The sequence below is a fragment of the Aquimarina sp. AU119 genome (genome assembly GCF_900312735.1).
Taxonomy (GTDB): domain Bacteria; phylum Bacteroidota; class Bacteroidia; order Flavobacteriales; family Flavobacteriaceae; genus Aquimarina; species Aquimarina algiphila.
Map to the genome: position 1 here is coordinate 1 of NZ_OMPF01000022.1, position 57,671 is coordinate 57,671.

The 57,671-nt window shown below is 32.3% G+C and carries 52 protein-coding genes (1 of these 52 running past the window's edge); 17 read left to right on the forward strand and 35 right to left on the reverse strand.

Annotated elements, in window-relative coordinates; genetic code table 11:
- The first annotated feature begins 283 nt into the window (after positions 1-283).
- The 7 genes from DK442_RS28870 (at position 284) to DK442_RS17860 (ending at position 6,487) form a co-directional block, all read left to right on the forward strand.
- Positions 284-601: a DUF6660 family protein gene (locus tag DK442_RS28870; RefSeq protein WP_370444665.1), complete on the forward strand. Its 318-nt coding sequence runs from the start codon at positions 284-286 to the stop codon at positions 599-601.
- A 48-nt stretch (positions 602-649) separates the two neighbouring features.
- A complete protein-coding gene (locus tag DK442_RS17835; RefSeq protein ID WP_109437263.1) occupies positions 650-2,836 on the forward strand; it encodes a TonB-dependent receptor in 2,187 nt (728 codons plus the stop codon).
- 2 nt (positions 2,837-2,838) lie between these two features.
- Positions 2,839-3,252, forward strand: coding sequence for a Fur family transcriptional regulator (locus DK442_RS17840; RefSeq protein ID WP_109437264.1), 414 nt, complete (start codon positions 2,839-2,841; stop codon positions 3,250-3,252).
- 55 nt (positions 3,253-3,307) lie between these two features.
- Positions 3,308-3,661, forward strand: a complete 354-nt coding sequence (locus DK442_RS17845) for a DUF3703 domain-containing protein (RefSeq protein WP_109437839.1) — start codon at positions 3,308-3,310, stop codon at positions 3,659-3,661.
- A gap of 61 nt (positions 3,662-3,722) precedes the next feature.
- Positions 3,723-4,310, forward strand: coding sequence for a mercuric transport protein MerTP (gene merTP / locus DK442_RS17850; protein WP_109437265.1), 588 nt, complete (start codon positions 3,723-3,725; stop codon positions 4,308-4,310).
- 5 nt (positions 4,311-4,315) lie between these two features.
- A complete protein-coding gene (locus DK442_RS17855) occupies positions 4,316-4,522 on the forward strand; it encodes a GDCCVxC domain-containing (seleno)protein (protein WP_109437266.1) in 207 nt (68 codons plus the stop codon).
- 12 nt (positions 4,523-4,534) lie between these two features.
- A complete protein-coding gene (locus DK442_RS17860) occupies positions 4,535-6,487 on the forward strand; it encodes a heavy metal translocating P-type ATPase (protein WP_109437267.1) in 1,953 nt (650 codons plus the stop codon).
- Positions 6,488-6,666: 179 nt separating this feature from the next.
- Here DK442_RS17860 and DK442_RS17865 read toward each other — a convergent pair whose 3' ends face one another.
- The gene (locus DK442_RS17865; protein ID WP_109437268.1) at positions 6,667-6,891 is read right to left on the reverse strand and encodes a helix-turn-helix domain-containing protein; all 225 of its coding nucleotides are present in this window, start codon (positions 6,889-6,891) and stop codon (positions 6,667-6,669) included.
- A gap of 83 nt (positions 6,892-6,974) precedes the next feature.
- Between DK442_RS17865 and DK442_RS17870 the strand changes: the two genes are divergently transcribed.
- Positions 6,975-7,565 (forward strand): hypothetical protein, encoded by a 591-nt coding sequence (locus tag DK442_RS17870; protein ID WP_109437269.1) that lies wholly within the window; start codon positions 6,975-6,977, stop codon positions 7,563-7,565.
- Between the two features lie 22 nt (positions 7,566-7,587).
- On the opposite strand, the gene DK442_RS17875 is transcribed toward DK442_RS17870, so the two are convergent.
- The 8 genes from DK442_RS17875 to DK442_RS17910 form a co-directional block, all read right to left on the reverse strand.
- The gene (locus DK442_RS17875) at positions 7,588-7,917 is read right to left on the reverse strand and encodes a hypothetical protein (protein ID WP_109437270.1); all 330 of its coding nucleotides are present in this window, start codon (positions 7,915-7,917) and stop codon (positions 7,588-7,590) included.
- 1,448 nt (positions 7,918-9,365) lie between these two features.
- The gene (locus DK442_RS17880; protein WP_109437271.1) at positions 9,366-11,036 is read right to left on the reverse strand and encodes a KGGVGR-motif variant AAA ATPase; all 1,671 of its coding nucleotides are present in this window, start codon (positions 11,034-11,036) and stop codon (positions 9,366-9,368) included.
- Between the two features lie 10 nt (positions 11,037-11,046).
- A complete protein-coding gene (locus DK442_RS17885; protein WP_109437272.1) occupies positions 11,047-11,568 on the reverse strand; it encodes a type II toxin-antitoxin system HigA family antitoxin in 522 nt (173 codons plus the stop codon).
- 10 nt (positions 11,569-11,578) lie between these two features.
- Positions 11,579-11,908, reverse strand: coding sequence for a type II toxin-antitoxin system HigB family toxin (locus tag DK442_RS17890; protein ID WP_160114248.1), 330 nt, complete (start codon positions 11,906-11,908; stop codon positions 11,579-11,581).
- A 997-nt stretch (positions 11,909-12,905) separates the two neighbouring features.
- The gene (locus tag DK442_RS17895) at positions 12,906-13,787 is read right to left on the reverse strand and encodes a DUF4435 domain-containing protein (protein ID WP_109437273.1); all 882 of its coding nucleotides are present in this window, start codon (positions 13,785-13,787) and stop codon (positions 12,906-12,908) included.
- A gap of 13 nt (positions 13,788-13,800) precedes the next feature.
- Positions 13,801-15,270 (reverse strand): AAA family ATPase, encoded by a 1,470-nt coding sequence (locus tag DK442_RS17900; RefSeq protein WP_109437274.1) that lies wholly within the window; start codon positions 15,268-15,270, stop codon positions 13,801-13,803.
- A gap of 1,156 nt (positions 15,271-16,426) precedes the next feature.
- Entirely contained in the window at positions 16,427-16,837 is a 411-nt protein-coding gene (locus DK442_RS17905; RefSeq protein ID WP_109437275.1) for a hypothetical protein, read from the reverse strand.
- On the reverse strand, positions 16,834-17,040 hold the full coding sequence (locus tag DK442_RS17910; RefSeq protein ID WP_109437276.1) for a helix-turn-helix transcriptional regulator: 207 nt from the start codon (positions 17,038-17,040) through the stop codon (positions 16,834-16,836). Before DK442_RS17910 ends, DK442_RS17905 begins: the two co-directional genes overlap by 4 nt.
- Positions 17,041-17,234: 194 nt before the next feature.
- On the opposite strand from DK442_RS17910, the gene DK442_RS28470 reads away from it, so the two are divergent.
- Entirely contained in the window at positions 17,235-17,390 is a 156-nt protein-coding gene (locus DK442_RS28470; RefSeq protein ID WP_200825130.1) for a hypothetical protein, read from the forward strand.
- Between the two features lie 113 nt (positions 17,391-17,503).
- On the opposite strand, the gene DK442_RS17915 is transcribed toward DK442_RS28470, so the two are convergent.
- From DK442_RS17915 to DK442_RS17970, 12 genes are all read right to left on the reverse strand, one after another.
- A complete protein-coding gene (locus DK442_RS17915) occupies positions 17,504-20,191 on the reverse strand; it encodes a TIR domain-containing protein (protein ID WP_109437277.1) in 2,688 nt (895 codons plus the stop codon).
- The gene (locus DK442_RS17920; RefSeq protein ID WP_109437278.1) at positions 20,178-21,416 is read right to left on the reverse strand and encodes a TRAFs-binding domain-containing protein; all 1,239 of its coding nucleotides are present in this window, start codon (positions 21,414-21,416) and stop codon (positions 20,178-20,180) included. Before DK442_RS17920 ends, DK442_RS17915 begins: the two co-directional genes overlap by 14 nt.
- Positions 21,417-21,420: 4 nt before the next feature.
- Positions 21,421-22,509 (reverse strand): patatin-like phospholipase family protein, encoded by a 1,089-nt coding sequence (locus DK442_RS17925; RefSeq protein ID WP_109437279.1) that lies wholly within the window; start codon positions 22,507-22,509, stop codon positions 21,421-21,423.
- 10 nt (positions 22,510-22,519) lie between these two features.
- The gene (locus tag DK442_RS17930) at positions 22,520-23,320 is read right to left on the reverse strand and encodes a TIR domain-containing protein (protein WP_235010985.1); all 801 of its coding nucleotides are present in this window, start codon (positions 23,318-23,320) and stop codon (positions 22,520-22,522) included.
- A complete protein-coding gene (locus DK442_RS17935; RefSeq protein ID WP_109437280.1) occupies positions 23,307-23,867 on the reverse strand; it encodes a toll/interleukin-1 receptor domain-containing protein in 561 nt (186 codons plus the stop codon). Before DK442_RS17935 ends, DK442_RS17930 begins: the two co-directional genes overlap by 14 nt.
- 3 nt (positions 23,868-23,870) lie before the next feature.
- On the reverse strand, positions 23,871-24,338 hold the full coding sequence (locus DK442_RS17940; RefSeq protein WP_109437281.1) for a TIR domain-containing protein: 468 nt from the start codon (positions 24,336-24,338) through the stop codon (positions 23,871-23,873).
- A gap of 6 nt (positions 24,339-24,344) precedes the next feature.
- Positions 24,345-24,941: a TIR domain-containing protein gene (locus DK442_RS17945; protein ID WP_109437282.1), complete on the reverse strand. Its 597-nt coding sequence runs from the start codon at positions 24,939-24,941 to the stop codon at positions 24,345-24,347.
- Positions 24,942-25,590: 649 nt separating this feature from the next.
- Positions 25,591-26,442 carry an alpha/beta fold hydrolase gene (locus DK442_RS17950; RefSeq protein WP_160114249.1) on the reverse strand — a complete coding sequence of 284 codons (852 nt, stop codon included), beginning with the start codon at positions 26,440-26,442 and terminating at the stop codon, positions 25,591-25,593.
- Positions 26,443-27,647: 1,205 nt separating this feature from the next.
- On the reverse strand, positions 27,648-28,349 hold the full coding sequence (locus DK442_RS17955) for a hypothetical protein (RefSeq protein WP_109437284.1): 702 nt from the start codon (positions 28,347-28,349) through the stop codon (positions 27,648-27,650).
- 174 nt (positions 28,350-28,523) lie between these two features.
- Positions 28,524-31,922 carry a leucine-rich repeat protein gene (locus DK442_RS17960; protein WP_109437285.1) on the reverse strand — a complete coding sequence of 1,133 codons (3,399 nt, stop codon included), beginning with the start codon at positions 31,920-31,922 and terminating at the stop codon, positions 28,524-28,526.
- 601 nt (positions 31,923-32,523) lie between these two features.
- On the reverse strand, positions 32,524-33,198 hold the full coding sequence (locus DK442_RS17965; RefSeq protein WP_109437286.1) for a LytTR family DNA-binding domain-containing protein: 675 nt from the start codon (positions 33,196-33,198) through the stop codon (positions 32,524-32,526).
- Positions 33,199-33,209: 11 nt separating this feature from the next.
- Positions 33,210-34,247, reverse strand: a complete 1,038-nt coding sequence (locus DK442_RS17970) for a sensor histidine kinase (protein ID WP_109437287.1) — start codon at positions 34,245-34,247, stop codon at positions 33,210-33,212.
- 140 nt (positions 34,248-34,387) lie between these two features.
- Here DK442_RS17970 and DK442_RS17975 point away from each other — a divergent pair, with 140 nt between their 5' ends.
- From DK442_RS17975 to DK442_RS17995, 5 genes are all read left to right on the forward strand, one after another.
- The gene (locus tag DK442_RS17975; RefSeq protein ID WP_109437288.1) at positions 34,388-35,293 is read left to right on the forward strand and encodes a hypothetical protein; all 906 of its coding nucleotides are present in this window, start codon (positions 34,388-34,390) and stop codon (positions 35,291-35,293) included.
- A 30-nt stretch (positions 35,294-35,323) separates the two neighbouring features.
- Positions 35,324-35,938, forward strand: a complete 615-nt coding sequence (locus DK442_RS17980; RefSeq protein ID WP_109437289.1) for a hypothetical protein — start codon at positions 35,324-35,326, stop codon at positions 35,936-35,938.
- Complete coding sequence (locus DK442_RS17985) at positions 35,935-36,987, forward strand: alpha/beta fold hydrolase (protein WP_109437290.1); 1,053 nt, start codon at positions 35,935-35,937, stop codon at positions 36,985-36,987. The genes DK442_RS17980 and DK442_RS17985 overlap by 4 nt, the downstream gene beginning before the upstream one ends.
- Positions 36,988-37,068: 81 nt before the next feature.
- Positions 37,069-37,542 (forward strand): hypothetical protein, encoded by a 474-nt coding sequence (locus DK442_RS17990; RefSeq protein ID WP_370444666.1) that lies wholly within the window; start codon positions 37,069-37,071, stop codon positions 37,540-37,542.
- A 115-nt stretch (positions 37,543-37,657) separates the two neighbouring features.
- Complete coding sequence (locus tag DK442_RS17995) at positions 37,658-38,218, forward strand: porin family protein (protein ID WP_109437291.1); 561 nt, start codon at positions 37,658-37,660, stop codon at positions 38,216-38,218.
- A gap of 214 nt (positions 38,219-38,432) precedes the next feature.
- Here the strand turns inward: DK442_RS17995 and DK442_RS18000 are convergent, their stop codons facing one another.
- The 7 genes from DK442_RS18000 to DK442_RS18030 all read right to left on the reverse strand — a co-directional run bounded on the left by DK442_RS18000 (position 38,433) and on the right by DK442_RS18030 (position 44,978).
- The gene (locus DK442_RS18000) at positions 38,433-39,239 is read right to left on the reverse strand and encodes a DNA alkylation repair protein (RefSeq protein ID WP_109437292.1); all 807 of its coding nucleotides are present in this window, start codon (positions 39,237-39,239) and stop codon (positions 38,433-38,435) included.
- Positions 39,240-39,535: 296 nt separating this feature from the next.
- Positions 39,536-40,321 carry a DUF6503 family protein gene (locus DK442_RS18005; protein ID WP_109437293.1) on the reverse strand — a complete coding sequence of 262 codons (786 nt, stop codon included), beginning with the start codon at positions 40,319-40,321 and terminating at the stop codon, positions 39,536-39,538.
- 45 nt (positions 40,322-40,366) lie between these two features.
- Positions 40,367-40,780 carry a nuclear transport factor 2 family protein gene (locus DK442_RS18010; protein WP_109437294.1) on the reverse strand — a complete coding sequence of 138 codons (414 nt, stop codon included), beginning with the start codon at positions 40,778-40,780 and terminating at the stop codon, positions 40,367-40,369.
- Between the two features lie 406 nt (positions 40,781-41,186).
- On the reverse strand, positions 41,187-41,738 hold the full coding sequence (locus DK442_RS18015) for a TetR/AcrR family transcriptional regulator (RefSeq protein ID WP_160114250.1): 552 nt from the start codon (positions 41,736-41,738) through the stop codon (positions 41,187-41,189).
- 315 nt (positions 41,739-42,053) lie between these two features.
- Positions 42,054-42,806 (reverse strand): LytTR family DNA-binding domain-containing protein, encoded by a 753-nt coding sequence (locus tag DK442_RS18020; RefSeq protein ID WP_109437296.1) that lies wholly within the window; start codon positions 42,804-42,806, stop codon positions 42,054-42,056.
- Positions 42,807-42,821: 15 nt separating this feature from the next.
- A complete protein-coding gene (locus DK442_RS18025) occupies positions 42,822-43,826 on the reverse strand; it encodes a sensor histidine kinase (protein ID WP_109437297.1) in 1,005 nt (334 codons plus the stop codon).
- A 54-nt stretch (positions 43,827-43,880) separates the two neighbouring features.
- On the reverse strand, positions 43,881-44,978 hold the full coding sequence (locus DK442_RS18030; protein ID WP_109437298.1) for a serine hydrolase: 1,098 nt from the start codon (positions 44,976-44,978) through the stop codon (positions 43,881-43,883).
- A gap of 341 nt (positions 44,979-45,319) precedes the next feature.
- On the opposite strand from DK442_RS18030, the gene DK442_RS18035 reads away from it, so the two are divergent.
- Positions 45,320-47,755: a TonB-dependent receptor domain-containing protein gene (locus DK442_RS18035; RefSeq protein WP_109437299.1), complete on the forward strand. Its 2,436-nt coding sequence runs from the start codon at positions 45,320-45,322 to the stop codon at positions 47,753-47,755.
- 85 nt (positions 47,756-47,840) lie between these two features.
- Here the strand turns inward: DK442_RS18035 and DK442_RS18040 are convergent, their stop codons facing one another.
- The 7 genes from DK442_RS18040 to DK442_RS18065 all read right to left on the reverse strand — a co-directional run bounded on the left by DK442_RS18040 (position 47,841) and on the right by DK442_RS18065 (position 56,274).
- A complete protein-coding gene (locus tag DK442_RS18040) occupies positions 47,841-48,674 on the reverse strand; it encodes a dienelactone hydrolase family protein (RefSeq protein WP_109437842.1) in 834 nt (277 codons plus the stop codon).
- A 178-nt stretch (positions 48,675-48,852) separates the two neighbouring features.
- Entirely contained in the window at positions 48,853-50,505 is a 1,653-nt protein-coding gene (locus DK442_RS18045; RefSeq protein ID WP_235010986.1) for a S41 family peptidase, read from the reverse strand.
- A gap of 284 nt (positions 50,506-50,789) precedes the next feature.
- Positions 50,790-51,884: a sensor histidine kinase gene (locus DK442_RS18050; RefSeq protein ID WP_109437300.1), complete on the reverse strand. Its 1,095-nt coding sequence runs from the start codon at positions 51,882-51,884 to the stop codon at positions 50,790-50,792.
- A 365-nt stretch (positions 51,885-52,249) separates the two neighbouring features.
- The gene (locus tag DK442_RS28475; protein WP_200825131.1) at positions 52,250-52,585 is read right to left on the reverse strand and encodes a PD40 domain-containing protein; all 336 of its coding nucleotides are present in this window, start codon (positions 52,583-52,585) and stop codon (positions 52,250-52,252) included.
- Entirely contained in the window at positions 52,569-52,895 is a 327-nt protein-coding gene (locus DK442_RS28480; RefSeq protein WP_200825132.1) for a hypothetical protein, read from the reverse strand. Before DK442_RS28480 ends, DK442_RS28475 begins: the two co-directional genes overlap by 17 nt.
- A gap of 123 nt (positions 52,896-53,018) precedes the next feature.
- Positions 53,019-54,998 carry a serine hydrolase gene (locus DK442_RS18060; RefSeq protein ID WP_109437301.1) on the reverse strand — a complete coding sequence of 660 codons (1,980 nt, stop codon included), beginning with the start codon at positions 54,996-54,998 and terminating at the stop codon, positions 53,019-53,021.
- Positions 54,999-55,104: 106 nt separating this feature from the next.
- The gene (locus DK442_RS18065) at positions 55,105-56,274 is read right to left on the reverse strand and encodes an alpha/beta hydrolase-fold protein (RefSeq protein WP_109437302.1); all 1,170 of its coding nucleotides are present in this window, start codon (positions 56,272-56,274) and stop codon (positions 55,105-55,107) included.
- Between the two features lie 181 nt (positions 56,275-56,455).
- Between DK442_RS18065 and DK442_RS18070 the strand changes: the two genes are divergently transcribed.
- Together DK442_RS18070 and DK442_RS18075 are read left to right on the forward strand one after the other, a co-directional pair.
- Positions 56,456-57,448: a sensor histidine kinase gene (locus DK442_RS18070; RefSeq protein ID WP_109437303.1), complete on the forward strand. Its 993-nt coding sequence runs from the start codon at positions 56,456-56,458 to the stop codon at positions 57,446-57,448.
- 1 nt (position 57,449) lies between these two features.
- On the forward strand, positions 57,450-57,671 hold the 5' end (the start) of the coding sequence (locus tag DK442_RS18075) for a LytTR family DNA-binding domain-containing protein (RefSeq protein WP_109437304.1). It continues 474 nt past the right edge of the window; only the first 222 of its 696 coding nucleotides appear in the window; it begins with the start codon at positions 57,450-57,452; the stop codon falls past the right edge of the window.

Below are 57,671 nucleotides of genomic sequence, written 5' to 3' on the forward strand. Positions count from 1 at the left end.
GCATAAGAAGATATTCAAATTCGAAAAATACATTATTGGCATATAGGAGATAAGTTTCATAAAAGGTTAATTTAGTAAACTAATAAAAAGAACCAAGAAAGGAGCTTACAGGACCACATATGAGAGGTGAATTATTTTCCCTAAAAGAAATACATTAAAAAGTACGTTTTATAGAACTACTGCAAAGGAGGCTAATTAGTATCAAAGACTATACTTTTTAATGGAAGTCATTTATCCGAACTTTGCACAGCCATTGCATCAAATAATTTTTAACTTTGCGATAATGAAATTTTTAACAGTCATATTATCATTAACGATACTGTTCTTATCAGCAAAGCCTTGTTCTGATGGTCAAAATAAAGAAGACCAGCAACACAAGGAAATAGATATTGAACATAATCATCAAGAAGATAGTGACGATTCTTGTCCTGTTACCTGTATCTGCAACTGTTGTGGTATATCGATTACCTATGAACCTTTGGTGACATTTGAGTTATTAAATTTTCACAAAATTTCTACTCAAGTAATATCTATTTATAAGTCGAATTATAGATTTAACTTTCATTCCAATATTTGGCAACCGCCACAAGTAATTAGCTAAAACAACACGATTTTAAATCAATTTTTTAGTTAATCACAATTATTTTCAATGAACAAATACATATTGAGCATTAAGCTCATTCTATTACTGTGCCTTTCGTTAAAGGCTCAAACATCAGACGTAAATATAAAAGTTATCACAGAAACGAAAAACGAGCCTTTGATGGGCGCCACAGTTTACTTTGAAGCTTTCGAAAAAGGAGTAGTAACCGACTTCGATGGGATTGCAAAGTTTACTGAAATACCTAATGGTCAGCATCAAATAATTATTTCCTTTTTAGGTTTTGAAACATTAGAAGTAGTAATTCAAGTTCCAAGCGACACAGATTTGATATTACAACTCAAAGAAGGTGGTAATGAATTAGATGCTATAGTATTGCAGTCTACGAGAAGCACTAGAACCGTTAAAAAAATACCAACACGAATTGAATTTATTGGCGCAGAGGAATTAGGAGAAAAAGCAATAATGAACCCTACTAATATTTCTATGGTACTTCGTGAAAGCACAGGAATACAAATGCAACAAACTTCTTTAAGTAGTGGTAGCACAAATATTCGAATTCAAGGATTAGATGGTAGATACACGCAACTATTAAGAGATGGGTTTCCTTTATACGGTGGTTTTTCAAGTGGTTTAAGTATTCTTCAAATACCGCCTTTAGACTTACAACAATTTGAGATTATCAAGGGAAGTTCCTCAACGCTTTATGGAGGTGGCGCAATAGCAGGATTAGTAAATATGGTATCTAAAACGCCAGATGAAGAACCTGCATTAGATATTATGCTTACCCAAACCCAGGCATTAGGAAGTACAGCCAATATATTTTACAGCAAACGAAACGAGAAGTTTGGTTTTTCTCTTTACGGATCAGGTCACTATCAAAAAGTATATGATCCCGAAGATGATGGCTTTAGCAATTTACCAAAAACTACATCAATTTCATTTAACCCTAAATTGTTTTATTATCCATCAGAGAAAACAACTCTTTGGTTTGGGTTAAACGGAACATATGACGATAGGATTGGTGGAGATATTACCAAAATTGAAAGTGGAGAAGATGGTATTCATCAATATACAGAAGAGAACAATTCAAAAAGATTAAGCAGTCAATTAGTATATCAAACGAAATTAGATTCTGTTAGTTCATTAGAGTTTAAAAATAGCGTCTCTTTTTTCGATAGAAATTTAACTGTTCCCGATTTTAACTTTGATGGTCAGCAGACTAATACTTTTACTGAAATTACGTACAACAAAGCATCAGAAAAAACGGATTGGATAATTGGAGCCAATCTATATACCTCAGACTTTGATGAAGATGATGATGCACCACTACAACGAGACCAAAAAGATCTGACCTTTGGAGCATTTGCAAATAATATCTATGACATTTCCGATAATTGGATATTGGAAACGGGATTAAGAGCAGATTACAATAATGATTTTGGTTTCTTTCCGCTACCAAGAATTTCATTACTCTATAAAAACAATAGTGGATTTTCAAGTAGAATTGGTGGAGGTTTAGGGTATAAGATTCCAGATATTTTTACAGAAGAAGCAGAGTATATTAACTTTGAAAATGTTCTCGCAATAGATAAATCAACGGTAGATGCAGAACGTTCTTATGGTGTTAATTTCGATTTGAACTATCAAACTCGTTTTTCCGATGAGATTGGTTTTTCTGTAAATCAATTATTCTACGTTACTGCTATAAATGATGGACTACTTTTAAATTCAACAAATAACGGATTATTTCAATTTGAAAATGCACCAGATGAAATCTTTAGTAAAGGAGCAGAAACAAATATTAAATTTACTTACAAAGACTTTAGATGGTTTTTAAACTATGCCTTTATTGATACCAAGCTAAATTACTTACCTGATAATCCTCAAAAACCATTAACAGCAAAACACAATGCCGGTAGTGTGCTAATGTACGAATCTGAAAAGTGGAGAATTGGCTATGAAACCTACTATACAGGAAAGCAATTTTTGTCAAACGGAGCGGAAACTACAGATTTTATAACAATGGGATTACTACTAATGCGTAATTTTAAATTTGGAAGTGTATTTGTAAACTTTGAAAACTTTACGGATAGAAGACAAAGCAGGTTTTCACCTTTGGTTTTACCACCACACGAAAATCCTGTTTTTCCAGAGATTTATGCACCTACGGATGGTTTCATTTTTAGTGTAGGACTTTTAATTAAACCATTCGGAAACAAAGATGACGATTAATTATGCAAACAATAGAACAACTATTAGAGTCAAAAAACATACGTGTTACAGCAATGCGCTTGTTAATTTATAAGTTTCTTGCGGAGAAACAAGTTGCGGTTACGTTAAGTGATATAGAAAATGCATTTGAAAAAGCTGACAGAACAACGCTTTACAGAACAATAAAAACATTTGAGGACAAAGTGATCGTTCATCAAATAGATGATGGTACAGGGATAACCAAATATGCATTATGCGAACAAGGATGTAATTGCGACATAAAAACTGATTTACATTTACATTTCCATTGTAATAATTGTAATGAAACCATTTGCTTAACAGATCATAAAATTCCACAAATTAAAGTCCCTGATGGTTTTATTTCGGAAAATGTAAACTTGGTGGTCAAAGGTATTTGTGATAAATGTAGTGGGTAAAAATGCACTTCCATTGCACTAACTATTAAACTACTTTTATCTAAAATTAATGGATATGAAGTTTAATATTAAAATACCTAAAAATCTTAAACAAGCCTATAAAAACGAATTAGAACAATACAGTTACTATTTAGTAAATAAGCAATTTAGTAATGCTTGGTATCATTTAGAGCGTAGCCATATAATAGGTCAGTCTTACCCAATAGAACATACCTACTCCCATTGGTTAATGTTAAAGTTTGGTTTAATGCAAAAGAATACCAAAGAAGTACTAGGGCAGTTATTACGGTTAGCTGTTGGTGGTTGGAAGTCGTTTATAAATCACGTTCCTCTTGGCAATACGGGAGGTGCAAATGTACCTCCTTTAAAGCGTATGCCTATTCCTGATGACATCAAATCATTATTTTAATACCAAGTAAGGCAATATATAGCCTTATCAATTGAACTTATAATTTCTAAAGTAACTTAAAATGAAAAATAAATTAGTAATCACAAGTTTGCTAACTGCGCTTACTGCTTCAATTTGTTGTATTACACCTGTATTGGCTTTAATTGCGGGAACAAGTGGCATGGCATCAACATTTTCTTGGGTAGAGCCATTTCGACCTTACTTAATCGGAATTACAATTTCAGTTCTAGTCTTGGCTTGGTATCAAAAACTAAAATCCAAGAAAGAGATAGACTGTGAATGTGATACAGACGAAAAACCAAAGTTTATACAATCAAAAACGTTTTTAGGAATTGTAACAGTATTATCGATTATTATGTTGGCTTTTCCATACTATTCAAGTGTTTTTTATTCAAAAACGGAAAAACAAGTTATTGTTGTTGATAAATCGAACATCAAAACAACTGAATTTAAAATAAGTGGAATGACCTGTTCAAGTTGTGAAGCACACGTAAACCAAGAAGTAAATAAACTAAACGGAATTGTCAACTCAAAAACTTCATACGAAAATGGTAACGCTATTATTGAATTTGATAAAACCAAAACCAATGAATCGGAAATTGAGAAAGCAATTAACTCAACAGGTTATAAAGTAACTGACAAAAAATAAAACTAATGCGTACTATAATAAATTCTGAAATCACTTGTCCCAATTGTGGTCATAAAAAGGTGGAAGAAATGCCAACGAACGCTTGTGAATTCTTTTATGAATGTGAACAATGTAGGACTATTCTAAAACCAAATGAAGGCGACTGCTGTGTATATTGTTCTTACGGTACAGTTCCTTGTCCACCAATTCAACAAAACAAAAGTTGTTGTTAATCGAAATAACAAATGAAAAAAAAGAAAGTTAATTTAAGAGATATAAAACCAAATTCTGAAGAACAACATAGTCTAGATGATGGTCACAATCACGACCACGGAAATACTAGTGCATTAAAAGTCTATATCCCTGCAATCACAAGTTTTACAATGCTTATTATTGGGATAATGCTAGACTATTTTGTTAGTACCCTTTTTAAAGATTGGTTACGAATTGTTTGGTATGGCATCGCCTATTTACCTGTTGGATTTCCGGTAGTAAAAGAAGGTTATAAAAGCATTAAAAGAGGTGATGTATTTACCGAGTTCTTTTTAATGTCTATTGCTACAATTGGTGCATTTATAATTGGTGAATACCCTGAAGGTGTTGCAGTAATGCTATTCTATGCGGTAGGTGAATTGTTTCAAGGAGCGGCAGTTAAAAAAGCCAAAGGAAATATCAAAGCTTTGTTAGATGTTAGACCAAAGGAAGCTATTGTTTCGCGCAATGGTGACTATAAAAGTGTTCCACCTGAAGATGTTAACATTGGTGAAAAAATTCAAATTCGAGTAGGTGAAAAAATTCCTTTAGATGGGGTGTTATTATCTAAAAAAGCTTCATTGAATACAGCAGCTTTAACAGGTGAAAGTAAACCTGATTCTATTTTAAAAGAGGCCAAAGTATATGCAGGTAGTATCAATTTAGAAAGTGTTATTGAAGTTGAAGTTACTAGTAAATTTGAAGATAGTTCTATAGCTAGAATATTAGATTTAGTTCAAAACGCTACTGCACGTAAATCTAAAACAGAACTGTTTATCAGGCAGTTCGCTCGTATATATACGCCAATAGTGGTCTTCTTAGCTATTGGTGTTACTTTTCTGCCTTATTTTTTCATTGATGATTATGTCTTTAGAGATTGGCTATACAGAGCATTAATTTTCTTGGTTATTTCTTGTCCTTGTGCATTGGTGATTTCTATCCCTTTAGGTTATTTTGGTGGATTGGGTGCTGCATCAAAGAATGGTATCTTATTTAAAGGTGCTTCATTTTTAGATGCAATGACCAAAATTAATACATTGGTAATGGATAAAACAGGAACCGTTACCAGAGGTGTTTTCAAAATCAAGGAAATTAAAGCTATCGGTTGGGATGAATCCGAATTTATGAAATACTTAATGGCTATGGAAGAGCAGTCTACACATCCTATTGCAAAAGCCATTATGAAATATAAAGAAAATGGAGATAATTTTGAAGCGAAGGAAGTTTCTGAAATTGCTGGTAAAGGCTTAAAAGGAACTATAAACGGTAAAACTGTTTTAGTAGGAAATAAAGCCTTAATGATGGCTAATGCTATTGAAGTTCCTAAAGAAACCGAATCTATTGTAGAATCTATAGTATTAGTAGCAATCGATAATCTCTTTGCAGGTTATGTGGTGATTGCGGATGAACTAAAGGAGGATGCCAAAGAAACGATAACAGAATTGCAAAAAGCAGGTGTTAAGCACATAATTATGCTTTCCGGTGATAAAGATTCCATTACGCAACAAGTAGCTAAAGAATTGAATATTGAAAATGCTAAAGGTGGATTGTTACCTGAAGGCAAATTGAATGAAGTAGAAATGCTAAAACAAAACCCAGAAAACAAAGTAGCATTTATCGGAGACGGTATTAATGACGCACCTGTTTTGGCAGCAAGTAATGTAGGTATTGCAATGGGTGGTTTAGGAAGTGATGTGGCTATTGAAACAGCAGACGTCATCATTCAAACCGACCAACCTTCAAAAGTGGTTAGAGCAATTAAAATAAGTCGTTCTACCCGTAAAATTGTTTGGCAGAATATCATATTAGCATTTGGAGTTAAAGTTATTGTCTTGATTTTAGGTGCTGGAGGTTTAGCTACAATGTGGGAAGCAGTATTTGCAGATGTGGGAGTAGCATTATTAGCAATTTTGAACGCGGTTAGATTACAAAGGCTACAATGGTAAATATTTGGTTAGGAGGTTTTATAAAACTTTATAATCAAAAAAATATAAAGACTTAATATTTATCAAATTTACGTGTTGTTTAAACCAACTTCTTTGAATTCAAACCTACCCGAAAAATCATTATTTAAATAATTTTTAAATTAACTGAGTTAAATTCCATATTTGAAACTTCATCGTATCTAGGTTATTTCTTTAAAGAAATCTGAAAGTTTTATTTCAAAGTAATCACATAAAGATGAAAGCGTGCTTACCGTAATATTACCTCTACTAGTTTCAATTCTAGATATATGTATACCAGTGTCATTATATACATCTTCTTGTGTGAGTCCATTTTTTTCTCTTAAAGCTTTTAATTTTGTAGCTATTTGTTGAAGTAGTTTAGTGTTTTTAAGATGACCTCCCATAATAATGGAAAATTCTTAAGATTCAGTCACTTTTGTAATGACATAAATGTCATTATATTTACATGTAGTTAGCTAAGTTTACAATGGAATACGAAATTCTAATATCTAGTCAAACCCCTGAGAATTTCTTCACGTTGATATCAAAATATTGGTCTCGTGATGAAAATGAAAGATTCAAATATGAACTTCAAAACCTAAAAAATGAATATGGAATTAGCTTAGACGAATTAAATTTAATAGTCGAAAAATACTCAAGCTTGATAATTAAACAAGAAAATTGTTCTCTTTGCCATTCTAATTATAATGTAAATATCAATAATAGAAATCATTTTAAAAATATTTCAAATCAGGCTAGAAAGATATGTGATTCATGTAAAACTTATTCTCCAAATTATATTGGTTACTCTCAAATCGACGAAACAGACCTTGAATTTCAATATGCTGAAATCTCAGAAATGGAAAGGTTTATCTTAAAGGGAATGATAAATTTAAAATCAAAAATGTTAATTTACAAACACATCTTCAACAATGATTTGGAAGATAGAGAATTATGGAAAATCATAAATAATCTGGAGAAAAAAGGGTTGATCTATATCGAAAGAACAAGTGATTGTAAAATTAAAGGTTTTAAATTTCCTTTTGAAGTTGTACAATTAGTAAATAAACAAGTTTAAGTTTTTTTTAAATAATTGTTTATCAGATACTTATGTATTTTAACGTACATTTTACAAATTTTTGGGAACTAGCCAGTTTAACACCATGACTATAAGTGTCTGATACATATATATAATAGGAAATTCCAGCATATAACAATAATGTCAAAATTGTAGATACAATATAAGGAATAGCATTAGGTAGTAATTCTAATACCAAGTCTGAAATTGAAAAAATAAGATACCCCAGTAAACCAATACTAATGAATAATGGAAGTGTCATTGTCGTTTTCCATCGAAATGTAATAGGTGCACAATACTTTTTTAATGCTAAAGAAGAAAATAAGGCATAAATAATGATACAAATGCACATATATGAAAAGTAATCTGTAAAACTTACATATATTAAGTGGTCTGATATCATTAAAGACATAACACTAATGATAAAAAAGAAATTTATTTTTAGATGTTTTCTTTTAAAAACTTGGTATAAATAGGTAAGCAATAGAAATAGTAACGTGATAGGAAGCAAAATGCTCAAATAATGTTTGTCAAAAAAAAGTGACGTTATAATAACTGTGAGACAACTGAGATATAAAAAATACTGTAGGGGGTTAAATTCTTTCAATATAAAAGTATGTTAGAAACTTAATTGAATATAGCAAAATAAAATGAATCCTTATAAAAGTGTGTGATTGTAAGCAGAATTTATGGAATTAAAAGAGTATAACAAATTTAACCGGTAGGGAGCTTCTTAAATATTCTATTTTACATAATATAAATTATAGTACAAATGTATTTATTGAAGCAAATTGGCGGATGCTTGCATTTTACATAATTGCAGATATCATAACACCGTCAGGTGTTTTATATCGTCAGCAATTATGTAAAAGCCAATTTGCGGATCTCTAGTTCTATAGTTCTATTGTAACTATAATGTAGTATTATGTAAAATATCCCACAGTAATTCTCTTTCATAGTCATATTAGCTACTGGGGTCATTAGAATTATTTTGTGGCGTTTAAAATTAAACCTCACGTTTGACATTTGTAGCTATAATTTGCCGTTATGTAAAATTGCCGCGCCCAACCGCTTTATTGTTTTGTAAATAAAAATGCTTAATGCATTTTTCTCTACACACAATTTGCCAACGCTTGGCCACACCAAAAAAAGCAAACACTTTTAAGTACACTATAAATCGCGTATTTGATTAAACATACGTGAAAAAAGTTTTTACGCCGTTCTCGTGACATTGCCGCATAAGCATTTTTAGCGTTTATGATTCGTATCTCTGTAAACATTATCCAGCCGCATCATCTCGCAGCTTTACAAAATTGATTCACAGGATCAATTTCGTAAACTCGTCTATGCACATGCTAACTGTAGAACTCTAATTAAACTTTTCTAAGAGTTTGCATTATCTTTTTCCTTTATGCACATGCTATAATTCTGTTAAGATTCAACATTTATGCACATGCTATAATTCTGTTAAGATTCAACATTCTAAGGGTTTGCATTATCTTTTTCCTTGATAAAACAGGAGATTCACGAACTCCTCTAAAAAAATATTAACCTTGTGAGCTAAACAAAAAAATCAAGGCTGCATAAAACTTTGGAAACAATCACGGCGCAGTCGCTATATTTTAGAAAACATTCTAACTCATAAGATCGCTAATAACTAGAATGAATATGTATGACTCTGAATAAACCTTAGTACTAAACCTCTAAAATATGGACGCTCCTTTGCCTATTGTTTTAACCAAAGTTTTCTGAGGCCGTTTTTAAAACATTTAGATTCTATTTTACATAATATTTAGACAATTAGACAAATAGTGAAAAATCTATGGTAATATTATATTTATCTAACAGGTCTAAAAACTTCTTATCTTGTAAATATGGCTTATAAATGGACTCTTTAATAATAATTTCTTGAAAAAGATCATTATCTAATCCAAACGTAAATGCCAATTCTAAATTTTTATAAAACTCTCTATTATTATTCAAATGAGCATGAACTTCAGCCAATGTTACTGTAAGATAAATATTATGAGGATTAATTGCTAAACCTTGGTAGATATAATCTAGAGCTTTTTCGTAATTTCCTATATTTCTCAAAGCATTCGCAACTGAATTATATCCATATTCAAAATCTGGTCTAATTTCAACTGCTCTCATATGATATTCTAAAGCCTTTTCATTTTCTCCTTTGTCATTATATATGTGCCCCAATCCAATCATAGCACCCAAGAATCTATCATTCTTTTTGAGAATGTCAAGATATATTTTTTCCGCTTCAATTTTTTTATTTAATTTACTAAGAGTCAACCCTTTAATGTATAATGACTTGATTGAATTTGAGTTAATACTTAAAGCTAATTCAATAAATTTTTTAGCATTTTTGTAATCTCCAATTTCATAACTTAATACAGCTAAATCATGATATATCTCATTTGATTCTGGGTTTAAATTCAATGCAGACTCTAATAGCTTAATTTTATTTGACTTATCATTAGATTTTTTTGCTTGTTCAATAAGTAATTTCGCTCTTCTTAGTGCATTAAATCTTTCTCTTTCATTTTTAGTAAGTTCATTTTTAGTAAGTTCTTGAAACAATTCCAAATAATCAATTGATGTTGGAGGTTTTTGATCATCCAAATTATTCCTGTCATATTCATATCCAATTTTGAATTTTTCTTCCAATTCTAATTCTGGATCCGAATGTATTAAAAATATTTTCTCAAGTTGATAATCGTTATCATTATTATTATCTAAGTATTTATTAATTGTTTCAAAGATTGAACTTTTTGCATACTGCACCTTATATTTTTCTTTTGGATCAGAAAAGAATGGTATTCTAGACAGAACAAAATTAATTTTAGGTATACCTTCTTTAAAAGAGTTTTCTGGAATGGTCAATGTATTTATAACCTGTTTAATACCCTCTATATTTTCCCAGTTTCTTGCAGCCATTAAGACTATTTCATCTGCCAATATTGACATTGTGATACCTGATACATCAGTAATCCCTGTTCGAGAATCAACAATTAAAAAGTCTGGATTTAATTCTTTTTTTAATTTCTCTTTTAAATCAACAAATAAGGCTATTCCTTGGCTATTCTCTTGATAGAATAATTCATTCCAATTAATCATTGATAGCTTTCTCCAATATTCTTTTGAATTAGTATCCCCCGCAGCAATTAAATCTATATCTTCTAGATATTTACTTTGAAAACTTACTTTTGTTACATAATCAGATATATTAGATGGAAGAGTTTTATTTTGTGAAAACTCATAAATATAATCAACAATTCCATTATTTATTTTTTCTTGAGCAATATTTTTCCTGAACTTATGATGTAGTCCTGGAGCCTCTAAATCAAAATCTAGTAGACAAACTTTTTTACCAAATTCTGATAATCTTTTGGCAATGTTTGACAAAGCAAGTGTTCTACCTACTCCACCTTTGTAAGAATAAAAAGTTATGGTTTTCATTTTAACTTAATTATACATTTAATAACATACCATTCTTGCGTACTCGATTTGAGTATGAATTAATACATTTTGAAACTTGTTTATCAAAATTAAAAGGATTAAAAACTGAAGTGTCTTCTATGGCTGTAGCTATAGTTTTTGTTTTTTTATCTTTTATCAAATCATATGGTGTATTAAGGATTTCTTGATTTAATCCTAGGTGCTTTGATAAATTTCTTATCATTGCTTTAGATAGTCCTCTTTTTTTATTCATTACCTCAGAAACTATCCCTTTACTTCCATTCCCTATAATTGGTATTAAATCTTTTTGTTTCCAATTCATATAATTCATCTTTAATTTGATGATTTCAATCGGATCACCTTTTTCAATTGGAAATTTTTCATTCTCATAATCGGTCACCAGCTTTTCTAATAATTCAAATTCATCAATTAACTTTGGATTATTCTCAAAGTTAGGGTCATCGCCGATCTCTTCTAACAATGTGATAGCTTCTTGGTAGTCTTGTTCAGTTTTTAATACTTTAATTTTCATTTAGGTAGATTTAGTTGAACATGTCAATGTCGTATTGAGATTTTGTTTTTTTTAGTTTATCGTACTCTGCGTGAGTACCAATCCACTTTAAATATAATTTTGATTTCTTAATTGTTGGATGAAATTGATACTTTGCAATAACTCTGATATGATTCCCTTTTATATCAATTACTACTCTTTCACTAGATTTGGTTGAAGGTTTTGTATCTTTTTTTCCTAATAGATCTACAGCTTTGAATCCAAAAGTATTAACGATATCTTGGGGCTTTTTCCACGTGCTGGATTCAACAATAGACAACCAAGCTTTTAATCCTTCACGATAATTTGAATGATTATTCATGAAATTAATAATATGCTTTCTTGCAACTACACGGGCCATTATTTATGATACGTTTAAAACAAATATACAAAAAGTTCGCAAAAAGAGAACTTTTTATAAATAATTAACATTTAAGAACCATTCCCATTCCACACACATTCCCCTACTCTCCTACTGTCGTTTCGGGCAATAAGTGTTTCATTACTTTTTTTAAAGGAACTTTTCGTTAGAAAACTTTTAAAATAAACTGTAAAACAATGAAACTTTGCTTTTACCAAAGCAAAGTGACATAACGCAAGTACATTATAGTACAAATATCTCATTTTAGTATTATATGGGGTTTTCGCTATTTGATAGCTATAATGTAATATTATGTAAAATATCCCACAGTGATTCAATTTCATAGTAATGTGTATTACTGGGGTCATTAATAATTCCAAAAAACTATTGCTGAAACATCCTGCTCATATTTGTAGCTATAATTTGCCGTTATGTAAAATTGCCGCTGCCTATGCGCTCGATTGCTTTTTATAAATTAAACGCTTATGGCGTTTATTTCTAAACACAATTTCCAACCGCATAGCCAACGCCATAAAAAGCAAAACTTTTAGGTGTATTATAAATCACGTATTCGATAAAATATACGTAAAAAAAGTTTTTACGCGATTCTCGTGAAGTTGCCGCATAAGCATAAAATTACTCTACGAGATAATTTCTATGCACATGCTATATGCAGAACTCCGATTGAACATTTTGAGGGTTTGCATATCTTTTTGTCTTGATACAAAAAGAAACAAAAAAATCAAGGCTGCACAAAACTTTGGAAACAATTACGGCGCAGTCGTTATATTTTAGAAAGCATTCTAACTTATAAGATTGCTTTGTGATAGAATGATTATGATTAGCTTTAATTAAACCTTAGTACTAAGTCTCTAAAATATTGACGTTTCTTTGCCTATTGTTTGTTCCAAAATTTTCTGAGGCCGTTTTAAACTTTTAGGTTCTATTTTACATAATATTAAATAAACAGTTGAGTGTTCTCAACTTCCCAAGCTTTTAATTCTGTATGTAAATTCGACTCCTTAAATGCGATTGAGTCATAGGCGAAAATTAAATTCTCTTCAATTGTATCAACTGAAACATTGTTAGACCCTATAACTTTTTTCAAACTTAATGAAATTATCTGGCACATATCATGACCATTACATAGCTGTTTTTGATCTACATCTTCTACATTTTTCCTTGTCTCATAGCTATTAATAATTTCATCTCTAGTACTAACATTTGTATCTCGATTATTTGAATACTGGATCATATAGTTAATTAAAGCTTCATCAGATATATATTCTAAAGTCCTTTCATCAATAAATTTGTTGAATTTTAGTCTTTTGCCCTCAGGTCTTTCAGGTTTAAAAACTAAGCCCAAATTATCTATTTTATTTGCCCATTTCAAATATCCCAAATGAGAAGATAATTCGTATACTCTTTTTAGGAAACTTTGATTAATACTAGTTTCATATGCAGAAAAACGATCCTCATTAATATATTTATTTAGAACATCTTGTAATGCTCTCGATTCGAGAATAGAAATTTCAATATCGTGATAATCGGTATGAAAAATCTTCGGATCGTTTATTTCTTCATTATCAAGTCTTCTGAAGTCTGAATCTAAGATTCCAATAAAATTTTCTATTTTTCTTTCCTCTAAAACTTCTGCAATTTCTAATAAATTTTTACAACCATCACAGGAACTAACTTGGACTTTTTCTTGTAATACAAATTTGCCATAAAAAATTCTATCACTCTTCCCCTCAACCAAAATAATCCATTTCTTTTTATCTGGTTTTAACTTTTGAAGGATTGCATTAGCCTTTCGGTGTTTTGTTAGTTGATCTCTCATTTATTGCATCAACTTAGTCCTCATTCAACTCTACAGTTAAATCCCAATTATCATTTATTATATCAGGAGAATGCGTAGCAATTATAGCTTCAAATGGATTGATTTTTTTTATTCTATTTAGGTCTTCAATAAATTTATTCTGCCACCCAATATGCAACGAAATCTCTGGTTCATCAATAAGAATAAGAGAATTTTCTTCACATTTAAAAAGTAAATTATAAAATAAAATAATCATATGTTGTTCCCCAGAAGATAAACCCGTAAGGGGTATTTGTTTTCTTTTCTTTTTTGAATTATTTGGATTTAATTTTGAAGGTTTTTCATCTACTTTGGTTGATTTTATATCGAGACCTTTTTCTTTATCAATTTGAATCCTTTTAACATTTAACCTTTCGTTTAATATATTAATAAATACTTCAAGTTTATCCGCTATTTTTTCATATATGTTTAACTTCTCATTACTATCTTGTATATATACCAAAAGAACGTTATTAATTAAATCTATTCTATCAGGTTCATTATCTCCCCTATGTGGAAAAAATAAATTATTTCTTTGAATATCATCTTCAAATGGTTCTACTAATCCAACTTCTTTCAACCTTTTTCTTCTATTATCTAGCTCTGCCAACTTTTGGGATAAATCGGTTTCCGTTATAGTTTCGGGGTCATTAATTTTGGTTAACAACCTCGTAGGATAAGTTCTGTCTAATTGCGTAGCAAATTCATTCGCTTGTGCTAGTAAACCTTTTATTGTTTGTGCTAATTCTTGTGATATATCAGTTATTGATTCAATATAGTTTTCACTGCCTTTTCTTGTCCGAAGCCTCTGAGTTTCTATAATATAAACATTAATTCTATCTGATAATTCTTTTAACCACTCAGGTGCTATATTCAATTTATCAAACCTTTTAGGCAGTCGATTTCTGTATTTTTTTATTATTGAATTGGTATGGAGGATTTCTCCAGTTTCCAAATCTCTCCACTCATTTTTTCTGATTCTTTTTACAAACCTCCCTATATACTTTCGTAATAAATAATCTATTTCATCTGGATCTATATAGGAAGATCTAATGAAATCATTTTCAAACTTATTACCTTTTATAGTAGTTTCTAAAAATAGTGATCCCTGAGCAAAATTGCTTGAATAATTAATATTAAGAAAATCAAACTCTTCTACGACAGTTTTTCCTTTATATTTTTTTGCTATCAGTCTTAGGTTTTCATCATCTACAGTCCCAAAAAAACTATATTTAAAATCTTCAAAAAACAAATCAAGCCTTTCAAATTCATAATTTTTTAGGTTTATAAAGTTTCCTTCAAAAACTTGTTTTAGTAATTTTAAAATAACCGTTTTCCCTAATCCATTTTCACCTAAAACAAGAGTAATTCCTTTATTTTTATTTATCTCAATTGTATGATTAAAAGCATTAAAAAGTTTAGTGAGTTTTATCTTTTTAAATTTGTATTTATTGCTGTCTTCCATTAGGATTAAAGTAAATTTTGTTAAATATAATTAAATAAAAAGGAATGTATAATCATAATTATATTAGATATTAAAATACATTATTTTAATCCATTCCACACACATTCCCCTACTCTCCTACTGTCGTTTCGGGCAATAAGTGTTCCATTACCTTTTTTTAAAGGAACATTTCGTTAGAAAACTTTTAAAGAAAATGTAGAGTAAGAAACTTTGCTTTTTCCAAAGCAAAGTGACATAACGCAAGTACATTATAGTACAAATGTATATTGTAGCAAATTGGCGCATACGTAGTATTTTACATAATTGCAGATATAACGACACCGTCAGGTGTTTTATATCGTCAGCAATTATGTAAAAGCCAATTTGTGAAACGTTAAGCTCATTCGTAGCTATAATTTAGTATTATGTAAAATATCCCAGAAAGTCTTGAACACACAATAAACTGTAGTACTGGGGTCATTAAATATTTGGCTATTGGATATATTGCTAAATAAGAAACATCCTGCTATTTGTACTATAATTAGACGCTATGTAAAATTGCCGCGCCCAACCGCTTTATTGTTTTTAAAAAATTAAATGCTTTATGGCATTTATTTTTAAACTCAATTTGCCACCGCTTGGCCACACCAAAAAAAGCTAAACCTTTTCCTTTGTATTATAATTCTTGTATTCGAGGAAAATCCTGCAAGATTTTTTTCTAAGACATTCTCGTAAGCTTGTCACAAGAGTATAAAATTTTCCCTGGCTCAAATCCACACTCTAAAATTTCTATACACTTGTTCTATGCAGAACTTCTATTGAAGTTTTAATGTTTTGTACTTCAAATATTATGTAAAATAAAAATTCTACTTTTTAAATCCTTTAATGTTTTTATTATATCTTTTGTCTTGAAACAAAAGAAACAAAAATTCAAGGCTGCATATAATTTTGGAAACAATTAACGGTTCGTTACACTATATTTTAGGAAACATTGTAACTAATCAAGACTACTTAGAAATATCTTTAAAATGTAGAAAATCTTAGAATAATGAGAACTAAACCCTTAAAATATGGTCGTTCCACTCTCCTATTGTTTTAGCCAAAATTTTATGAGGCCGTTTTGCCAACGCTACATCTGGGTAAAAACGTACACTCTATTTTACATAATATTCTTAAACTAAGCTTTTAGTTTGTTAATCATATGCTTTAAAGCGTACTTTTCAAACTCTTCAATGAATTTGCTTGATATTTTGATTTCCCAATTAGATAAACTGGGCATGAAACTTACTTCGTTATTTACAAAGAAATTATTATTGGAATCTTGTAACTGCTTGGATGGAATTATATAAATAACTCTAGGTTGTTTTTCTATGATTAGAACTAAAGCGATAAATAAGTTATCGTTTAATTCTCCTAAACCTTGTTTTGAAATTTTAATACTTTGTTTAACAGTATCTAAATCTAGTGTTTGTAAGTATATGCAATGGTTCCCTATTAAAAAATCAACTCCTTCCCTCCCATCAAGTTTTACAGTTAATTCTAGGTCAGAACTTGCTAATTCGGTTTTTAGGAACTCTAAGGCAATCATTTTGTAGATACTAATAACTCTCTGATATCCACATCAAGGATTTCTGCTATTCTTTTTAAATCCTTTAGATGTGGTTGGGATTTATTATTGCAAAAAGCTGTTACAGAAGTCGTACTTTTCCCCAATTCTTCCGCAAGCCACACTTGCGATTTTCCTAGAATTACTAGCACTTCTTTTATTCTATTTATTCTTTCTACTGCCATATTTATTTGATGTATTCTACCTTAAATATATAATACATACTTAATAAAACATAAGTTTAGGTTAACTTTTAGTAATCTAAACTTGTGTTTCTAAAATTTAATTTATAAGTTTGAATTAACTTTATATAAGTTAAAATTATATAAATGTAATTATTAGTTAAATTTTTATTGTTAATAACTTTATTTCAAATTTTATGCCATATCCAAAATATACTAAAGCCGACCTTGAGAAAATCGTATATACGCAACTAGATAATTTAAATGCAATTCACGACCTTTTGCGCATTATGAAACTACAAAATGAACTTATTGAAAATGCTAATAAAAAATTAAAGGATGAAGGTAATTGATTTTAAGAAACGGGTTAATTATGGGACAGTTAAGAAATAGCCCTTGGCTTCTAAATTAGTTTCAATTGATTGAGAAAATATTTGTGATATTTAAATCAAAGTTAAAAATTATATTAATTATTTAATATATTGAGTACTTTATCATTAAGTTCTTTGAACCTCATATTCATTTTATAAATATCTATTATATGTTGACCTTGTTCAAAGGGGAAATGATCCATTTTGACAGTTTCGTATCTTGAATCAATAAAAACTAGATTAGAATCGTTTTTATAAAATGTTATGAACTGAGGATTGGAAATAAAACCTTGTATTGCTGAGCCTATTTGCTTGAAACTAATTAAATCCCAAATAGTTATTTGTTTATTGTTGTCAGAGGCGATTATATAATTAAAGTCTTCATTTATAGTAAAATTATTTATAGGTAGTTCGTTAGTCGTTAAGCTTTTAATTTTATACTTATTTTCAGAGATCGACCATACCTTAATCAGGTTCCAATCCACAATAAAGAGTCTATTACCATCTTTAGAAAATAAAAGATGTCTTATTTCCGTATCAAATTCTAATGTTTTTATGGTTTCAGCCTTGTCTGCATCATAAAGGATAACTTTAAAATTGCTAAGTGCAATTGCATATATATTACCATTCGATTGTCTCTGAAATGCTACGACCCGATCTTTTATTGTATCTGTAGGCATTGATAACCTTTTCAAAGAATTGTTTAAAAAATCATATTCTTGGAATTTTCCATTCTTATTACGCAATATAAATTTATTATTTGCGTAATTCTTAGAATCTATAATTGGAGTATCTAATTCAACACTATCTCTTCTCGAAATTTTCTTATCATTAATATTCCATGAGATTATTTTACCATTAGCATGAGATGTTATAAATCCAATGCCGCTTTTATGTAATTCGATACTTTCTATTTTATTTTGAAATGTCATTAAAGATTGAATTATTTTTTTTTTGACATCGTAAAGAAAGAGTTCTTTTTGTGCCGCCAAAAGAATCGATTTTGTATTTAGATTTGCCGCTATTTTGGGAAAATCGTACACTTCAATTGAAGATTTGTTTTCTATTAAATGACTCTGTTTATTTAAATTATAAATCGCAATTTTACCCTCACGACTCAAAGAAACCATCGTCTCACTATCTTCGTCCAAAATTATTTTATCAACGGGACCATTATTACCTCTAAATATTTTTTTTTCATTTGGGTTTTGTAAATCTCGAAGTATAATTTGGCCTTCATCACTTGAAGTAAGTAATTTGTATCTTCCTATAAACTTTATGGCTAGAACCCGACCATTTGTTGGAAAGGTTCCAATAGAAGTTTTTTTATTTAAATCCCAAATTGAAACGGTACCATCGTGATAACCAATGGCTGCCAAAGTCTCATCCTCGTTAATTGAAATTGAATAAGGAATATCAGCTCGCGCATTTAATTGGACTTTTTTGACTTTGTCCCTATTTGAAAGATCCCAAAACGAAATGAGCTCATAGGCTCCTTTTGCAATAAGTATTGAATCTTTCGATCGATAAATCAAAACACTTGATCTATCTTCTTTGTCTTGAGATAAAATGGTCTCTTTTTTACTTGAAAGGTTATAAAGAGAAACACCATTACTAGAAGAAAAGGCAAATAAGTCGTTTGCTACAAACACTATGCTATTTATTTTAGAAGGACCAATTTCGGGAAGTACCAGACGATTCTTTAAGTTAGGATATTTTGGAAAAACAGTTATATTGCCATTTAAATGCCCAATAACTAAAACTTTTCCATTTTCACTTAAACTTATCGTTGATATATTCTGTCCAAATTCTAGAGTCTCAATCATTTTTCGTTTTGGTAAATTCCAAATTCGTAATTGATTGTGAAAGCCATGAGTAATTAGAATAGAATCATTTAATCGATCAAAGAGACCATTTTTTTGAAACACATCTTTTGAATACATGTAGAAATCTAAAGATGGATTATAATTGAGAACATCTAACAAAGCACCTTTTGATTCTACTGTTTTTTCAGTAGAGTATGATTGTGATGCTAATAATAGAGCTTCATCGAAACTTTTATCTATAATTGCATTTGATTGTAATGCCAAACTTCTAGATTCAGCAATTTTGGCTCTTTTTATTGCTGTTTTTCTTTGAATATTTGAGTAAATTCCCAAAAATACTGAAACTATTAAAAGACATGAAATGGAAAAAAGGGCATAGTTTTTTAGGCGTATATTTTTTTTTGTAGCTTTTATTTCAACACCATTCATTTCATAAGGTGTTTTATGATGTAACCTAGCACTTATGGCGTTAATGCATTCTCGATATCTAACATTCGTAAGACTAAGTTCATCTTTGTTTTCTACCCACCTTAAGTCGATGTACAAGGGAATAGAAGTTATATATGTTTTCAATGAAAAAGGAATGGCATTAGTATTTTCCCAATCGATTGTTCTATTAAGAGAATCATATTCAATATTACCACCTATACATACTATAATTAAATTGTCAACATCTTCATTAGAATTAAACCAGTTGGTTAATTCTTCTTTGATCCATTGGGATTGTGCAGATTCGACACTAGCAATAAAAATTAAAAACTCTGAGGCGTTTAAGGCTTCTTGAATCGAATCTTTTAGACCCTTACCAGGAATCAATTCGGATTCATCACGAAAAACGCGTATAGGAAGCTTAAATAAAGGCTTCGCATATTTCTTTAGTGAAGATTCTAGAGCCTTTGCATAGGAGCCATCCTTTTTCGCATGTTTGTATGATATAAATGCTTTATAATTGGTCATTTAACAATAATAATAGGCTCTTTAATTTCTCTTTTTGTTCCAAATATGAATTTAATGCAAAATCTCCTTCCATATAGAGTTTACCCATTTCACAATATTTATCTTCCTCTTTAGAGTTGTTAATTCCAAAATGTGCTTCTGCCAACGTAAAACAAACCCATTCTTTATCACCTCGATCTTCAAAAATATCTGATTCAACTACTTGACTCCACTTTATTATAATTTCATTCCATATTTTAATAGTTTGACCATAGTTAGCATAAATATCAAATTTAGTTTTGCTTAAACTTGCTTTTAATAAATACAAAAAAGCTACATTAATCCCATTATAATAATCCTGCTTAACATAGTACCCTCTTTCATAGTAGTGACGTGATTTATCTATATGGTTTTCAAAATTAGTTTGCTCAAATAATCGTTTATTAATTGCACCTAATAAACCTAAGGTTTCAGGATCAGTCGTTTCTTTTGGATTTAATTTATCTAAATATTCTAACGCTTCATTTAAAGCATCTAATTCTGACGGTTCTTTAGATTTATATGTTATTAATGCTAGACGTTGTATTATGAAACTATCATTGGGCTTATTAATTAGTGCGTCTTTTAATAAATCTTTCGCAACTTCATATTTTTTTTCATTTTTCTTCTTTTCAGCGAGTTCAACCAAATCTGATGTAGAATGTGATTTATCAATACTTTCTTTAATATCTTCAATTTCGTCTTCAGTAAAACTCGGTGGAATCAAGTTTGGCATGAATGTATAAATAGGGCTATCAATTTCTGGCGCTTTTATAAATTTTTCAACTTGCTTCTTTAAATGAGCCTTAAATCTTTCAGCTTCTGTAACACCTATATCCTCTTCTAAATGCTTGTATGAATGAATAAAAACGTGATTTATATCAAATGGAATTTTCAATTTATCTTCAGCTATTACAATCGTTGTATTAGGTTTTAATGCATGTCTAACACCTAATTCATAAATAGCATTTGGATTTAAAGTTGAAATATCAGCAACAACGAAGTCTGCTTTTAATATATTCTCATACATTTTTTTATCAATAACGCCAGATTGTTCTAAATCACTAGCCCGATAACACAAAATATCTAAATCATCAAAGACAGGTTTAATTATGTTTTCAAACGTCCTATCCAGATTTAAACGCCTTCCTGTTTCGAAATCTGTCTTAATTCCAAAGCCGATAATTACAAAGCATGTCTTTTTCATAATTTTATTTAATATGTTCTGATTTAATATCTCTAATAGCAGCTTTTGAGCCTATTTTGTATAGAATTTCTTTGTTTTTAGATTCTGACATCTCATGCAATGATTCAAGTTCTTTTTCGTTTAATTTAAACCCTAAATCATTGAGTTCAAGATTATCTAACATTACATTATACCTAACATAGTGCAATGCAGGTTTTTCAGTTACTAAATCATTTTTTAAATCTAAAATTTCAGAATCAATTACTCTGGGTGTAGGAGAATTTGATAAATATTGTAACATTGTTTGATTTAAGTAATTAGCATCTTCCATAAATAATTCAGGAATCATTTTTGCCCAACCTAAAAGGCCTTTTTTGGCAACTTTATCAGCATCATATTTTTTAGTATAAGTTCCTGTTCCAATAGATAAAAGAGATATGTTATCCTCTCCAGTTTTCCATTGATATGGAAATTCACTCAAAGTTCCAACCAAAAACAATTGTAATGCTGGATTATTAGCCAAACTAACACCTCCATCTATAAAAGCACCTATTTCACCAAAACCAACATCAATTTTTTGAGGAATAAAATAGCTAGGAGCAGCAGCACTTGCACGAACCACTTGCCTTAATAACATTTCTTTATTATGGTTAAAGTACTTACCATTGGGATGATTGATAATTGGCCATGTACTTAATGTATCTGCTCTTTTAGTAACAATACATAAACCTGTTTTAATTTCATTGCTTCCTATAGTGATTTCTCCAAACACTTTTTTTAACTCTTCTTCTAAAGGTTTAAAGTCAAACTCTGCTTTATACCTCTTGAATGGGTTTAATAACCAACTTCGCTTTTTTCCAAAGATTTTATCACCTATATTTAGATAAAGATCTTTTATTTCTGTTGCTGTCATACCAATAGAAAGGCCTGCCGCAATAATTGCTCCTGTACTGGTTCCTCCAATTAAATCAAAATAGTCACATAGCTTTAAATTTGCATTATTTTCTCTTTTCCTTACTATCTCTTCAACTTTTTCTAGGAATCCTAATGTTAGTGCTCCTCTAATTCCTCCTCCATCTAGTGATAAAATTCTTTTTGGTTTTGTATTACTCATTTTATGAAATTTAATTGCAAGTGTTTATTTTCATCTGAACTCTTGAGTTTATTCTCTTGTTAGATTTCGAAGTTCTATTTCCGAAAGCTAATTCAATATATTCTTGAATTTTTTTTCTATCAGTTGTAAAATGCCTAATAATGGCATAGTGTGTTTTAAGATTATCCGTTAATCTTTGAGGTTGTAATGTATGAGAGTATTTACCAGTCCCATAATCTGGATGAGAAGGTAATTTTAAACCTAGTAAACCTGAATAATTATCTCCAACTTTATAATTTAAAGCTCCGCTAATTTCCCAATCAACGTGCTTTCTACATTTTGTCTTAGGGCCTAATAAAACAATTAGAACTGTAGTATCACTTAAGTAACCTTTATTTATAAGTTGCTTTACATATTCTGGTCCATTATCAGATTTTATATCACCATCTTCTACTGATTTGTTAATTATCAAATCAGATGTTAAATTATAGAATTTCTCTTTGTAACCTTTATCATCTTTATGATAATAGCTAATAATTCTTCTTGGTAAAATTAAGGGAAGTTTATGAACCCCTTTTAACCCTCCAGTTTCATTAAGTAATAAAGGACATACTTTATTCCATAATCCATTTTCGTTTAGTTTAATACAATAAAAAGTTTTTCCATTATTTAATTTTTGTATAACCCAACTTCTTTTCCTTTCGTAACTAGCACCTATTTTATCACCATCATCTGTATGAACAATAAAACTATCTATTGTATTAGTATTTGGAATCCATTTTTCTTTAGATACGAGATAATCAGCCCACTTATCCATATTAATATATATCATTTATTAGGTTGTCCATAATACCTCTTAATGGATTCAAATTTGTCTCGTAGTTAGATAATTTTGTCTCTAGTAATGGAGTATTATTTGAATCAATCATGTTTCTAAGTTTTAATTTTAAATCCCATAAGTCCCGAATAATTTTTGCTGTTCTAATATATTCTGGTAATCCTCCTTTTGGTATACCTTTTAAGCATAAAACTGATAAATCTGTTTTGTCGTAACCATAACCAATTTCAAAAGGAACCCATTTAGATATTATTGTACTAGGCGAAACCACTACCAACATATGTGAACTGTTATTTATTCCTTTACATAAAGATTCAGTTACATTATTTGGGTTACTACTTTGGTTTGAACTTTTTAAATCACCATCATACTCATCAAAATATACATTAATTCCGGCAGAGATTAGATAATCCGCGATCTTCTTCGCTTCAGTCTTATCTTTATTTTGATATGAAATAAAAACACATTTTACATTTTGATTTATAAATGTTTTTCTTGATTCATATTTTGTTGGCCAATAATATCTATTTAATGCAGTCATATTTTATTTTAAAGCCTTTTTAATAGAGTTTATATTATTACTAATAATCATATTAGAGTTCTTCCTTATAAAATCAGGAATACCTTTTTGTCCATGTGGCTTAACAGCAATAATTTCTTTTTTTAAAGATTTAGCAATTTTAATTTCCATCATAACAAACGTATTTTTCTTAACTCCCCTAGTTGCTAAAACAAAAACTTTGCTGCAATAGACCATTTGTCTACGAAATATCTTTTCTAATTCCTTCTTCTTATTTTCATCAAATGCTCTATCTATAGGAATTGAATGATTATAGAATGGAATATCAGCGTTATTTAATTTATTAATTAATGAGATATAATCATCACTTCCTTTTTTCCATGAATGACTTATAAAAATTCTTCTTTGAGGAGTCTTATTCTGTTTTCTATAACGATCTACAACTAGTTTGGTTGTAATTCCTCCAATAATCAATTTTAGTAATGTATTCATATAAAATTATTGAGGTCTAACTTTAGTTTTATTGGCTATTGACTGACTTCTTTTTTGAAAAGCCATTTCAATGTATTCTTCTGGATTAATTTTAAAATCATCCCATCTAACTAAAACGCAATATCTTTCGTCTTCATTCCAAGAACATTTATTATTTGTAGCATTTTGGATGTAATGATTAGCACTAAACTCTTTAATAGTTGTTAAATCATTAATTCCAACATAATTATGAGAACCACCGCAAATGTTACAATTATAAGAACCACCATATATTTTATCATACATTTGAGGTAGTACTACTCCAAGAATACCATTCTTTGTATTTCCTTGCCCATTGTAAAGTGATGCTTGCAACTCACGTTTTATATATCTTTGCTCCTGATATCCTCTATTTTCGGAACTATATGAACCAATAAGATGGATTGTAACAGTTGTGTCTGCTAAATATTCTGTTCGGATTTTATTTAAAATATAGTCTTCATCATTTGATAAAATAGGCTCATTAAGAGACTTATCAATCATATCTATATACATACTATTTTGTATATAGTTTTTATAAGCAATATCTTCTGTCTTGAAAGAAATAAAACATTTTCTAGCCATGTGAATTATTTTTGAATCTATTTCTGTTCGTCAATTTACACAAACAAATTGCCATCTTGATATTAATCAAAATGCTAATTGAACTGTGAAAACTAATTAGTAGGGAGAGTTTAAATATAGTAAATTTTGCATAAATTTATTTGAGGTAAAACCTTAAATATAAAAAACTTATAATATTTATATCCATTTCATACACATTACCACTTCGCTCCTACCGTCGCTTCGGGCAAAGCGTATTCCATTACATTTTTAAAGAAACATTTTGAGAAGAAAAAAATCAAAAAAAGATATTGCTTGTAAAAGCTTTTTACCAAAGCAAAGTTACATAACGCAGAACATTATAGTACAAATGTATTTATTGAAGCAAATTGGCGGATGCTTGCATTTTACATAATTGCAGATATAACAACACGTCAGTGTTTTATATCGATAGTAATTATGTAAAAGTCAATTTGCGGCATTTATAGTTCTATTGTAACTATAATGTTCACATCCACATCAACCCGCAGATTTTAAGAATTGATTTTATGATCAATTCTTAAAACTCGTGTAAAATATCCCAGGATAATTCTATTTCATAGTGATCGTAGCTACTGGGGTCATCATAATTCTAGAAAAACTATAGCTGAAACATACTGCTAAGTATATTTTATTCCATTTCAAGTAGCAAATCACTCCACAATGTTTTTTCAAATTTTCGAGAGAAAAAACCAACATGTCCAATTTTAGCGACCTCTAACTGTTTAGGCGTAATCTCACAAATTTTAATTTGAGCATTCTCATAATATTTAAGCAATTTATTAGATGTTATTTTATTGGCTATTGGGTCATCAGAAATTTGAATTGATGTTAATGGAATTTTAATTTGATCATAACGGTGTAGTTTTTTAGATTTTTTTAAATCATCTTGAAAATAATTTTTATTCTTACTCCATTTCCACCATCTCAAAGCAACTCCCTTAGGAACATCTTCCCCTAATTTGAACTTTTTCATTTTAACATATCCAAAAATAAAAGAGTGTATTAGTATAAAAAAACTCCAAACAGGAGGCATAACCCACCTATAAGGCTTACTCATATCTTTCCAATATGCCGTTGAGGAAGCAATTAAAAATAATTGGTCGATTCTAACATTATTTTCCATCAAGCCTACTAAAGCCCCACCAATACTGTGTGCAATCATAATTTTTTTATCGCTAGGATACTTTTTCACGACCCAATCAAAAACACCTGCCATATCTAATTCGCCCCAATCAATAATATCAGCTTTAAACCCTTTTAGGTTAGCAGGTTTTGATTTCCCTATCCCTCTATAGTCAAATGTAACTGTTGTATATCCGTTTTGGGTAACATAAGTTGCAAAATTTGAATACAATTCTTGTGATAATCCAATTCCGCCTTGAATCTGCACAACCCCTTTCCGTTTATTGTTTGGTTCGCGTACTATAATAGATATTTTGTACCCGTCTTTTGTTGAAATTTTTAATTCTTGAATGCTCACTGTATATGGGGTATAGATTTGTACTATTTATTTATAAAAGTACTTATTTTATAGCAATTATTACACTGTTAGGTCCAGTCAAAGGCATCAAGTTTTTAATTACTGAATTACTCATAGGAAGTGTTCCTGAACATATTGAAAAGACAAAACAGAAATTGAATATTTAGGTAAGTTCGCCATTCCACACACACATTATACTCCCCTCCTGCTACTTCGACTACGCTCAGCACAGGCTGGCTCGTATAGTAAGTGTTGCATTACCTTTTTTTTAAGGAACATTTAGCTCACAAGGTTTCTATTGTTTTAGAGGAGTTCGTGAATCTTTTATGATATTTGGCTACCGCCCAATCTTATTTTTCGATTTCGTTAGAAAACTTTCAAAATAAACTGTAGAGATAATAAACGCCAACGCACCTCCTTGCCCACAATTTCAAAGATTCTCAATCTTCAAAATTATGTCGTCCCAAAGCAAAGTGACCCTTCGGCAACACTTCGACAGGCTCAGTGTGACAGCTCAGGGTAATACATAACGCAAGTACATTATAGTACAAATGTATATTGTAGCAAATTAGCGCATACGAAGTATTTTATATAATTGTAGATATAACAACACGCCAGTGTTTTATATCGATAGTAATTATGTAAAAGTCAATTTGCGACACGCCTGCCACATTAGTAGCTATAATGTTCACATCCACATCAACCCGCAGATTTTAAGAATTGATTTTATGATCAATTCTTAAAACTCGTGTAAAATATCCCAAGATATAAATTCAATATTCGATACTCTTTAGATGAGCTCAAGATTGCTATCGCAGATCTCATGACGTTACCAAACCTGTACTGAGCTGTCACACTGAGCCTGTCGAAGTGTTGTCGAAGTATCAAGGTTGCATACGGGCGAACGTTAAGAAAATATACCCAAAGTGTATTTTTAGTGAAGCAGCGAGCTGGCGGTTTGGTGAAACAATCACGGCGCAGTCACTCTCTCTGTCCTACTGCACAACGTTGCATCGACCAATGGCACTCGGTAGCTGCTCCGCACAGGTGGGTAACCCTCCCGCGCACTGGTTTTATCGATCAGCGGCATTGGGTAACCTGTCCACGCAGGGAAAAAAGAAACTCGAGCTCCAAGGTGAGGCGTCCGCATGGCGTGGAAACCCCAACCCAGTGCGCGGGCCAGTAATAATGTGAGTTGTTTGTATTTACCTACGTCGGTACCTGCTTATATAGCCTTTGTAACGTTCTGGATTTTTTCTAAAAACATATTTACCCGTATTTCTAATCTCATCCATCGCTTCTTTAAGGTGGGTAAACGCACGATCACGAATGTCCTTAGCTTTTGAATTGTCCCAAGTAGTACCGTTGGCTTTGGCTAAAAGTTCGGCCAGGCAGTCTGACTTTTCCTCAGCAAGATCAAATCGCGATAGGTCATACTTAATTGCTTCAAACTCGGCAAGATTTCCTTTTCCTAGTACACTAATATCCATAAGATCCTGGATCATATCGGCATTGCCATCGCCTCCTGCAATTGTGCGTACCCGGGCTAATAGATCGGGGCGTTTTCTAAACGCAAAGCGCATATCTGCCAACAGATCGTTTCTAAATTCATAGGCTTTGGGCGATTCTTCTTTCCAAGCCTTGGCAGCTTCTTCCTGGCTATAGCGCTCTTTGTTCCAAATGGCTTGCGCATATCTGCACGCTCCGGTACGTATCGGTAGATCCAATACATATTTGTCCCAATCTAATCCTATACTAATCAGTACTTTTTTGTCCTCTTGCATCCAAATAAATAGGTTTTCGGCTTCTTGTGTAGTAACATCTACCGGTTGCGCTGGTGCTTTAACCAAGTCTTGTGGTATGGTTTCTAATTCAGCCAATTTCGTTTGAAAATTTTGTTTGGACATACGTATTATTTATTTTATGGTTTATAATGATGAAAGTTGTGAGTTTAATTTTTTTGAAAATTGGTACTGCTACGAGCTCACCCTTCGACCCTTCGAGGACCTCAGGGTCCCTTAGGGTTCGATACTACTGAGGGCTGAGGCTCTCGAAGTCCGACCATTACAGAAACAAAAAAATCAATAATTGACATAGATCATTTTTGCTTCGTAGTTCAGCCCCGGTTCATTGTAGTCGATCACACATACATAGGAGCCCACGGGTACCATGCTGCCTTTATGGGTGCCGTCCCAACCATCATTGGGCCCTCTGTAATGTGCGCTGTACAGCAAACGTTGGCTTAAATCATATATTTTAAGCATATTATTCTTATAGTCTTCAAGGCCTTCGATCACCAAAGTATCGGCAATGCCATCACTGTTGGGAGAAAACCCTCTATTGAAATCCGTAAGGAGCGAGCTGGCAAGGTGTGGTTCGATATCTTCCTTTTCGATATCTTCCTTAATAGACCTGAATCCTGTCCACCCAGCATCTTCATAGTTGGCCCTAATTTTTCCGGCAGGGGTGATCGAGGGAACGGTCAAATCTATTTGAGCACGGTTCGCATTTGTAAAGGTATTTATTTCGATAGATGGGGGCGAGAATGCCATTGACACCACTGTAGCAAGGTTTGGATTGTCGGCAAAAGCACTAGCACCGATACTGGTAAGGTTTTCGGGAATAGTCACACGAGTCAAATCGTTGTTTTGAAAAGTATTGTTCCCAATACTGGTGACTCCATCAGGTATGGTCACACGGGTTAAATTGTTGTTTTGAAAAGTATTGTTCCCAATACTGGTGACTCCATCAGGTATGGTCCCACGGGTTAAATTGTTGTTTTGAAAAGCATTATCCCCAATATTGGTCACACCATCAGGAATGGTCACACGAGTCAATTGGTTGTTTTGAAAAGCATTATCCCCAATATTGGTCACACCATCGGGAATGGTCACACGAGTCAATTGGTTGTTTTGAAAAGCATTATCCCTAATACTGGTCACACCATCGGGTATGGTAATCCGGGGCAAATCGTTTGTTGCAAAAGCACCAACCCCAATACTGGTTACACTGTTGGGTATCTCAATGCTGATCAAGCCGTTATCTTGAAAAGCATTGTCCCCAATACTGGTCACACCATCGGGTATGGTAACCCGGGGCAAATCGTTGGTTGCAAAAGCACCAGCCCCAATACTGGTTACACTGTTGGGTATCTCAATGCTGGTCAAGTCGTTATCTTGAAAAGCATTGTCCCCAATACTGGTCACACTATCCGGTATGGTCACTTCGGTCAAATTGTTGGTTGCAAAAGCTCTGGTCCCGATAGCTGTCACATTGCTTGGACTGTCGAAGGTCACCTCGGTCAATACTTTTTCTCTAAAAGCATTTTCTCCAATAGAGTTCACCTTATAGGTAGTGCTACCTCGGTTAATCGTTTTGGGGATGGTTATGGTACCTCCAGTAACGCTATAGTCTGTTGCCATCACCTCCTCATTACCTGGGGTTATAGAAGTAACTCGGTATGTTATATTATGAACATTGAGCATGCTCCCGATGTCATGTTCAGTAATGGATTTGAAGCCCGTCCAGCCATTGGCAGGGTCTTTGTAAGCATCAAGGGTGCCCTTGGGTACTACCAAGTCTATGTTTTCTCGGTTTTTACCTCGATTCGCAAAGGCAGTTGAATCGAGCGACGGTGGATCATTGGCCTCCACCGTCACCAAATTGATTGGGTTGTTGCTTGACACTCCAAGAAAGGCCTGGTACCCTATACTTTCTACACTGGTTGGTATGACTACCTCGGTCAATTGGTTTTGAGCAAAGGTCCATTGGCTAATTATGGTAACACCTTCCGGTATAGTCACCTCGGTCAATTTGTTAGTTCCAAAAGCTCGTTGCCCGAGACTGGTCAAATTTTCTGGAAGAACAACATTGATCAATTCGTTTTCCCAAAAAGCATCTTCCTCGATACGGGTTACCGTGTTCGGGATGGAGACACTGGTCAACCCCTTTTTCTGAAAAGCCTTATCACCAATGGCGGTCACCGTGTAAGTAGTGTTCGAGCTATTGTCTATTACTACGGGAGAGATGGTAACCTCTGTTTCCGAACCGGTATAGCTCATAGCTTTTACTTTGTTGGGTGTGGAAGAGATAATTCCGTATTTGATGTCATCGTCAGTAAAAACACCATTAGTGATAGATCTGAAGCCCGTCCAGCCATTGGCGGGCTCTTCATAAGCACCTATGGCGCCTTTGGGTACCACCAAAATTATTTGGCCACGAACATCGCTTATCCCAAAGCTTGTAAAGGCTTTTTCATGAAGCGTTGGTGGATCACTAGCCTCGAGCGTCACCAGGTCAAGGTCCACATTTCCATGAAAGGCTTGATCCCCTATATTTTCTACACTGGCCGGTATGGTCACCTCCGTTAACTGGTTGGAAGCAAAGGCCCACTTCGAGATATTGGTGATACTATTTGGTATATTCACTTCGGTTAATTGGTTAGTTCCGAAAGCTCGTTGCCCGAGGCTGGTCACACTTTCGGGAATGACAATACTGGTCAATTGGTTATTGTAAAATGCATCTTCCCCAATGCTGGTGACGTTGCTTGGCAGGTCGAAAGTAACCTTGGTCACTGGCCCTTTTGTCTGTGTATTTATGTAGTAAATAAAGAAAGCTTCATCACCAATAGCGGTTACCTTATAGTCAGTACCATGGTGATTGATCGTTTTGGGGATGGTAATCTCCATCTCTGGTGCAGTATCCATAAAGTCTACAACCGTTACCTCTTTATTAAGGTCTAAAGAAGTCACCTCGTATGTGATATCATCGGCAGAGAAGGTGTCCCCGACCACCTCTACAATTTCATTGATGGATCTGAAGCCCGTCCAGCCATTGGCAGGGTCTTTGTAAGCATCAAGGGTGCCCTTGGGTACTACCAAGTCTATGTTTTCTCGGTTTTTACCTCGATTCGCAAAGGCAGTTGCATCGAGCGACGGTGGATCATTGGCCTCCACCGTCACCAAATTGATTGGGTTGGTTCTTGCAATTCCAACAAAGGCCTGGTACCCTATGCTTACCACACTGGCCGGTATGGTTACCTCGGTCAATCGGTTTCCGCCAAAGCTCCATCTCCTGATATGGGTGACATTTTCGGGTATGATAACCTCTTCCAATTGGTTGTTGTTAAAGGCCCCCAGTCCGATAATGGTCACTGTGTTGGGTATTTTGACACGGGTCAGTCCCTTTTCGAAAAAAGGTCGAATAGGAATACCACTGTCAATAGCATCGGTATTCTCACCAATAGCGGTCACCGTGTAAGTGTTCGTGCCATGGTCCACAGTTTCGGGGATGTCCACCTCAGTGGCCGTACCTTCATAGACCACGATCATTACTTCAAGTTCAAGAGGAGCGATAGCGGTAATTTTGTATCTGATGTAATCAACGGTAAATTGGTCTCCTACATTTTGTTGGCCGTAAGTGGTATGACCAAACCATATCATAAAGATGATATATGTTATTAATTGTGATTGTTTTTTCATGTTGGAAGTTTTTTATTATGAACTTTTAAATATTAATTAATAGCAAAAAAGACCTACACAAAGAAAATATCCAACAATTAGTGCCCAACCTCTTTAAAAACGGGATGTTATACGATGTTTTGGGGATAATAGAAATAGAGCAATTACATCCCAATTTGATAGTTTGTTTATTTTGATGTTGAAGTTGGTGCGATGTGAAGTGTGAGTTTCATTTTTTTGGAAATTGGTACTGCTACGAGCTCAGGAAACACGTCGTAGTGTAAAAAGTGTTTCATTAACTTTAGTAGAAGAAATATTTAGCTCACAAGGTTTCTATTGTTTTAGAGGAGTTCGTGAATCTTTTATGATATTTGGCTACCGCCCAATCTCATTCTTCGATTTCGTTAGAAAACTTTTAAAATAAACAGTAGAAGTAATAAACTTTGATTTGAAAAAAGCAAAGCGACCCTTCAGCAACACTTCGACAGGCTCAGTGTGACAGCTCGGGGTAATACATAACGCAAGTACATTATAGTACAAATGTATATTATAGCAAATTGACGGATGCTTGCATTTTACATAATTGCAGATATAATATGTTTAAGAACATTTTGAATTGAATCTAAAAATGACTTAAAACCATTTTCCTTAAACGTACACTTATAGGAATTTCATAATCACCAATAATGATTTGATTTTCTACGATTTTATCTACTTTATATTTTGATACTATATATGATTTGTGGGTTTGAATAAAATTATCTTCGGGTAATTGATCCTTAAAACTCTTTAAAGATATATGTGTAATTATAGTCTCTTTTGGTGTTACGACTTTGATATAATTTTGCATTGCTTCTGCAAACAGAATATCCTTTATATTTATCTTTTTAAGCTGTCTTTCACTTTTTAAAAAAAATATGTTTTTTTCATCAGAACTACCATAATAACTATTGACTTTATTAACTGCTTGTAAAAACCGTTTAAAAGAAATGGGCTTTACTAAATAATCTAAAACATTATACGTAAAGCTTTGCAAAGCATATTCTTTATATGCAGTGGTCATAATAATTGAAGGAGATTTTTTTAAGCCTTTTAACCAATCAATACCTGATAATATTGGCATATTGATATCTAAAAAGATGATATCAATTTCATTGCTTTCAAGATAATGATTTGCTTGCAATACATTTTTACATAGCGCAACAACATTTAAAAATGAAATCTCATTACAATACTCTTTAATGCCTTCTCTTGCGATAGGTTCATCATCGATGATTAAACAATTTAGCTGTTTCATTCTCTTATGTTCTATAAATCTATGATCAAGTCAGCCATAAACCTTGAGTTTTTCTTGCTTATGGTTAATTCATGCTTATCTGGATAAACTAACGATAAGCGTCTTTTTACATTTATTAAACCGATGCCCCCAACATCATATTTACCAGTTACGTTATCAAAAGTATTTGTACAATGTAGCGAGAGCTTACCTCCTACTTCTTTAATCTTTATATCAATTCTATTATCATTATTATTGGTGTGATTACTACAATGCTTAAACGCATTTTCTATAATCGGAATTAATAATAATGGCACTATTTTTTTTGTAGCATTCTCAAATTCTATATTGTAGCTTAGTTGAATATCAGAACCCTTACGGGTTTTTTCCATCTTAATATACTGTAATACAAAGTCTAATTCCTTTTCTAATATAATTTGAGTACCACTTTCATACAATTGATAGCGTAGTAATTCTGAAAACTGAAGCAATGTATCTTTAGCCAAGGCATCGTTTTTACCTATTAAGTGGTAAACATTATTAATTCCATTAAACAAAAAGTGAGGATTTAACTGTGCTTTTAGATATTTTAATTCTGCCTTAAATGATTCTTGTATTAGTAGTTGTTTTTCTTTTTCAGATGTTTTGTGCGCTTGTCTAAAGATATAATAAAAACCAGCAACACTATAGAATAGGTTAACAAAAACAGTAAGGCTAAAGTTATCCATAAACTCATCTGTATCATAGATTTCAAATATATCATACAGCATATAATCAAAATGGGTTTCAATTAGAGAAACTACCAGGCATATAGAAAAAGAAAGTACATAGTATGTTGCTTTTCTTTTAAGCATATACATTTTTGGCACCAACCAAAACACTTGTATATAAAACAAAAAGAAATTGGTAAAAATCCCATAGGTATAGGCATAGGCTAAACTATTATGAGCCTCAGAAACATTATTAAACCCATTCCAATCTGAATGCACAACAAAAGCAAACAACAAATAATTTAATATCCAGAACAGCAGATGTAGTGCTATTTTCTTTATTGATTTGATGTTGCTCATTGGTATATTTTGTGCAAAGAAACATATTATTTATTTGTAATACAGCAATTATTACGTTCGTCAATAATTATTCAACGGTCATCAAATTACTAATATTTTAAAGCGTTTTTACCCATTTCTTTGCTCAAAAACTATAAATAATGAAAAAAACGCCCTTAAAAATGACAAAATTCAATCGCTTACATTCTATAACTACTACAGTTCTAATTGTAATATTCTCAATCGTTATATGCTCATGCTCTAATGATGATGATGGAACACCTCCTAAAGTTATTACCGAACTATCGGAAGACATTAAAGATTTAATTTATTTCCAAGGAGACGAAAAAGCCCCTACGGTGCTGATAACTATCCCTGGTGGCCCTAGTACAGAATTTGCTACAGATGTAGTAGACCAGTTTTCTGGATTTCTTAATCCAAAGGATATTTTAACTGTAACTGTACATCAAGCACAAACATTAAATCCTGATATAGTAGCGGGAAATGATATCACATTAACCCAAGCTAGTTCTTTTAATACAGAAAGTATAGAAATGCTTTCTAAAGTGACTACCTATTTTAAAGACCAAGGTAGAACAGTGTATGTTTTAGGATTATCATTTGGTTCGTTTGTAACACAAGACCTCATTGCAAAGAAAGGAATAGATAGCGCTGATAAGTATCTTATTGTTACAGGTAGATTAGATATGAACGATGTTATTTGGCAAGGGGCTGCCGAAGGAAGAAATGGATTTTTTGAAAACGGTGTTACTCCCATAGTAGAAACAGACCCAGCTCTGGACATAAAAGATAGAAATCTTAATAGAATAAGTGCCGGATTCTCAATGAACAGGTATACACAACTTTTTAATACCATTTCGGACTTGTCGAACGTAACCTACATTTATGGGGAAATAGATCAAGCTGTCGGCAGTCTTACGCCTAGTGAGTTACAGTTTTTAGAGTCAAAAAACACCAACGTAATCGTTGGTCCTGGAGATCATAATACCACTCTTGAAAATTTCATAGTGCAAGGTTTTAAAGAAGCCTTCGGAATTGAATTATAACAGTAAATAGTAACACGATAATTCAAAAACATGAAAAAATATAGTATTGCTTTGCTATTGTTGTATACCATAAATTTTCAAGCTCAAAGTGAGATTAGCAGTTCTTCTTTTTTAAATAGAACCGAATTTAAAGTAGGATATTATGGTAATTTACTTTGGGATAACGGTATTAATTTGGGTGCTGAATATCTCTGGAAAGAAAGGAAAAACAGTAAAGAAAAAAAGAAAGGTCAAAAAATAATTACCCATCAATTTTTGTTTAACGGAAGCATAGGGTATTCGACCAACTTCGCTAATAAAACAGATAATGGTTTACATACCTATTATGGACTTATATGGCGAAGAACAAGTCCAAAAAGATGGCAGCTACACGTAGCGTTAAACCCATTGGGGTATTATCGCTCATTCTTACCAGAGACCTATGAAGTTAAAGGAGATAATGTAGAGAAAGTGTTTCTGCCTGGACGTGGTTATTATAATCCTACCCTTTCTGTTGGAATAGGCAGACAGCGCAAAGGGAAAATACGTTCTGCCAGTTATTTTAATCTCACCTTTAGTCCACGCTTTAACTACAATGCTGGTACGTTCCCTACGCTTTTCTTACAATATGGTTTTCGGTTTAATTTTAAAAACAAAAAACAATGAGACAATTAAATACATCATTCTTAAAAATAGTATTCACAGTAATTACAATATGTTTAGTAACTGCCTGCTCTAAAGATGATAATCTTAATAATTTGAATGAAACCATCTTTGTTCGTCATAAAAATGCAGATATGCCTGCATACATAAAAGGAAATGCCAGTGAAAAGGTTTTCTTAATCACATTACACGGTGGTCCAGGTGATATAGGGTTAAGTTTTTCTGGGGAGGCATTTAACAAAATAGAAAATCAGTATGGCGTTGTATATTTTGATCAACGAGGATCGGGTAATTCACAAGGGCATTACTCTGAAAATGATGTAAGCATAGATCTTATGGCAGAAGACGTATTAGCACTGATAAAAGTGATGAAACGTAAATTTGGTAGTGATTCACGTTTCTTTTTAATAGGACACAGCTGGGGTGGAACACTAGGAACAGCTACCCTACTAAAAGATCAAAGTGACTTTAAAGGCTGGATAGGTTTAGATGGAGCATATAGTCCAGCTAGATTATATGATCAATATATAGAAACATTTACGACTACCGCAAACACCCAAATAGCATTAGGTAATAGTGTTGATTTCTGGAAGTCTGTTTTAGAACTTGTCTCTCAAGTAGATCCGGTAATTAATTTCGATGATAATCAAAAACTTAATATGAAGGCTTTCAAAGCGGAGAAAGCGTTACATGAAGATGGTTTTATAGATTTTGATGATAACGGATCAGAAGGTGTAGGTACATTCTTTAGATATAATTTTTGGACTAGAAATTGGAATACTCTTCAAATAGGAGGTACAATAGATGATCAAGGTCTATTTCAAACCCTTGATTTCACGAGTCGGCTTCCAGAAATAACGATACCATCCCTATTTATATCAGGTAAATACGACATGATAGTGCCTGTAGCTTCTGCTCAGATTGCTTTTGAAAACATAGGTTCAGCGTCCAAAGAATTACTCATATTTGATAGATCTGGTCACGCTCCGCTGTTTAGTGAACCCGACCTGTTTACAACAGAAATTCTTCGTTTTATGGATGAACATAAATAATGTTTTATGACTACATATATTTAACGTTGCCACATCATAAGCAATGTTACCTTTTTAAATAATAACATAAAAAATAAAATGATGAAATTTAAATTAATAACAATGGTAGTAGTATTCACATTGTTTATAACTACAATTTTTTCGCAAAACACAGTAAAACAAGAATTTGAAGTAAAAGTAATTACAAGCGTAGAATCTATTATACCAGATGGATTAGGTAGATCACGATTAATTTCATCAGTTGATAAAAGAGACTATAAAGAATTTACTTCTTCCCGAACAAAAGATGATAATACTAGAAATAAGTCTAAAAGAAAAGATATTAGAGTAAAGGGTTTTGAGGAAACAAAATTATTAAACTTTTATAATCTAGCTGGTATACGATTTCAAAATATAGCAGCGAATGATGCTGTAATTTCTTCAAAATTAACTGCAATGATTTCTGAAGGTTGGGATTTGATATTCGTAACAAGTGCTGTAGAAAGTGATGCAGGAGAAAAAGATGGAAATGGTATTTTTATTACACGCTATATTTTTAAAAGAAAATTGAATTAAAGAAAAGTCCTAATTCGTGTAATTCCTTTGTTTCTGTACTTCTACAATCACAAAATTAACTTTTCGTTTTGTTTTGTAATCTATATTCGCATCAATTAATTAAAAAACATAAATTATGAAAAAATTAGTATTCATAACTATTATTATAGTTTTAGGATTATCCAATGTTAACGCTCAAGAAATTAAATTTGGAGTTAAAGCAGGTTTAAACCTTGCTTTTATCACTGGAGACAACGCAAAAAATATTGATCCTAACACAGATTTTCATTTTGGAGCCCTAGCCGAAATTAAGGTTTCAAACAAATTCTCTTTACAACCCGAATTATTATATTCCGGACAAGGATTTAATACCAATATTGATTCTGAAGGCAGAATTGCACTAAACTATTTGAACATTCCATTAATTGCAAAGTACTATGTCACAGAAAGGTTGAGTCTAGAAGCTGGACCCCAAGTTGGTTTTTTACTTTCTACAAAAGGTGGTGCAGAAAGCGATAAAGACCTTTATAAAACAATGGATTTTGGAGTGAATTTTGGTTTGGGCTATACTCTTGATAACGGTATCTATTTTAGTGCAAGATATAACCTAGGATTATCTAATATTAATGATGTAGATGGTTTTTCGGACAAAAATAGAAATGGAGTATTTCAACTATCCGTTGGATATTTCTTTTAACACCTAAACTTTTATGTCAAAATCATAATCATGAAAAAAAACATAATCTTATTACTTCTAATTATCTCATTAGTATTAGTAAGTTTTAGTTATAAAAATAGTATCGAGAAAAACGTAATGCTGCTAACCAGACACACATTCCCCTACTCTCCTATCCCTTCGACAGGCTCAGTGTGACAGCTCATGGTTTTAACCAAAGATTTATGAACCGTTTTTACTTGTTTTTTTCAATGGTTCGTAAGCCTTTTTTAACGATATATATGGTTTCTTTTGTCATAGATTCCTTTTCCCATCTAGCGCAAACTGTTTTTACCCAGTCGGGCTGCGATTTACTCGCATCATTCAGCCAATTCGCTACAGAATCACGTACATATTTGGATGGATCTGATTTTAAGGGTTCAAGAAATGGTAATCCTTTTTTAGGGTTTTCTTGAAATTCAGAGATTTTTTTGGTCCACACTCCTATTGGTCGTAGAGCTTCAGCTACATACCGTCGTACATTCTCATCTTCTTCAGTAACCCAACCAGATAATATTCGGGTTGCGATATCAAGATCATCAATAATACGTTCCTTAGAAGCAAAAATGACTACTTCACGATTCATGAAATGTCTATCAGCTGCATGAGATCTCATTGCATCCAATAAACTCTTGATAGAATTTTGAAATAAACTTTCAGCCCAACAGCCCCAACAACGAACCATATCGCTTGGGTTGTTGGCTAGATACTCTTTAGCGAAATCGGCATTCGACAATTGTGCAAAAGTTTGACCTATTATCTTTGTAGTACTATTGGATGTTGGTTTTTTTTGAGCATTTACTGCTTCTTCAAAAGATTCATGCCAATCCATCTTATTTGCTGTTTTTAACACTGTTTTTAACAGGACAAGTTGATCTATTGCCAACCATTCCATCAAATTCTTGGTTTCAATTTTTCCAGCGTTTAAGTATTCTATCACTTCAGGATTCAAATCTTTTAGGCTCCTCGCTCCTTTTCTATTGAGTATATGTTCAGGTATCATAGCTTATTCTTTTTTGTTGGTTTTCTTAGTGGCGATATATTTCCTATATGGTTGATTTATTATAGTTTATAGCCAATTATGGTTATTTAGTATTGATTTATTTTGTAATGATTTACGACTTCAAATGATTATAAGTCTTACTCAAACCCAACTAAGCGTATATTTTGCTGTAAGTGCAAAACGCTCTATTTAAAAACTCCTAATCGGTAGAGGTTATAAATAGACTTGACCCTAAGCTAAACTAGAGTAAGACTTATAATTTATTAATGAGTCCTGATACAACTGAATTAACTATATTAAATCTGTATATTTTCTAAATTATACCCATTATTAAATTTTACATTCTTTGAAAACTGTTCAGTCCAAGATTCTTTTAATACATTTCCATCCCAATCAGCAGGTGCATATTTACGATATGTAGGCAAATAGACTCCATCCACTTTCTCATATTTAACTTTCACTATATTTGGTTCGGTAAGACCAAATCCAGTAGCATTATATAGAAATTGATCTACTCTATAAGTTTTTGGATTGATGTATAAAATATACCTATCCTTGCTTGATTCGCCTACATTATCGCCAAAACTCATCTCAACTACCTTATAAGTTGTCCCATCTACATTTCTAGAAGGTAACATTTTATGATTTACACCTGGATCCGATAACTTGAACATCATAGTAAACCAATAATAGTTCGTTTTTCTAAAGATATGACCAAGAAATGCTGGTTGTTCCTCTGTAATAATTTTATCATCCACTTTAGAAACAGAATTGTTACCATCAAAAAACTGTGTATATTTTTTACCAGGCATTTGTGGTAAAACATAAACTTGCCTTTTTGTATATTCTGCATAGGAGATCTCGCCATCAAAAATGTACCTCTCTATAGAAATATCGGCTAAATTGTTATCCTTAACTTTAAATATATAATCATAGGATACATCCTTTAATTTATATAAAGCTTTCTTGCCTCCATTAGCTTCTACTACTTTATTAATCAATTCTTTAGCTTCTTGTGCCTGTGCCGTAGTCACAAATGTAATTAGTACTAATGTGATGATTTTAAAAATTATTTTTTTCATAATAAACTATTTTATTTTTTAAAAAGATTGTGATTTATTTAATTGTTAATTACGTGAATGAGAATTGTAGACCTTGCCACTGATTTTCCATTTCCCATTCTCCTTATAAAGGACAAAAAAGTCTGTGAAACGAAATCCGCCCCAATCATAAAATTCAACTTTGGCAGCTGCTGCTGGTCCTGAAATATCGATCCATGCAATATGGTGCTTTACATTGTTGGAAGGTCCACCCTCAGAGACAATACCTTCAAACTGATCTGCGGTCACATTATAGACTTCTCCGTTAACCGAACCGACAACGTGGGCATGGGCATAGAATGCTTTACGGCTTAATTTTCCATCTCCTGTCTTTGCACTATCTATGTAAATTTGTAGCGCTTTTTCTACTTCCTTGTACTCATTGAAGTTTTGAACTTCATCTGCTTTTGTTTCTTTTGTTAATTCTGTAATTACTTCCATTTTTATTTATAATTGTTATTATTAGAACGTTCGTATATTATAATTTAAAATAAGCTTGCTATCTCCAAGACTTAATTGATTTAAGAATATTAAAGTAAGGACTGATTCTTAAAAAAAGCTATGGCACCATCTCTATAAGTCTTCGCTGTTTCAACATAACCTTGAATATAATCTTCTAGTATGTGTGTAGTAAATCCCAGAGAATATGTTCCTGTATTTCCTGAGAACTACTAGTAAGAAAGCATATAATAATTCCTGATAAAATATGTTTACACATGATATATTTGTTGAAAAAAATTAATAGATGTTTTAGTACGTTATTTTGTTTCTTTTTTAAGTTTTATAATTGTTTAATATAAATTGATGTTTAATATACGAACGTTCGTATATTAAATAATTAAAAAAATTAATGTTCTATTATTTTCATTATAAAAGACATGAATAATCGATACGATTCATCATTTCCTGCAGCCTTCATATGCGTCATAACACCCTGTCTGCTAGTAAGAAAGAACACTGCCATTTCTGACGCTTCAAAATCTTTTGAAAAGTCCCCACTTTTTTGTCCTTCTGTGAAAAACTGATTAAATATCGCCTGCCATTTTTTGTAATTGTTGTCTGCAACTTTCTGAATAGCCTCACTTTGTCCAGCAATTTCACTAGAAAGACTTCCAACCATACAACCTTCTTTATATTCAGAGACGCCCAATCGCTTCAATTCTTCATTGAAAACAGTTTCTAGCCTCTTTGTATAGGGAATATCACTTTCAAGTAATCTTGCCGTATAATAAGTCACACCTTTATCTCCATAGTATTCCAATACTTTAGCGGCAAAGTCTTCCTTGCTCTTGAAATAGTAGTAAAAAGAACCGCTGGGTATTTCGGCGTTTTGCAAAAACTCCCTAAGACCAAGATTATGATACCCTTTCTGGCTCAAGATTTTTATCCCGATTTCCAAAGCTCTATGTATATTCTCTTTTTTCATTTTAATATTCGAACAGTCGTATATTAATCTACGTACTTACAAAAGAAGTAAAAAATATTTAATTTTTACTTGCTGTATTGATAAAAACAGAAAAATTTGTGAAATAAAACCATTCCATACACATTGCGCTTCTCTCCTATCCTTTCGACAACACTTCGACAGGCTCAGGGTAATACATAACGCGCAAGTACCTAATAATGTAATACTATGTAAAATAGTCCTCGTGTATAAATTCAATATTTTGTCAAAGTACCCAAAAAACAAAACTTCTGGGTAGCTTAAATATTATCATTTATCTATCCATTTTCTGAAATCTTTAGTAGATGCTGTACTTGTGATTAAAGAATCAGATAAACCATTTATTCTTATAGACAATCTATTTTTACTATAAGGTAATATTTTTTCTATAAAGCTTATGTTGATTATATAGCTTCGATTGATTCTAAAAAAATGTTCTGGATTTAATTCGCCAGATAATACACCTATGGACTTTGAAATACTATGTAACCCTCCATTACTATCTTTCAGTTTACAAAAATCTCCACAAGCTTCTATATAACAAACATTTTCTGTCTTTACTAGTTTTATACCTTCAGCCTTTTTTATAGCAAATCGTTTCTTAAAAGTATGTTTTTGCTCAATAAGACCTTTAAATTGCTTAAAAAAGTCTTTTTCATTGAATTTTTCATGAAATAAATTTTGATATTTTTTTATTGCTTCATAGATATTTTTTTGAGTATAAGGTTTTAAAACATAAGCAATTCCATTGGTTTGGAATGCTTTTAACAAATGTTCATCAAAAGCGGTACAAAAAATTATTGGTACTGAGGTTTTAACCGAATCAAAAATATCGAATGACATCCCTCCAATTATTTTAATATCAGATAAAATTAAATCATAGTTCGTTTTTTCAAGAGATTTTATGGATTCTTCAATAGAGCGTGTATGCGTGTATTCAAAATCCGATTGTAAAGATTCAGTAACACAGGTAAGTAGTTTTTTAAATGCTGGGATTTCGTCCTCTATAATTAAAATGTTCATGAGTTTTTAATGCTTTTAATCCACAATTGTTAATAAAGGTAGTTTTAGAATAAAAACTTTTTCAGATTGCTTAATATCAATCATTTTATCTGAAAGTAATTCATAACGTTTCTTTAAACTTTTTAACCCTGTACCAAAAGATTCATTAACTTCTCTTGATTTAGCAATAGTATTGGTGATTTTTACTGTTTTGTTTTCTACTAAAATTGTAGTTATAATAGGAGTATTGATTTGTGGTTGATTATGTTTAACAACATTTTCTAATGCAGTTAATAAAACTCCACTTGGTAAGTATCTATCTTTAACAATACTTTCTTCTATTATATTAAACCGATAGTCATTTTCAAACCTTGTCTCTATGAGATAAATATAATTTTTAATTAATAGAATTTCATCTTCTAAAGTAACAATATCTTCTTCATGCGTTTTGATTAAATAACGATATAAGGAAGCAAGGTTTGAAATATATTCTTTTACTTTTTCTTTAGGTGAATAATCAACAAGTGCATCAATAGTATTTAAACTATTATATAAAAAGTGTGGATTGAATTGAGATCTTAATAACTTTAATTCTAGTTCTTTTTGAGTATTCTTTAATTCGATATTATCAATCTTATTATCGTAATAATTTTTACCAAATACAAAACTCATTAGGAAAAAACCATCTGCAGATCTTCTAAAATTTTGAATAAGCATAATGTCGAAAGACGGCATTTTCCAACGCGGAGTTGAGGTATAATAATCCCTTAACATATCTATAAAACCAATTACTTCTATTAAAAAAAAACCAAGTAAAATAAAAATAATATAGCTTTTTTTTATGATTAAAAATTCATTGATTAACCATTTAAAAACAAAAATTAGTGCTAGATTTTTAACAATCATTCCTATCCATCCTGTCCAGATTTCAAAAAACGAATAATTTTCAACATTCCACCGATATAATAACCAAACTGTAGCTCCTATAAAATATATTACAATAAATTTATAATCAGATTTAGTGAACCTTATATTGTTCATTTTTATTTTTTTTAGATCAGAACAAGATAATACTTATTGTTAACTATAAATTAGCTACGGGGTCATCAAATATTGAAGAAATACCATTGGAAGTTGTGATTGGTTTGCGTTTGTAAACATGACATATCCCCATTTTGATTCGGGTTCAATAACAAAAATACTAGTATAACCAGCATTGTTACCACCATGTCCATAAGCTGACCCAAAGGGTAAAGTAGCTTTTGCAAACCCAAGTGTCCAGTCTGTAACTCCTCCTTGTTTTTGTAGATGTCCATCGGGCAAAGTAAATTGAGTTTTAAAAAGCTCGTCATAACTTTCTTTGGATAAGCCTTCTTTATTAATTAAAGCAATTAACCATTTAGAAAAATCTAAAGCTTCTGAATGTATGGAAAATGCCGAACCAAATATTTTTGGGTCATCATCTTCACCAACAACGATTCCATCTTTGTATCCCTCTGCTTTATTCTTCATATTATAAGAATCTTGAATAAATTTTGTGTATTTCAGGTTTAACTTAGAAGCAACTCGTTCTTGGTATATTTTTTCTAAACCAGCATCGTCTGTTTTTAAAATATGTGCTAAAACTTTAGCCAAATATTGATATCCTTCACCTGAATATTGAAAGGCTGTTCCTGGTTCAAATGATATAAACAACTTATTATCTTCATAGTCTGACCTCCAGTTTGGGAATCCAGTAGTATGACTAAGCACCATTCTAGCTGTTATTTTTTTGTAACGTTCATCGTAGGCAATATCATCATAAGGTAAATATTTATAAAGAGGCTTGTCTAAGTCTAGCTGTCCTTCCTCAACAAAACCCATAATAAAATATGCAAATAATGGTTTAGAAAGAGAAGCTCCTTCAAATATGGTTCTATTTGAAACATTTTTCTTTTTAGCTACGTCAGCATACCCTTTTGTTAAGTGGTAGGCAACTTTTCCATCATTAATAATAGCCAAAGATATTCCTGGCACATTAAGTGTTTTCATTTGTAAGTTTATAAATGCTTCAACTGAATCGATAGAAACTTCCTTACCAATTAAGTTTTTTATGGTGTTCTTAGTGTTCTTTTCTTGTCCGTATCCTTGACTATGTAATAGATAAATAATAGCCAATAAAATAATTAGTAATAATTTTCGAATAAATAGCATAACTGTTCGTTTTTTGATGTTAGGCTTGCAAGATGGTTGTATTAAAAAAATAATGAAAGGATAAAAAACTAAGTTGGGAGAATAGACCGTTTAGTTAGGATAAAATTTAGTTTAGAAGTAGTTTAGATCACACATTATCCCACTCTTCTATTCCTTTGACAATACTTCGAAATGCACGGTATGGCCGCTCAGATTGATTTTATCTCTATTTATAATCTAATCTATATGTAATATACACTCAATACTTAAAAACTTGCCTTTTGTAATTATAATACGACCACTTGTCAATCTCTTTTTTATTGTTCATAAGATTACCACTACTTGCATCTAAAATCAATAAAATGAGCTTACAACGTATTGGTATTTTATTAGTATTCGGATTTGCATTTAAAGCATCATCGCAAATAACAGGAACAATTATAGACGAGAAAGGTAATAACATCGAATTTGCAAATGTAACCTTACATTCTACGAATGAAGAACAATTACTTACAGGGGGTATCAGTGATGAAGATGGTAAATTTAAACTCGATGTTCCAGAGGAAGGAGAATTTACACTCCAAATCAGTCTACTATCCTATAAGACCTGGGTATCTGAATTATTTACTATTACTTCTCTTCCCTATCAAAAAGACTTTCCTCCTATTCTATTAGTTGAAGACCTGACGGAATTAGATGATGTCTTAATAAAGGGACATCAAAAATTGATTCAACGCACTCAAGAAGGTAGTATTATTAATGTGCAGGCAAGTGTAATGACACAAGGCAGTACCGCTTTGCAATTACTAGAACGTTCACCAGGTGTTATTTTGGACCAATATAACAATACGTTTTCCTTAAATGGTAAAAGTGGTACTCTTGTAATGATAAACGGAAAAGCACAACGGATTCCAACAGCAGATTTAATTGCTATGCTTAACGGTATGAGTGCAGATACTATTGAAAGAATAGAGCTATTGACCAATCCATCAGCACGATATGATGTGGATGGCAATGCAGGCATTATCAATATCGTAATGAGCAAAAATGAAACCTTGGGTATTCGAGGTAATCTTAATCTAAGTGTTGGTTACGGCGAAGGCCCCAAGCAGACTACCGGACTTTCTCTCAATTATGGAGGTGAACGTTCTACAATATATGGAAGCTATACCTTTTCTTATGATGATAGCTATAGCGGATTTAAGGGGGTAGGAACTACCGAGATACCTGTTTTGGGAGGAAGTACGGATATTAATTTTACCAGTAGAACACAACAGATAAATCGAAATCATAACTTCAACCTGGGGTATGAATATCAACTCTCTAAGGTTTCCTCACTTGGTGCTAGTGTATTGTTCAATCAATCTAAACCATTAGTTATGACCCGAAATTTGGGATTATATGATTTTACTTCCAACCCTTTTCTAGAGGCTCAAATACATCTAAACGGAGATGGAAATCTAAAGAATTTAACCACTTCTGCTTATTTTGAAAAAACCAATGAGCAAAATAGTTTTACGATAACAGGGGATTACATTAATTACAATAGCCAAACCCCCAATCAAGTAAACAGCAACTATTTTGATGAAAATGGGGATCCTTTTCAGCCTGAAAATGAAATTTATAATAATGGCAACCGTGGCTTTAATGAAACAGATATCAATGTAGGGGTTCTCAAACTAGATTATAAACATACTGTAAACGAAAACATATCCATAGAGAGCGGTATAAAAGGGTCATTATCTGAAACTGTTAATGATGCTCGTATTGAAATTCTGCAAGGAGAAGATTTTGTGACTCACGATAGATTTATTAGTACGATTGAGAATCAAGAAATAATAGGTGCTGGGTATGTGCTGAGCGATTATAGCATTACCAAAAAATTGAAAGCGCAGCTTGGTTTACGTTATGAGTATTGGGACCAAGCTTTTGATGATAGTACTCTAGACCGTAGTTTTGGAAAATTATTCCCTTCATTTTTTCTTACCTATTCTTTTTCAGATACTACAGCCCTCAATTTTGCCTACAATAAGCGTATTACACGACCCAACTATTCTGACTTGGCATCCTTTTTAGTCTATAACGGTCCAACTTCAGTGTTTAGTGGAAATCCGCAACTGTTGCCCGCAATAACTGATAATATTAGCCTTACTTATAACAATAAATCTTTTAGTATCTCTTTATTAGCATCTAATGAAAACAATCCAATTGCACGTTTTCAGATTACCCGGAATGCTCAAAGCAATGTTGCAGTAATAGCTCCGGTAAATATGGAATACCAACGTAATATTGATGTACAAACTAATATTCCCGTTCGTATTACGCATTGGTGGAATATGAATTTTAATGGTACTTTGGGTGTTAGATATTTTAAACTATTACATACCGATGAGAGCGTAACCCATGACTATGTACATTTTAACTTTAATGGAAGTCAAACCATACGATTGCCAGCAAACTTTTCATTAGAAGTATCAGGCTGGTATACTTCAAGGCATTTTAATGGGAGTACTAGAAATGAGGGGTTTGGTATTCTGAATGCTGGTTTAAAAAAAGAATTTAAAAATGGAAGTAGTTTACAATTTGCAGTAACAGATATTTTTGAGAGCTTGGATATTAATTTTAAAATTGGGACACTTACCAGAGAGGCCTTCGGGGATGTTTTTGATGGAACTTACAGTCCAGAATCTGGTTTCTCACGCATTTTTAGAATTAGTTACACCTATCCCTTTGGAAACACAAAAGTAAAAGAAACTAAGAGCAAATCGGGTGCGGATAGTGAAAAATCTAGATTATGATTTTTTAGAGCTCACACTTTTAGCATTAACATAGTAATTAAAGCTATTCTATAAACGCATCTGGTCCTATGCTATCACTCGGTCATTAAAAAACATCTTCAAACAATTGTTGCAAGCTTTCCCATGATTTTTGATCTGCATCGGCATTATAAGCCAAAGGCAATTTAAATTTTTCTCCATTGGTGTCTGCCTCTTTAGAAGTATAGCTATGTGTTACCCCCGGATAAGCGATGTATTCATACTTGGCTCCTATAGAGTCCATAGCTGTTTTAAAAGCAGTAATAGATTCTGCACTTACAAAAGGATCATCTGCACCGTTGCATACCAATACACGAGCTTTTAGATCTTTGTTTGGCATTACGGGCAAAGCTACACCACTATGAAAGGCTGCAACAGCATCTAGGTCAGCACCATTGTTGGCCATAGTCAATGCTACACTTCCTCCAAAACAATATCCAATGGCAGCTAGCTTTTCCTTATCTACGGATTCATGTTGTTGCAATACATTGATCGCTGCATTAAAACGTGCCGTAGCTTCAGGCAAATTGTTCATAACACTCATGGCGAACTTACCTGCATCGTCAGGATGATCAGCTTGTTTCCCGTCACCATACATATCTATAGCAATGGCAGTATAACCAAGTTCTGCGAGCATATCAGCTCGCTCTCTTACATAATCATTATGTCCCCACCATTCGTGTACAATAAGTACCCCCGGACGTTTACCTTTTATATTCTCATCATATGCAATATAGCCTTTTAAGTTCGTAGAGTCCGAGGCATAAGTCACTTCGGTTCCCTTAACTTTTACAACGGGTGCTTCCGATGTAGTATCTGTTTCAGGTTTGGATTCTGCTTTTTGCTTACATGATATGGTAAATACAAGAGTAACTAATAAAAAATAGGTGATAATTTTCATATTGATATATTTTTTGACAACATAAATATAGTGAATATCTACCCTACTTTCCTCTTTTGTTGAAGTATAAAATTGTCCTAGCCAATGCACGTAATTGTTTAAAAAATAAATGCTATGACGAGCATTTATTTTTTAAACAATTTCTAACCGGTACGGTCAAATCCGTATTTAATTTTGACTAATTTGTTATTTGCAAAAGTATTTCTTTGGCAGTTTTACCAATATCACCCCTAGAATCCAAAGAAATAGCCTTTTTGAGTGCTTCTGTTGCTTTATCATTATCTTGCAGCGCAATGTACGCTTCTCCCTGATATTTATAAGCGTTTGCAGAATTTGGGAATAGCTGTAAAATCATAGAAAATACCTGAATGGAAGCCTGAATTTGAGGTGTACGACCACTTTGCAATAAAATATTTCCTACTCTAAGTAAGCCTGTCTCAAAATCACAAAACGCATAAAGTGGGTCTTGAATCATTTTAGGAAGTTCTTCTGCCAGTTTTTGTGTTTGCCCAGATAAATACAAGCTAACGATATAATCCATTGGCTTAGGTTTGAAATCTGGAACATCAAAAGTTAATGCTGCATCAAGTACAGGATCTTGATTACTTGCATATTCATTAAAACTCATGGTAACTGGAATACTAGGAGCGATCCAATCTGCATTTTCCATAGCCGGCTTATCTTGCCACCATAAATATGATAAAGAGATATTAATACCACTGTTGGGGAGTGTTACAGGGCGGTTATCCCCCCAAAAATTAACATTTTCTGCTGTGGGTTCTCCCACAAAAATAACATTGGTATAATTGTCTATTTCATTAACCAAGTTTTGGCAAGCAGAAAAGGTTCGTTTTCCGATAATAACAAATAACTTACCTATTTTATTTATCTTTTCGGCTTTTATAAGACCTTTTATGACATCTTTGTTTAAATAGTTATTTCCACCACCATTTAGACGTAAATCGATAATTAATTTCTCGGTATCGTTAGTTTCTATTTCATTAAAAACACGGGCATAAAAATCTTTAGTACTTTCTTCGGCTTCATCTCTGATTCTGCTATGTCTAACATACATCGCTTTTTCTTTGGCTAAGTATGTTGAGAAGTAAACCTTGTCTAGATGTTGTAAATATAGAGGTGTTGTTGATGAGTCTCTTGCATCTAACCAATTTTCATTTTGATGTACATAACCACGGTGGGTAGGCACATTTTCTCCTTTAGCCAATACAGTAAAGGATTGGGTAAATACTTTATCATTTTTTTCTAAAGTAAGCGTAACTTCATTTTGAAGGGTTTTTGTAATTTTTTGAGCATGTAAGACTGCAGGATATCGTATATTATTAATTCCGTAGGCTTTAAAATATTGCGTGTTCTCTACTTCTACTGTCGGTTCAATTGCTTTTAGAACCTCTGAAATAGGCTTCCCTTCTACTGCTATAACTTTTGCCCCAACTGCTGCTGGGTATTTCTTGTGTGTTCCCTGAATATAAATGCCATCATTAAATTCATATAAGTTGAAAGGAAATTGTGAAAACTCAAAAGGCTTTTGATGAAAACTAACATAGGTATGCCCGTATTTGAATAAAGACACGAGTCTAGAAATTCCAACAATAATTTCATGTTCTTGTAAATTCGGAATGTCATTATATAAAGTTTCCACTTCGGTGTTAAAATGTTCTTTTGTTGTTTTTACAAAAAGAAATGAATAGTCTTCATGTATGGTATTTTGAATAAAACGAAGGTCTTCTTGCCATTGCGCTGAACTTAGAGTTTCTTGCGCAGACAATTGAAAAAACAATAAGATATTTAGTAAAAAAAATATTTTTTTCATGATATAATGGATATTGTTATTAATTATATCACAAATATTGCTTTATCCTATATTCGAAAACAGTTCTTTTTGTTGAAACGTAGTTTTTACTACTTGAAATGTGACAGGATGGTTATTACTCATCCACTCTTTAAAATTACGTGGCTTTTATATACTTACAATAAATTCTTGATCACGAGAATTTGACAGCGATAACTTTATGCGAAATCGATACTATTAACCTTAAAAGTTTGAATAGCATTGAGTAGATTTTGTACTTGACTTGTACAGCAAGTGGTTCATCATCAAGTATTAGTATTTGTATAGTTTTTCTTTTGATCTGATAATTTTAATAAGGGTAAAGAAACAGTAAATTGATCACCATCATTTTTAATAATCGGTAATTTACTTGAAGTTAATGTATATCTTTTTTCAATATTTTTCAATCCAATTTTTGTTGATGGTGTTTGTGTGGATTTTGTTTGAATTTTATTTCTTACAACTAAATAGTTCCCTTTTATTTCTACATATACATTTAAAGGCTTTGCTCTAGAAACAATATTATGTTTTATAGCATTTTCTATCAAAAGCTGTAAACTCATAGGTACTATCATAGCAGCTAATTTAGCTTCTGGAATATTCCAATTTATTTTTAAATTATCTCCAAATCTTTCAGATTGAATATGAATATATGCCTTAACAAATTTTAATTCCTCTTTAAGCGAAATTAAATTTGCATTACCTGACTCTAATATAAAACGATACACATCTGATAAATTGTCTACGAAATCTTTTGCATCTTCTTTAGAATCTTGATCAATAATATCACGTAATGTATTTAAACTATTGAATAAAAAATGAGGTTGCGCTTGATTTCTTAAGGTATCTAATTGTGCCTGAATCATAATTTGTTTTGCCTGTTCTTCTTCCCTAATAGACTTTTTAAGTCTTACATAATAATAAACGGCTTCATATATTGCCATAGTCATAGTAGTGATCAATATAATAGGAATAAGCGTCTTTAATCTTGATGAATGAGAAGAGTTGTATCCCAATAGGTTTAAAGTTGCGGATATTAATTGACCTCCCACAAAATCAACAACAATAATAATACTTACTATAGCAAAAAGAAGAAGTAGAATTCGTTTTATATCATTTCGAAAATCAGGGAATTTTCTACGTAAATAAATTAAAATAGTTCGTAGAATAAGCCAATCACAAATTGTAAAAAATGAGGAAGCCACCCAACCTATAAACTTTAACTCTACTGTTTTTCTTTCTGATTGATTACTAAATAAATAGTCTGTAATAATACTTAAAACAAAAATGCCGATTATTGAAAACCAAATATCATTAAAACCTAAATATTGTATACGTTTCTTTTTATTAAGTAATATCATAAATCATAAACCTATTAATGGGATCTCTCGACTTGCTTTTGATAGAATGTAAATCCAATTCATGAAGCGTATATTAACCCAAAAATAACAGTTACCCTAGTTTGGTTTATAATAGTAGTTTTCGATTTTTGGATAATCATAATGCGAATAACGGAATTATTTGTATGCCATGCAACCCAAAAAAATGCTGTTAGAGTCAGTTTTATGGTTTAGATTTCAGTAGAGGTATTTAAAAATAACTCAGCCACGAACATTAAAATAAAATGTGTTTTTTTCATTGTTTACTTATTTGTATTTACAATTCCAATCCGTCAGCTGGCTCATTCACAAAAAAGGTTTACCAAAACTTTTATATATATTCCGCCTTACTTTGGCCTTAGGTTCTCAATGATCTGGGTACTCACCCAGTAAGGACTCCCTATAACATATCTGCTACCATCTTCTCTAACCTTTACATCTCCCTTCCAAAAAAACAAATATTTTCCATCAGGAGTTACCCTAGCGTGCTGTTCATAGAGAGGTGTATTTATCTTATCTCCCATGTTAATTGCTGCTCCCCATGAGCCATCTTTTTGCCGAAAACTAATATAGATATCAGGAGTATTTTCACCTTCTTTCTCAGCATCCCATATTAAATAGGATTCATCTGGAGCAATGAAAGGGTGAGCAATATATTTTCCTGTATTAATCGCCTTGCTCATTTTTTTTAGGTTTTTCATATTTATCATTTATAAGGCGTGAATAACTCATATGTCCACTGCCATCCTCGAAATCTAAAACATAAAAATAATATGTTCCTTTAGATGAGACCGAGAAACCTACAATGGGGATGTCTTTGAATGGTTCAAGGTTTTTCATTTCTGACACACTGGGATTGAATCGCTCCATATATTTATTGATATCGGTTGATGGAATTGATTTCCTGCTCCATTTATGATTTTTGTATTGCATAACAAACAATGTCGGTTCTTTATATTTCCCACCTGACCTTGTAAAAGAGAGTTCCTTCATATCAGGTAAAAACGTTACAACAGTTTCAAGATATTCTTCTGTCGAAACAATACCGGGAGCAAACGGTTCAGGGATTAATCCTGGTGGTTTTTGATTAAGGTAACGTTCTTCAAATACGGGAAATTAGGTTTTAACAAATGCCGGTACGATGGTTTTTAATACCTGAGTCATTATTGTATCTTTACCATCATGGCCAGAGATTACAATAGTTAAGTCAAGCGCTGCGACCACTATTATATGTTGTCCACCGCCTCCCCAAGCAAATGTGGCATCATAACTTTTACTACCTACAGTTATAGGTGTTTGATACCAAAAATAGCCGTAACGATACGTTTTAGGTATCCAATCTTGAGTAGGTTTCACTATGTCACTGGTGGCTTTCTCAAGATAGTCTGCAGAAATAAGCTGTTCCCCGTTTAATTTACCTTTATTAAGAACCAAATTACCCAATTTGATCATGTCTCGCGACATGATACTTGCGCGCCACCCGGCTTCTGGCAAACCGCTAATATGAGTTGACCATTTATAATTTGTAATACCGAGTTTGTCAAGTAACTCTGTTTTTATAAAGTCCTCTGCCGTTCCTGGGACAACGGCGTCAATAACAGTCATTACTAACATTGGATTGAAATTACCATACAAATATGTCTGAGATGCTGAAGTAATAGGTTCACTATGTTCAAGAAGTGTCTGAATAAAGCCTTGACCTTTTAACCGAGTGGAATCTTTCTCGATTTCTTTCCATTTGTCTCTATCAACATTAAGTCCTCCATGCATAGTCAAAGCCTTATGAAGTGTGATTTTTTCGGCTCCTTTGGTGATTTTTTCAGGATTAATATCCTTTAGAAAATTAATCAATGGTTTGTTTAGATCTTCCATGGATAGGTACCCCATTTGAATAGCTCTTCCCAAAACCAAACTAGTATAAGCTTTTACTGCTGAAGCTTGTCCATGAGGCAAGTTGATACGCCCTTTTTTATAATAGGATTCAAAAACTAATTTGTTTTTGTGCGAAATGAGTAAAGCATCATAGCTTCCATGTTTGCCATCAAAAATCTCTTGAGAAAGGTTAAGGATTGCTTTTCGATCGTTGCTACTCACCGCCAATGTATCAACAGATATCCCATCTTTTCTATCCTCTGGTGTTGTGCTAACAAATGCATTATTGAGGTACGGGATATCCCAGAATGATACCTCATTATCACTTGAAACATGACTCATCAGGGATGACAACCAAGCGACACTTTGTACAGCAATCATTGGGAAAGCGGTTTGATGATCACCTTCAATTACTTTATTTTGAATGGATAAATCTAAATTTTTTCTACTATCCAGTAATTTAATAAATTCGTCTATAGGTTCGTCCTTTTCTTTTTCTAATGTACCATAAGCGATATATACGTTAGCGTGTAATGTATTGTTCTCATTTGACTCGGGAGCTGCTAACTTAGTATTAATCTCAGAGAGGTAAGGGACTAAGCCTTTGTTCAATGGACTACCAAGAATGTAATTATCAAAAGTATCAGGTTGAGTCAATAGTATATAAGCCCCGAATGCACCACTTAGTGAGTAACCAAAATAAGTGCGACTGTCTGGATCCGTACGATAGTTGTCATCTACATATTGAATAACATCATTGCGAATAAATGCCAAGTGATTTTTAGCTTGACCAAATTTCAATTTAGGATGATTAGGGTTGGATTTTTTCCAGAAAGAATAATCAGTAAATCGGCTGGCGTGCGCTCCATATTGTTGCTTTAAATCTTCTGCAACGTCCTTCTGCCAGGAAATTCCAACTAGAATAACGTCTTCTAGCATGAATTCTGTAGATCCGGATAGCATTTCGAGATGCCACATAGCATCGGTATAATAAAGAACAGGATATTTTTTGCTTTCATTCTCTGAATAATCTTCTGGCAACTCTATATACAATTCATAATTTCTTTCATTATTAGAATCTTTTATCGGAATTACCCTAATTTGGGGTGATTCTAAGGCAGATCCATTCTCTATTTGCGAATTTCCGCTTACATTATTTTCTTGAGCAAAGACAGTGTTTAGCGATAAAGCACATGTCAGTATTAATAATTTGATAATTCTCATATTTTCTGTTTTTCCTAGCTAATTGATTTGCGATGAAGTCAATTGGCTATTTCTTTTTTAACTTAATAAATCTACCTAATGGATCTTTAATGAATAAAACCAGGTTTCATTTCTCGAGTCTTTGTAACCACCTTTTAGCAAGTGAAAATTCTGGATCAATTGTCAGTGCTTTTTCGATCATGACCTTAGCACTTTCAAGCTGACCTTGAGCTCTGCGTACAAGTCCCATTCCGAGATAAGATTCCTTCCCTTCAGGATACACTTCTATGGAATATTGAAAGATTTCTTCTGCGGCAATTAAATCCTTACTTAGTATCGTGTGAAAACCAAGGTTAAATATGACGCCTATAGGTGGCTTGATTTCATACCCGTATCGTTTGGATAACCTATCGAAATGTTGTGTCACTTTATCCAATGATTCCAGGTTTTTACCGGGATTGAAGGGATTGAAGTCAGGATATAACGCAAGAAGAAACAGTGTAAAATCCATCGCTGGTACATGACCCTGGTTCACCAATTCATCCACTTTATAGGTAAAACTCTCTGGTTTATGATCCGCTACAACACTAGAGAATTCAGTAACAATATCTGTTAACCCCTCTTCATCGCTATAAATGATGTGTAGAGATCTGTTTTCCGAAAGCGTTTTTAACGGACCAGTTTTTATTTTTTGTTGAAGCACTGCCGGTATGTGCATAATTGATGGGCTGCTTGCGAAGTAGCCATTAAACAGAAGGGGGTTGTTGAGCAGCGTGTAAACAGTAAAAAAACCACTGTTAGAACCGCCATAAAGTACATTGTACGGAGCAGTCCGGTATGTATTATCCACATGCGGCATCAGCTCTTTCTCCAAGAAATTAATATAACTATCCGGAATTGTTGTGTCTTGTTTTTCCCTCGTTGGCAGCAAAATACTATTTCCGTCGGGTAGATCTATTCCAATGAGTATCATCTCAGGAATTTGTCCCTCGCCCATGTAGTCTAGTGTAGAAGCTAACATGGCGAATCGGGCCCGGTAATCTGAACCCAACATATACAACACGGGATAGGTTTTCCTGGAACTATCGTAGTTCGCAGGCAAATGGATTGATAGCGGAATAGTTTTGTTTAACACTTTTGACTGAAGTGAAGATATTTCGCCTAAGGTAACTGCTGGTTCACTGTGTTCTGTTAAACGAGTAAGATCAGGATCGTTTACTTTCTGTTTTTTGGTATTGCACGCATTTAGAAATAAAGTGAATACAAGTATTAAAATTATAAAATTGTAATTTCTCATTGTTTATTTTTTACTTAAATGTTGAATAAATGTATAGTATATTCAATGTCGAAATCCATTAATAGGATAAATGCAACAATTAAATGATGAAACCATTTCGTCATTGATATAACCCTTTTGTAAAGAAATTAAGACGATTTGCATTTATAGATAGTATCTTTATTAGATATTAAAATAGTTTATGATTAAAACCTCTTTACAGCATACAATACTCCTTAATATTGGAGCCTTTTTATTGGTACTTACACTTGAAGTATTAAGTATGTGGGCATTTAAGGATAGATTTGATACAACTTTTTATTTTTACTTACATGGTCTTAATTATACAATGGCAATTATGGGTATCATATGGATAAATCATTTTGTTTTAATTCCATCTTTTTTTGATAAGAGACGCTATTTTTTATATACAATACTTCTTATTGGGAGTTTGTTTTTTGGGGCATATTTGAAAGGATATTGGAAGGATGGCTGGTATGGTGTTTATAAAATGGTTTTCTTTCTTATATATACGACCGGAACTGGAATGGCTGCCTTCTTTTTGAGAAGAAATATAGTGTTCAGAAGAGAAAAAGAAGACAAAGAAAAGTTACAAAAAGAGATGGAACTTAACTATTTAAAAGAGCAAGTGAATCCACATTTTTTTTTCAATTCATTAAATAGTATTTATGCACTTTCTAGACAACAATCACCCGAAACTCCTGATGTTGTTATGCAGCTTTCAGAATTAATGCGGTATCAATTAGAGAGTTCAAAAAAAGAAACGGTTTTATTAAAAGAAGAACTTGAGTTTATAGAAAATTACCTGTTGCTTGAAGAAAAAAGACTCAGTAAACGGTGCACTGTTGAACTTTTAATTGAAGGCGATCTTTCGGGATTAGGAATTGCACCAATGTTGTTAATTCCTTTTGTTGAAAATGCTATTAAACATGGAGCGCAAAGTACTAATGAACAGAGTAAAATTGATATTTCTGCCACTATAAAAAATACTACACTACATTTTGGTGTGGTTAATTCAAAGCCTACCATGATTACAGCATCAAATAGAAACGGACTAGGGCTTGAAAATGTAAAAAGGCGTTTAGGTCTATTATACCCTAATGCTCACACATTAGATATTGCAGATAAAGAAAACGAATATCGTGTAAACTTAACTATTGATTTAGCCGTATAATATGATGAAAATTGGTATTGTCGATGATGAATTATTAGCACGTAAAGTGTTAGAAGAGTATTGTTCTAAAATAGAGAACTTTGATATTGTAATTAGTACTGGGAATCCACTTGAATTTATCAATTTCATTCAACAAAATGACGTTGATCTCATTTTTCTTGATATAAAAATGCCCGAACTTAATGGAATGGAAATTTTGCGTTCTCTATTAAAACCACCTAAA

Excerpts from the sequence above, each read along its gene's own strand:
- DK442_RS28870 (WP_370444665.1), top strand. The coding sequence starts at position 284 with ATGAAATTTTTAACAGTCATATTATCATTAACGATACTGTTCTTATCA.
- DK442_RS17835 (WP_109437263.1), top strand. The coding sequence starts at position 650 with ATGAACAAATACATATTGAGCATTAAGCTCATTCTATTACTGTGCCTT.
- DK442_RS17840 (WP_109437264.1), top strand. The coding sequence starts at position 2,839 with ATGCAAACAATAGAACAACTATTAGAGTCAAAAAACATACGTGTTACA.
- DK442_RS17845 (WP_109437839.1), top strand. The coding sequence starts at position 3,308 with ATGAAGTTTAATATTAAAATACCTAAAAATCTTAAACAAGCCTATAAA.
- merTP (WP_109437265.1), top strand. The coding sequence starts at position 3,723 with ATGAAAAATAAATTAGTAATCACAAGTTTGCTAACTGCGCTTACTGCT.
- DK442_RS17855 (WP_109437266.1), top strand. The coding sequence starts at position 4,316 with ATGCGTACTATAATAAATTCTGAAATCACTTGTCCCAATTGTGGTCAT.
- DK442_RS17860 (WP_109437267.1), top strand. The coding sequence starts at position 4,535 with ATGAAAAAAAAGAAAGTTAATTTAAGAGATATAAAACCAAATTCTGAA.
- DK442_RS17865 (WP_109437268.1), bottom strand. The coding sequence starts at position 6,891 with ATGGGAGGTCATCTTAAAAACACTAAACTACTTCAACAAATAGCTACA.
- DK442_RS17870 (WP_109437269.1), top strand. The coding sequence starts at position 6,975 with ATGGAATACGAAATTCTAATATCTAGTCAAACCCCTGAGAATTTCTTC.
- DK442_RS17875 (WP_109437270.1), bottom strand. The coding sequence starts at position 7,917 with ATGTGCATTTGTATCATTATTTATGCCTTATTTTCTTCTTTAGCATTA.
- DK442_RS17880 (WP_109437271.1), bottom strand. The coding sequence starts at position 11,036 with ATGAAAACCATAACTTTTTATTCTTACAAAGGTGGAGTAGGTAGAACA.
- DK442_RS17885 (WP_109437272.1), bottom strand. The coding sequence starts at position 11,568 with ATGAAAATTAAAGTATTAAAAACTGAACAAGACTACCAAGAAGCTATC.
- DK442_RS17890 (WP_160114248.1), bottom strand. The coding sequence starts at position 11,908 with ATGAATAATCATTCAAATTATCGTGAAGGATTAAAAGCTTGGTTGTCT.
- DK442_RS17895 (WP_109437273.1), bottom strand. The coding sequence starts at position 13,787 with ATGAGAGATCAACTAACAAAACACCGAAAGGCTAATGCAATCCTTCAA.
- DK442_RS17900 (WP_109437274.1), bottom strand. The coding sequence starts at position 15,270 with ATGGAAGACAGCAATAAATACAAATTTAAAAAGATAAAACTCACTAAA.
- DK442_RS17905 (WP_109437275.1), bottom strand. The coding sequence starts at position 16,837 with ATGATTGCCTTAGAGTTCCTAAAAACCGAATTAGCAAGTTCTGACCTA.
- DK442_RS17910 (WP_109437276.1), bottom strand. The coding sequence starts at position 17,040 with ATGGCAGTAGAAAGAATAAATAGAATAAAAGAAGTGCTAGTAATTCTA.
- DK442_RS28470 (WP_200825130.1), top strand. The coding sequence starts at position 17,235 with ATGCCATATCCAAAATATACTAAAGCCGACCTTGAGAAAATCGTATAT.
- DK442_RS17915 (WP_109437277.1), bottom strand. The coding sequence starts at position 20,191 with ATGACCAATTATAAAGCATTTATATCATACAAACATGCGAAAAAGGAT.
- DK442_RS17920 (WP_109437278.1), bottom strand. The coding sequence starts at position 21,416 with ATGAAAAAGACATGCTTTGTAATTATCGGCTTTGGAATTAAGACAGAT.
- DK442_RS17925 (WP_109437279.1), bottom strand. The coding sequence starts at position 22,509 with ATGAGTAATACAAAACCAAAAAGAATTTTATCACTAGATGGAGGAGGA.
- DK442_RS17930 (WP_235010985.1), bottom strand. The coding sequence starts at position 23,320 with ATGATATATATTAATATGGATAAGTGGGCTGATTATCTCGTATCTAAA.
- DK442_RS17935 (WP_109437280.1), bottom strand. The coding sequence starts at position 23,867 with ATGACTGCATTAAATAGATATTATTGGCCAACAAAATATGAATCAAGA.
- DK442_RS17940 (WP_109437281.1), bottom strand. The coding sequence starts at position 24,338 with ATGAATACATTACTAAAATTGATTATTGGAGGAATTACAACCAAACTA.
- DK442_RS17945 (WP_109437282.1), bottom strand. The coding sequence starts at position 24,941 with ATGGCTAGAAAATGTTTTATTTCTTTCAAGACAGAAGATATTGCTTAT.
- DK442_RS17955 (WP_109437284.1), bottom strand. The coding sequence starts at position 28,349 with ATGTCCAAACAAAATTTTCAAACGAAATTGGCTGAATTAGAAACCATA.
- DK442_RS17960 (WP_109437285.1), bottom strand. The coding sequence starts at position 31,922 with ATGAAAAAACAATCACAATTAATAACATATATCATCTTTATGATATGG.
- DK442_RS17965 (WP_109437286.1), bottom strand. The coding sequence starts at position 33,198 with ATGAAACAGCTAAATTGTTTAATCATCGATGATGAACCTATCGCAAGA.
- DK442_RS17970 (WP_109437287.1), bottom strand. The coding sequence starts at position 34,247 with ATGAGCAACATCAAATCAATAAAGAAAATAGCACTACATCTGCTGTTC.
- DK442_RS17975 (WP_109437288.1), top strand. The coding sequence starts at position 34,388 with ATGAAAAAAACGCCCTTAAAAATGACAAAATTCAATCGCTTACATTCT.
- DK442_RS17980 (WP_109437289.1), top strand. The coding sequence starts at position 35,324 with ATGAAAAAATATAGTATTGCTTTGCTATTGTTGTATACCATAAATTTT.
- DK442_RS17985 (WP_109437290.1), top strand. The coding sequence starts at position 35,935 with ATGAGACAATTAAATACATCATTCTTAAAAATAGTATTCACAGTAATT.
- DK442_RS17990 (WP_370444666.1), top strand. The coding sequence starts at position 37,069 with ATGAAATTTAAATTAATAACAATGGTAGTAGTATTCACATTGTTTATA.
- DK442_RS17995 (WP_109437291.1), top strand. The coding sequence starts at position 37,658 with ATGAAAAAATTAGTATTCATAACTATTATTATAGTTTTAGGATTATCC.
- DK442_RS18000 (WP_109437292.1), bottom strand. The coding sequence starts at position 39,239 with ATGATACCTGAACATATACTCAATAGAAAAGGAGCGAGGAGCCTAAAA.
- DK442_RS18005 (WP_109437293.1), bottom strand. The coding sequence starts at position 40,321 with ATGAAAAAAATAATTTTTAAAATCATCACATTAGTACTAATTACATTT.
- DK442_RS18010 (WP_109437294.1), bottom strand. The coding sequence starts at position 40,780 with ATGGAAGTAATTACAGAATTAACAAAAGAAACAAAAGCAGATGAAGTT.
- DK442_RS18020 (WP_109437296.1), bottom strand. The coding sequence starts at position 42,806 with ATGAACATTTTAATTATAGAGGACGAAATCCCAGCATTTAAAAAACTA.
- DK442_RS18025 (WP_109437297.1), bottom strand. The coding sequence starts at position 43,826 with ATGAACAATATAAGGTTCACTAAATCTGATTATAAATTTATTGTAATA.
- DK442_RS18030 (WP_109437298.1), bottom strand. The coding sequence starts at position 44,978 with ATGCTATTTATTCGAAAATTATTACTAATTATTTTATTGGCTATTATT.
- DK442_RS18035 (WP_109437299.1), top strand. The coding sequence starts at position 45,320 with ATGAGCTTACAACGTATTGGTATTTTATTAGTATTCGGATTTGCATTT.
- DK442_RS18040 (WP_109437842.1), bottom strand. The coding sequence starts at position 48,674 with ATGAAAATTATCACCTATTTTTTATTAGTTACTCTTGTATTTACCATA.
- DK442_RS18045 (WP_235010986.1), bottom strand. The coding sequence starts at position 50,505 with ATGAAAAAAATATTTTTTTTACTAAATATCTTATTGTTTTTTCAATTG.
- DK442_RS18050 (WP_109437300.1), bottom strand. The coding sequence starts at position 51,884 with ATGATATTACTTAATAAAAAGAAACGTATACAATATTTAGGTTTTAAT.
- DK442_RS28475 (WP_200825131.1), bottom strand. The coding sequence starts at position 52,585 with ATGAGCAAGGCGATTAATACAGGAAAATATATTGCTCACCCTTTCATT.
- DK442_RS28480 (WP_200825132.1), bottom strand. The coding sequence starts at position 52,895 with ATGAAGGAACTCTCTTTTACAAGGTCAGGTGGGAAATATAAAGAACCG.
- DK442_RS18060 (WP_109437301.1), bottom strand. The coding sequence starts at position 54,998 with ATGAGAATTATCAAATTATTAATACTGACATGTGCTTTATCGCTAAAC.
- DK442_RS18065 (WP_109437302.1), bottom strand. The coding sequence starts at position 56,274 with ATGAGAAATTACAATTTTATAATTTTAATACTTGTATTCACTTTATTT.
- DK442_RS18070 (WP_109437303.1), top strand. The coding sequence starts at position 56,456 with ATGATTAAAACCTCTTTACAGCATACAATACTCCTTAATATTGGAGCC.